Source organism: Lacticaseibacillus jixiensis, from assembly GCF_042847315.1.
GTDB classification, from domain to species: Bacteria; Bacillota; Bacilli; order Lactobacillales; family Lactobacillaceae; genus Lacticaseibacillus; species Lacticaseibacillus jixiensis.
Map to the genome: position 1 here is coordinate 1 of NZ_BAAFPR010000010.1, position 57671 is coordinate 57671.

At 53.4% G+C, this 57671-nt stretch carries 45 protein-coding genes, 4 tRNA genes and 1 rRNA gene (1 of these 50 running past the window's edge); 43 read left to right on the forward strand and 7 right to left on the reverse strand.

The features are described 5' to 3' along the window. Window positions 1-8 precede the first annotated feature (8 nt). Both rrf and ACGG90_RS08025 read left to right on the forward strand, forming a co-directional pair. Window positions 9-125 (forward strand): 5S ribosomal RNA (rrf, locus tag ACGG90_RS08020). 126 nt (window positions 126-251) lie between these two features. Then, window positions 252-324: transfer RNA gene (locus ACGG90_RS08025), tRNA-Thr, on the forward strand. A gap of 60 nt (window positions 325-384) precedes the next feature. Here ACGG90_RS08025 and ACGG90_RS08030 read toward each other — a convergent pair. Then, a complete protein-coding gene (locus ACGG90_RS08030) occupies window positions 385-792 on the reverse strand; it encodes a hypothetical protein (RefSeq protein WP_390408050.1) in 408 nt (135 codons plus the stop codon). Between the two features lie 64 nt (window positions 793-856). Between ACGG90_RS08030 and ACGG90_RS08035 the strand changes: the two genes are divergently transcribed. The 11 genes from ACGG90_RS08035 (at window position 857) to ACGG90_RS08085 (ending at window position 14148) form a co-directional block, all read left to right on the forward strand. Then, on the forward strand, window positions 857-1363 hold the full coding sequence (locus tag ACGG90_RS08035; protein WP_390408052.1) for a hypothetical protein: 507 nt from the start codon (window positions 857-859) through the stop codon (window positions 1361-1363). A 311-nt stretch (window positions 1364-1674) separates the two neighbouring features. Beyond that, window positions 1675-3144, forward strand: a complete 1470-nt coding sequence (locus tag ACGG90_RS08040; protein WP_390408055.1) for a peptide MFS transporter — start codon at window positions 1675-1677, stop codon at window positions 3142-3144. A gap of 705 nt (window positions 3145-3849) precedes the next feature. After that, a complete protein-coding gene (locus ACGG90_RS08045) occupies window positions 3850-4665 on the forward strand; it encodes a metallophosphoesterase (RefSeq protein WP_390408058.1) in 816 nt (271 codons plus the stop codon). 80 nt (window positions 4666-4745) lie between these two features. Continuing rightward, a tRNA-Tyr gene (locus ACGG90_RS08050) sits at window positions 4746-4826 on the forward strand. A gap of 5 nt (window positions 4827-4831) precedes the next feature. Beyond that, window positions 4832-4903: transfer RNA gene (locus ACGG90_RS08055), tRNA-Gln, on the forward strand. 95 nt (window positions 4904-4998) lie between these two features. Beyond that, complete coding sequence (proC, locus tag ACGG90_RS08060) at window positions 4999-5799, forward strand: pyrroline-5-carboxylate reductase (RefSeq protein WP_390408060.1); 801 nt, start codon at window positions 4999-5001, stop codon at window positions 5797-5799. Window positions 5800-6001: 202 nt separating this feature from the next. Further along, entirely contained in the window at window positions 6002-6700 is a 699-nt protein-coding gene (locus ACGG90_RS08065) for a GntR family transcriptional regulator (RefSeq protein WP_390408061.1), read from the forward strand. 331 nt (window positions 6701-7031) lie between these two features. Beyond that, window positions 7032-8507 (forward strand): nicotinate phosphoribosyltransferase, encoded by a 1476-nt coding sequence (locus ACGG90_RS08070; protein WP_390408062.1) that lies wholly within the window; start codon window positions 7032-7034, stop codon window positions 8505-8507. Between the two features lie 175 nt (window positions 8508-8682). Further along, entirely contained in the window at window positions 8683-10563 is a 1881-nt protein-coding gene (locus ACGG90_RS08075; protein ID WP_390408064.1) for a sensor domain-containing diguanylate cyclase, read from the forward strand. 316 nt (window positions 10564-10879) lie between these two features. Next, complete coding sequence (locus tag ACGG90_RS08080) at window positions 10880-12502, forward strand: peptide ABC transporter substrate-binding protein (RefSeq protein WP_390408066.1); 1623 nt, start codon at window positions 10880-10882, stop codon at window positions 12500-12502. Between the two features lie 20 nt (window positions 12503-12522). Continuing rightward, the gene (locus ACGG90_RS08085; RefSeq protein ID WP_390408069.1) at window positions 12523-14148 is read left to right on the forward strand and encodes a glycoside hydrolase family 13 protein; all 1626 of its coding nucleotides are present in this window, start codon (window positions 12523-12525) and stop codon (window positions 14146-14148) included. Window positions 14149-14223: 75 nt separating this feature from the next. On the opposite strand, the gene ACGG90_RS08090 is transcribed toward ACGG90_RS08085, so the two are convergent. After that, window positions 14224-16710, reverse strand: coding sequence for a TIM-barrel domain-containing protein (locus tag ACGG90_RS08090; RefSeq protein ID WP_390408072.1), 2487 nt, complete (start codon window positions 16708-16710; stop codon window positions 14224-14226). Window positions 16711-16943: 233 nt separating this feature from the next. On the opposite strand from ACGG90_RS08090, the gene nadE reads away from it, so the two are divergent. The 7 genes from nadE (at window position 16944) to ACGG90_RS08125 (ending at window position 25670) form a co-directional block, all read left to right on the forward strand. After that, entirely contained in the window at window positions 16944-17771 is an 828-nt protein-coding gene (nadE, locus tag ACGG90_RS08095) for an ammonia-dependent NAD(+) synthetase (RefSeq protein WP_390408075.1), read from the forward strand. Window positions 17772-18081: 310 nt separating this feature from the next. Further along, the gene (locus tag ACGG90_RS08100; RefSeq protein WP_390408078.1) at window positions 18082-20736 is read left to right on the forward strand and encodes a cation-translocating P-type ATPase; all 2655 of its coding nucleotides are present in this window, start codon (window positions 18082-18084) and stop codon (window positions 20734-20736) included. A gap of 1327 nt (window positions 20737-22063) precedes the next feature. Further along, entirely contained in the window at window positions 22064-22513 is a 450-nt protein-coding gene (locus ACGG90_RS08105) for a hypothetical protein (RefSeq protein WP_390408081.1), read from the forward strand. 13 nt (window positions 22514-22526) lie between these two features. After that, complete coding sequence (trpX, locus tag ACGG90_RS08110) at window positions 22527-23522, forward strand: tryptophan ABC transporter substrate-binding protein (protein WP_390408083.1); 996 nt, start codon at window positions 22527-22529, stop codon at window positions 23520-23522. Further along, a complete protein-coding gene (locus ACGG90_RS08115; protein WP_390408085.1) occupies window positions 23519-24418 on the forward strand; it encodes an ABC transporter permease in 900 nt (299 codons plus the stop codon). Before trpX ends, ACGG90_RS08115 begins: the two co-directional genes overlap by 4 nt. Continuing rightward, window positions 24411-25166: an ABC transporter ATP-binding protein gene (locus tag ACGG90_RS08120; protein WP_390408088.1), complete on the forward strand. Its 756-nt coding sequence runs from the start codon at window positions 24411-24413 to the stop codon at window positions 25164-25166. Before ACGG90_RS08115 ends, ACGG90_RS08120 begins: the two co-directional genes overlap by 8 nt. A gap of 54 nt (window positions 25167-25220) precedes the next feature. After that, window positions 25221-25670 (forward strand): SprT family protein, encoded by a 450-nt coding sequence (locus ACGG90_RS08125; protein WP_390408091.1) that lies wholly within the window; start codon window positions 25221-25223, stop codon window positions 25668-25670. On the opposite strand, the gene ACGG90_RS08130 is transcribed toward ACGG90_RS08125, so the two are convergent. After that, on the reverse strand, window positions 25647-26120 hold the full coding sequence (locus ACGG90_RS08130; protein WP_390408093.1) for a GNAT family N-acetyltransferase: 474 nt from the start codon (window positions 26118-26120) through the stop codon (window positions 25647-25649). The two genes, ACGG90_RS08125 and ACGG90_RS08130, sit on opposite strands and share 24 nt — an antisense overlap. A 141-nt stretch (window positions 26121-26261) precedes the next feature. On the opposite strand from ACGG90_RS08130, the gene ACGG90_RS08135 reads away from it, so the two are divergent. From ACGG90_RS08135 to ACGG90_RS08180, 10 genes are all read left to right on the forward strand, one after another. Then, a tRNA-Leu gene (locus ACGG90_RS08135) sits at window positions 26262-26346 on the forward strand. A gap of 784 nt (window positions 26347-27130) precedes the next feature. Continuing rightward, window positions 27131-28354: a phosphotransferase enzyme family protein gene (locus tag ACGG90_RS08140; protein ID WP_390408095.1), complete on the forward strand. Its 1224-nt coding sequence runs from the start codon at window positions 27131-27133 to the stop codon at window positions 28352-28354. Next, window positions 28351-29613 carry a class-III pyridoxal-phosphate-dependent aminotransferase gene (locus tag ACGG90_RS08145; protein WP_390408097.1) on the forward strand — a complete coding sequence of 421 codons (1263 nt, stop codon included), beginning with the start codon at window positions 28351-28353 and terminating at the stop codon, window positions 29611-29613. Before ACGG90_RS08140 ends, ACGG90_RS08145 begins: the two co-directional genes overlap by 4 nt. A gap of 13 nt (window positions 29614-29626) precedes the next feature. Further along, window positions 29627-30034, forward strand: a complete 408-nt coding sequence (locus tag ACGG90_RS08150; protein WP_390408100.1) for a GtrA family protein — start codon at window positions 29627-29629, stop codon at window positions 30032-30034. A 577-nt stretch (window positions 30035-30611) separates the two neighbouring features. Beyond that, a complete protein-coding gene (locus ACGG90_RS08155) occupies window positions 30612-31496 on the forward strand; it encodes a DMT family transporter (RefSeq protein WP_390408102.1) in 885 nt (294 codons plus the stop codon). A 135-nt stretch (window positions 31497-31631) separates the two neighbouring features. Further along, the gene (locus ACGG90_RS08160; RefSeq protein WP_390408243.1) at window positions 31632-32978 is read left to right on the forward strand and encodes an MFS transporter; all 1347 of its coding nucleotides are present in this window, start codon (window positions 31632-31634) and stop codon (window positions 32976-32978) included. A gap of 112 nt (window positions 32979-33090) precedes the next feature. Further along, entirely contained in the window at window positions 33091-33624 is a 534-nt protein-coding gene (locus tag ACGG90_RS08165; protein WP_390408104.1) for a DUF805 domain-containing protein, read from the forward strand. Window position 33625: 1 nt separating this feature from the next. Then, window positions 33626-34015: a hypothetical protein gene (locus tag ACGG90_RS08170; protein ID WP_390408106.1), complete on the forward strand. Its 390-nt coding sequence runs from the start codon at window positions 33626-33628 to the stop codon at window positions 34013-34015. A gap of 31 nt (window positions 34016-34046) precedes the next feature. Continuing rightward, on the forward strand, window positions 34047-35741 hold the full coding sequence (locus tag ACGG90_RS08175; RefSeq protein WP_390408109.1) for a hypothetical protein: 1695 nt from the start codon (window positions 34047-34049) through the stop codon (window positions 35739-35741). After that, window positions 35711-36454, forward strand: a complete 744-nt coding sequence (locus ACGG90_RS08180; protein ID WP_390408111.1) for a nitroreductase family protein — start codon at window positions 35711-35713, stop codon at window positions 36452-36454. The genes ACGG90_RS08175 and ACGG90_RS08180 overlap by 31 nt, the downstream gene beginning before the upstream one ends. Before the next feature lie 717 nt (window positions 36455-37171). On the opposite strand, the gene ACGG90_RS08185 is transcribed toward ACGG90_RS08180, so the two are convergent. Then, window positions 37172-37759: a TetR/AcrR family transcriptional regulator gene (locus tag ACGG90_RS08185; RefSeq protein ID WP_390408112.1), complete on the reverse strand. Its 588-nt coding sequence runs from the start codon at window positions 37757-37759 to the stop codon at window positions 37172-37174. A gap of 265 nt (window positions 37760-38024) precedes the next feature. Here ACGG90_RS08185 and ACGG90_RS08190 point away from each other — a divergent pair, with 265 nt between their 5' ends. The 5 genes from ACGG90_RS08190 (at window position 38025) to ACGG90_RS08210 (ending at window position 44626) form a co-directional block, all read left to right on the forward strand. After that, on the forward strand, window positions 38025-40727 hold the full coding sequence (locus ACGG90_RS08190; protein WP_390408114.1) for a SpaA isopeptide-forming pilin-related protein: 2703 nt from the start codon (window positions 38025-38027) through the stop codon (window positions 40725-40727). Between the two features lie 27 nt (window positions 40728-40754). Beyond that, entirely contained in the window at window positions 40755-41840 is a 1086-nt protein-coding gene (locus tag ACGG90_RS08195; protein WP_390408116.1) for a pilin N-terminal domain-containing protein, read from the forward strand. Window positions 41841-41843: 3 nt separating this feature from the next. After that, window positions 41844-42947, forward strand: coding sequence for a class C sortase (locus ACGG90_RS08200; protein ID WP_390408118.1), 1104 nt, complete (start codon window positions 41844-41846; stop codon window positions 42945-42947). Window positions 42948-43459: 512 nt separating this feature from the next. Continuing rightward, entirely contained in the window at window positions 43460-43972 is a 513-nt protein-coding gene (locus ACGG90_RS08205) for an alcohol dehydrogenase (protein ID WP_390408121.1), read from the forward strand. 51 nt (window positions 43973-44023) lie between these two features. Beyond that, on the forward strand, window positions 44024-44626 hold the full coding sequence (locus tag ACGG90_RS08210) for an ECF transporter S component (protein WP_390408124.1): 603 nt from the start codon (window positions 44024-44026) through the stop codon (window positions 44624-44626). A 423-nt stretch (window positions 44627-45049) separates the two neighbouring features. On the opposite strand, the gene ACGG90_RS08215 is transcribed toward ACGG90_RS08210, so the two are convergent. After that, window positions 45050-45682, reverse strand: coding sequence for a hypothetical protein (locus ACGG90_RS08215; protein ID WP_390408126.1), 633 nt, complete (start codon window positions 45680-45682; stop codon window positions 45050-45052). Window positions 45683-45954: 272 nt separating this feature from the next. Here ACGG90_RS08215 and ACGG90_RS08220 point away from each other — a divergent pair, with 272 nt between their 5' ends. Further along, window positions 45955-46155, forward strand: a complete 201-nt coding sequence (locus tag ACGG90_RS08220) for a cold-shock protein (RefSeq protein ID WP_390408128.1) — start codon at window positions 45955-45957, stop codon at window positions 46153-46155. 748 nt (window positions 46156-46903) lie between these two features. Here ACGG90_RS08220 and ACGG90_RS08225 read toward each other — a convergent pair. After that, the gene (locus ACGG90_RS08225) at window positions 46904-48298 is read right to left on the reverse strand and encodes an FAD-binding oxidoreductase (RefSeq protein WP_390408131.1); all 1395 of its coding nucleotides are present in this window, start codon (window positions 48296-48298) and stop codon (window positions 46904-46906) included. 119 nt (window positions 48299-48417) lie between these two features. On the opposite strand from ACGG90_RS08225, the gene ACGG90_RS08230 reads away from it, so the two are divergent. Beyond that, window positions 48418-49812, forward strand: coding sequence for an MFS transporter (locus tag ACGG90_RS08230; protein WP_449273600.1), 1395 nt, complete (start codon window positions 48418-48420; stop codon window positions 49810-49812). A gap of 533 nt (window positions 49813-50345) precedes the next feature. Here ACGG90_RS08230 and ACGG90_RS08235 read toward each other — a convergent pair. Then, a complete protein-coding gene (locus tag ACGG90_RS08235; RefSeq protein ID WP_390408137.1) occupies window positions 50346-51320 on the reverse strand; it encodes a Gfo/Idh/MocA family protein in 975 nt (324 codons plus the stop codon). 100 nt (window positions 51321-51420) lie between these two features. On the opposite strand from ACGG90_RS08235, the gene ACGG90_RS08240 reads away from it, so the two are divergent. The 6 genes from ACGG90_RS08240 to purB all read left to right on the forward strand — a co-directional run. Continuing rightward, a complete protein-coding gene (locus ACGG90_RS08240; protein WP_390408139.1) occupies window positions 51421-51912 on the forward strand; it encodes a hypothetical protein in 492 nt (163 codons plus the stop codon). 11 nt (window positions 51913-51923) lie between these two features. Beyond that, entirely contained in the window at window positions 51924-52547 is a 624-nt protein-coding gene (locus ACGG90_RS08245; protein ID WP_390408141.1) for a glycoside hydrolase family 73 protein, read from the forward strand. Window positions 52548-52815: 268 nt separating this feature from the next. After that, window positions 52816-53388, forward strand: coding sequence for a xanthine phosphoribosyltransferase (locus ACGG90_RS08250; protein ID WP_390408143.1), 573 nt, complete (start codon window positions 52816-52818; stop codon window positions 53386-53388). 11 nt (window positions 53389-53399) lie between these two features. Continuing rightward, entirely contained in the window at window positions 53400-54722 is a 1323-nt protein-coding gene (locus ACGG90_RS08255; RefSeq protein ID WP_390408145.1) for a nucleobase:cation symporter-2 family protein, read from the forward strand. 717 nt (window positions 54723-55439) lie between these two features. Beyond that, a complete protein-coding gene (locus tag ACGG90_RS08260; protein ID WP_390408148.1) occupies window positions 55440-56546 on the forward strand; it encodes an ATP-grasp domain-containing protein in 1107 nt (368 codons plus the stop codon). Between the two features lie 106 nt (window positions 56547-56652). Then, window positions 56653-57671 carry the 5' portion of an adenylosuccinate lyase gene (purB, locus tag ACGG90_RS08265; RefSeq protein ID WP_390408151.1) on the forward strand. Its footprint extends 280 nt past the window's final position, so 1019 of the gene's 1299 nt are visible here — the first part of the coding sequence; its start codon is at window positions 56653-56655; the stop codon falls past the right edge of the window.

Below are 57671 nucleotides of genomic sequence, written 5' to 3' on the forward strand. Positions count from 1 at the left end.
AAATACAGTGTGGTGGCGATAGCGAGAAGGATACACCTGTTCCCATGCCGAACACAGAAGTTAAGCTTCTCTACGCCGAGAGTAGTTGGTGGGTGACTGCCTGCGAGGGTAGGAAGCCGCCACGCTGAATGAAAGATCTGTCGTTGACGGGTCTTTTTTTGTGGTGAAAAATCGCTGCAAAATCCCGTTAAAAAGGGCTTTACAGGGTGTTTGGCGTCCTGTATAATTACTTATGTTGTTGATTACGACATGCCGTCTTAGCTCAGTTGGCAGAGCACTTCATTCGTAATGAAGGGGTCGCTGGTTCGAATCCAGTAGACGGCATCTGTAATTCTTGGCAATATAAAAACCTGTTGACGTTGTCAGCAGGTTTTTTTGATGCGCTTAGCGAAAGCGCAGGCCGTTGTCTGGCGCTTCTGGTGCGGCGATGATCGGCGGGGCTTGCCAGTAGTAGATGTCGACGTTGTGGGCGTCGTAGATGTGATAAGAAATGCTCAACTCGTCGATAGAGTGTTGCATGATGGCAAAATACAGCGGCAGCGGCGCGTCTTCTAAGCCGGCGGCGACGACCATGATGTATTTGGTCATGTCGGCAAACACCGGCTGGGTAATGGCGCTGGTTAAGGTGAATGTTAAGTCAACATAGCCCAAGTCGCTGGTGTCGCGCACAAATGTGGCCTTCTGCAAAGGAAAGCCGCCGAAACTTTGGGCTTGGCGCAAGTGGTCGACGAGGTGTTGCAGTTGGGCAGATTCATAAGCAGGCTTTTGAAACATTAAATGCCAGGTAGCCATACAGTTAACCTCCTTTGCAATTGTGGTATAATGGTCAAAATATTCCTGTGGGAGGAATCAGATCGTGAAACGTTCATGGTTACTTATCCTGCTGCTTAGTTTGGCTTTAGTTGGCTGTAAGCACGCGCCTAGCACCCAGCCAGCCAGTTCCAGCAGTATCAAAACAGTGGTTACTAGTAAGCAGTATACCACGTCTGAGCTGGAATCTCGCTACACCAAACTCGTCGATGCGGTGGTTAAACCCTTAGATATGGCCAGCTATTCCAAACCTGCTGCCAAGGTCAAAGCTGCTGCTATTGCCCAGCAAACAACAGTAGATGATGTGCGCTTGCAGCTGGTGGCCAACACCAGCCGCCAGCAAGAAACCAAGGCGTTAGTCGACTTGGCTAAAACGGCGCAAACCATGCTCAAAACAATGACTGGCACGGACCAAAAGGCGTACAATGCTGCGGCTAAGACCTTCATGAGCCAAACCGGCACGGTGGCGAAACAATATTTCGGCGGCAGGGTGCCGCAATCTTTGGCCACCTATAGCAAACGCATGCAACAGCTTGCCCAAAGCCGGCAATAATCAAACAGATCCGCTGCGGCACAGATCAAGTGCAGCAGCGGATTTTTGCATATAAACCCGGGGACTTGTTGTTAGCGAAATCTAATCAAAATTCAGACGGTGTTTGCAATACGTGAACAAGCGCTAGTGGATTTCGGTATCAGATGATGACAATATGAGAATGAGAACGCCAACAAGCAAAATATGAACGAGATTTGTAATCAAATTCAAGCTGGCGTATAATAGAATAATGATTTTACGTTATTTTGAGGGAAGTAACGTGAAGGCCACTAGGTTTGGTTACGAATTCCTAGTGAGAGGATGTACGACAATTGAATAACGATAAGCAACAACGCTCATTCCTTGGCCATCCGCAAGGGCTTTTGACCTTGTCGATGACTGAGTTCTGGGAACGCGTCAGCTACTACGGCATGCGCGCCATCTTGATCTACTACATGTATTATGCAGTGACCAAAGGGGGCTTGGGCTTTGATAAGGCCACGGCGTTGTCGATCATGTCGATTTACGGCTCGCTGGTTTATTTGAGTTCGACCATCGGCGGGTTTGTTTCCGATCGGCTGCTGGGCTCACGGCGCACGGTGTTTTGGGGCGGCGTGTTGATCATGTGCGGGCACATTGTCTTGGCGATGCCGCTGGGCGCGGCGGCTTTGTTTGCGTCGATCGCCTTGATCGTCGTCGGTACCGGCTTGTTGAAGCCGAATGTGTCGGAAATGGTTGGCTCGCTTTATCCGGAGAACGACCCGCGCCGCGATGCCGGGTTTAGTATCTTCGTGATGGGGATCAACTTTGGCTCATTGATCGCGCCGATCATCGTGCCTTGGGGCCAAGCCGAGTGGAACTTCCATGTGGGCTTCTCCTTTGCGGCATTCGGGATGTTTGTTGGCTTGATCTATTATGTCATTGCCGGACGCAAAACGATCAACCCCAAAGATTCACAAGCGCCAGATCCGCTGAAGGCTGAAGAAGTGAAGCCGCTGTTGATCAAGGTCTGCGCCGGCATCGTGGCGTTGGTGGTGATCTTAGGCTTAATGGCTGCATTCGGCGCTTTGACGATCAACAACGTGATCACCTTGATCACCATTATCGCCATTGGTGTGCCGGTGTGCTACTTTGTGGCAATGCTGCGTTCCAAGAAAGTCACCAAAACCGAGCGTTCACGGGTGTGGGCTTATATCCCGTTGTTCATTGCGGCTGTGATCTTTTGGGCGATCGAAGAACAAGGGTCGGTGGTGTTGGCGGTGTTTGCTGCTGATCAAACCAAGCTGAATTTCTTAGGCATGCACATCCTGCCTGGGAACTTCCAAACGCTGAATCCATTGTTCATTCTGTTATATGGGCCGATTTTTGCTTGGTTGTGGATGCACTTAGGCAAGCGCCAGCCCAGCTCCCCGAAGAAATTTACTTATGGCTTAGTATTTACCGGTTTATCTTATTTGGTCATGGTGATCCCGGTATTGATGTTTGGCGCCAACACGCGGGTATCGCCACTGTGGCTGGTATTGTCATGGGCGATCGTTGAAATTGCCGAAATGCTGATTTCGCCAGTGGGCTTGTCGGTGACCACGAAATTGGCGCCTAAAGCTTTCGCCAGTCAAATGATGTCGATGTGGTTCTTAGCGGATGCGGCAGCACAAGCGATCAATGCGCAAATCGTTAAGCTGTACACACCGCAAACCGAAGTCGCTTATTTTGCCGGCGTTGGTTTAGTTGCCATTGTCTTTGCCGTTGTTTTGGCTTTCATGGCACCGCGCATCGAAAAACTGATGCAAGGGGTCAACTGATCTCGACTTGCCGCCTCACACGATTCATTGTGTGAGGCGGTTTTTTTACCAAAGCGGCGCAGCTCGCACTTAGCGGTGGCGATAAGATGCGATGACGTTTGGGGCAAGGCCCGGACAGGCGTTGCTGCGGTGTGCGGGGCAAGCGGCGGCGCAGGCGGTGCGGCCGGCTGCAACCACGCAAAGTGCGCGTGTTTTACGCCTAACTTTTGCGCTTTGCACTCGCTTCGCTCGCCTTGCAAAGCGCAAAAGTTGCCGCGATCAGTATAGGCAGCCAAGCACAGCCCGCTTGTCTGCCTATGCTGATCGTTTCACGGCCTGACCGCCGCTTGCCCCGCACACCTCCGCAACCCCTGTCCTGCCGTAGTCGAATCAGGATTGTGCTTGGCTGGCTGAACCAACAAATGCACACCGCGGACTAAATTGATGAAAGTCAGTGTCTTTGTTGATGAAGCGCATCAAAGACGCAGACGAATAACCGATGCCAGTTGAGCGTGATGATAAGGAGCGACTAGCCAACGCCATGCAATGACCAAGCCAAGCTGTTGGCTTCAATCGACGAAACAATGATGCTACGTACGTCGCGTCACGCAGCTGGGCAAAGCCCACCATGCATAAATCGTAGACAAGTGATTTGAGGTCGCGTTAGGCGGTGCCGCTCGCGGATGAAATATTTCGTGGTACAATAAACCAACGTACTCAGGAGGGATGCTTATGCAAATTGCCATTAGTGTCGACGATCATTTGGATGTGAATAAAATCGAACCCGTCGCCGCCGCCAAGCGCATGGCCGACTACCTCACACAACAAGGCGCTGCTGCTTACCTTAACGCAGGCGATACCTTCAATGACTTCACCAAGACACGAGCGTTCTATCATGATTTGCAAGCGCAGGTGCGCATGCCGGTGCGTTTCTTAGCCGGCAATCACGACTTGGTCAATCACATCACCTATGCGCAGGCCCAATCGCCGCTGGATGTTTTGTATCTGCATGAGCAGACTTTGACTTTGCCTGGCAGCGACACCGTGATCATCGGCAACAACGGCTGGTATGATTACAGCTTGGCGCCAAGCGACTTGCACAAAACGCCGCAAGAATTCACCCAATGGAAGAACGGCCACTGGTTAGACGGTGCCATTGATCAGCCGGTGTCAGACCTTGAGCGCATGCAGCGGGTGTTGGAAACCACGCACCAAGCGCTGCAACAAGCGCAAGGTCGGCGGGTGATTTATGTGACGCATTTTGTGCCGCGGCGGGATTTCATGGTGTATGCGCCGAATCATTCACGCTGGCAAATGGCCACAGCCATGATGGGCAGTCAGCATCTTGGCGCGCTGCTGGAAGCTTATCAAGTGGCTGATGTGGTGTTTGGGCATTTGCACAAGCGCCGCGCCGCAAAGACTTTTGGCCGCACCACTTATCACCAGCAGCCGATGGGTTATGGCTTGCATCGGCTCAACGAATGGGACGGTACCGATTGGTTTGCCGAGTGGGTCAAGACTTTGGTGTGGCTTAAGGTTTAAAAAAACATGGTGTGGCTTAAGGTTTAAAAAAAGGCTTGCGTCGCGGCGAAATTTCTTGTATATTATTTAAGTTGATTCATGGAGGATTAGCGAAGAGGCTAAACGCGACGGACTGTAAATCCGTTCCTTCGGGTTCCTAGGTTCGAATCCTAGATCCTCCATTGATTGGGGTATAGCCAAGCGGTAAGGCAACAGACTTTGACTCTGTCATGCGCTGGTTCGAATCCAGCTACCCCAATTTCTGCCTGCAGGCGCGTGCCTGCAGGCTTTTTTGATTGACTTAGGTGCTTGGGTTAGCTACTCTAAAAGAAAACGGTTCACAGGAGAATGCTTATGAAATTAGGCTTTATCGGCGCCGGCAACATGGCGCAAGGCATCATTGACGGGTTGTTGAACAAAGCGGCCTTAGCGCCAACAGACATTATCATTCACGGCGGCCATGTGGCCAACTATGGCGCCTATGCGCAACAAACCGGCGTGTTGACTGCTGATTCTAATGCAGCCGTGATCCAACAAGCCGATGTGGTGGTGCTGGCGGTGAAGCCGGTGATGGCAAGCGACGTGATCGAAGAGATCCTGCCGGCTTTGCAAGCCAAAACCACGCCGCTGTTGTCGCTGCTGTCAGGCGTGTCGCTGCTGCAAATCGAAGGCTACTTAGGCACCAAAGCCTACCCATTAGTGCGCGTGATGCCAAACTTGAATGTGGCCATTAACGCGGGGATGACCGCTTATGCTGCCAATCCTGCCGCGGCTGACATTTTGCCGCAAGTGGTGGCGCTGTTTGATCAGTTAGGCGAAACCATTGAACTTGAAGAGAAGCACTTCTCGACTTTCGTGGCTTTGGCCGGGTCCAGTCCGGCTTTTGTGTACATGTTCATCGATGCCTTGGCGCGCGCTGGCGTCAAGCATGGTTTGACCAAGCAGCAAGCCGACAAGATCGCCGCCCAAGCCGTGTTGGGATCTGGTGCGATGGTGCTGCAAAGCAGCGACAGTCCCTTTGATTTGGTGGATAAAGTCTCCAGCCCAGGCGGTACCACGGTGGCCGGGTTGCTGGCTATGGAAGCCGCTGGGTTTATGCCGTCGGTGGTGGCCGGCGTTGATGCCACAATCGCCAAAGACCAAGAAGAACAATAGCTTGTGTTTTTGGTCTATACCATATAAAATGGTGATGATACCAATTCCATTCTAACTTGAAGGCACATCAGCTTAAGTGCTGGCGCGAGTTGGCCTGGCTTGTTGCAAATGTGGCCGGCAAAGGCATTTGGCAAGCTGCCACCACCAAGACCGATTCCAGGTTGAAACTTGGTATGACATTAACGAAGAGGGGTATGAAACAGTGGAATTTCCAGTGTATATCCAGATCCATAACAAAATCAAAAAAGACATCGAAGCCGGTAAATGGCAAATTGGCGACCGAATCCCCAGTGAACGCGACTTGGCCGTTACCTTCAATGTGTCGCGGATGACCTTGCGCCAAGCGATTCAGACGTTAGTTGATGAAGGCATTCTGGAACGGCGGATTGGCGCTGGGACATTCGTGGCCAACCAGAAGGTGCAAGAGCGCGTTTCTGGTGTCACCAGTTTCACCGATGTGATGCTGGCCCAAGGCAAGAAGCCTGACAGCAAAACAATTTCGTATCATGTGGCCAAACCGTCGCTGTCTGAATCTGAGAAACTTAAGCTCAAAGACGGCGCCCAGGTGCTGCGCATGGAGCGCATTCGCTTTGGCGATGGGGTGCCGATCAGCTTTGAAGTGGCCACGGTGCCTTATGATATGATCAAAGACTTCTCTAAAGCCGAAGTGTCCAAGTCGTTCTATCACACTTTAGAAGAGCATGGCTACTTAATCGGCGGCGCGCAGCAAACCGTTAGCGCAATGATCGCCAGCGAGCGGATCGCTGAATTCTTGGAGATCAAGCGCGGCAGTGCGATTTTGCGCTTGCGTCAAGTGTCATTCTTGCAAGACGGGCGGCCGTTTGAATATGTCCGCACCCAATATGCCGGCGAGCGCTTCGAATTTATTCTGGAGCGTTAGTCAACACGCGATTTCAACTACGGCTGTGACCGGCGATTCGCCTTTGAATCGTCGGTCGGGGCCGTTTTCGATATTGGCCCTGGCGGCTTGATTCGAATCAGGATCGGTGGTTGGACAATTGGACCAGACCTGATGGCCCGAAATGCTGGCGCAGTCCTGCGGCTGAAGCGGTTTTCACCAATTGCGGCGGCATTTGCTCACAATTGCTGGACTTAAGGCAACGCGTTTGAGAAAATATGGCCTTGGTTTTGCACTTGGTGGGCCATCGCGGTAGAATAGAATTCAAACATCTCGGCAGAGTCGAGAGAATGGCCACACCAGGTGGGTGGCGATGAAAGGTAGAATTATGACATATCAAGATGATGGGTTAGCGCTGCACACCGATTTTTATGAGCTGAACATGATGTACACCTATTGGAAACAAGGCATTGCCGAACGCAAGGCGGTGTTTGAAGTTTACTTCCGCGATTTGCCTTTTGGCAGCGGGTTTGCGGTGTTCGCCGGTTTGGAACATGTGGTGAAGTATTTGCAGGATCTGCATTTTACCGATAGCGACTTGGATTACCTCAAAGATGTCACCGACTATCCGCAAGCATTCTTGGATTATTTGCGTGACTTCAAGTTCACCGCCAGCGTGCGCTCTGCTGTTGAAGGCGACTTGGTGTTTAACAACGAGCCGATTTTGCAAGTGGAAGGCTCACTTGCCCAAGGTCAATTGGTTGAAACGGCGATCTTAAACATGATCAACTATCAAACCTTGGTGGCGACCAAAGCCGCCCGCATTCGCGCGGTGGTTGGCGACGATCCGTTGATGGAATTCGGCACCCGGCGTGCGCAAGAAACCAGCGCGGCAATGTGGGGCACCCGCGCGGCGTTCATCGGCGGCTTCAATGCCACCAGCAATGTCCGTGCCGGCAAGGTGTTTGGGATCCCGATTTCCGGCACCCATGCCCATTCCTTGGTGCAAGCTTATCAAGACGATTACACCGCCTTTAAAGCTTACGCTGAAGTCAACCATGATGTGACGTTCTTGGTTGACACTTATGACACCTTGCGCTCCGGCGTGCCAGCGGCGATTCAAGTGGCCAAGGAAATGGGCGACAAGATCGATTTCCAAGGTGTGCGCATCGATTCTGGGGATATGGCTTACATCTCCAAGCGTGTGCGCCAACAATTAGATGCTGCCGGCTTTACTGACACCAAGATCGTGGCTTCTAACGACTTAGATGAAAACACCATTCAAAACTTGAAGATGCAAGGTGCCAAAATCGATACTTGGGGCGTTGGCACCAAGGTTATCACCGCTTATGACCATCCGGCCTTAGGTGCGGTGTACAAGCTGGTGTCCATCGAAGACGAACATGGCGAAATGATGGACACTATCAAGCTGTCTTCTAACGCCGAGAAAGTTTCCACTCCAGGCAAGAAGCAAGTTTGGCGCATCACCCGCCATGCCAATGGCAAGTCTGAAGGCGACTATGTGGCGCTGGATTATGAAGATGTGGCTGGGTTGGATTCCTTGTACATGTTCCACCCCAACTTCACTTACATCAGCAAAACCGTGCGCGACTTCGACGCCCGCCCGGTATTGCAGCCGATTTTTGATCAAGGCAAATTAGTTTATGATTTGCCAGCCTTGGTGGACATTCGCCAATATGCGGCTTCACAAGTGGATTCCTTATGGGATGAATACAAGCGGGTCTTGAACCCGCAAGATTATCCAGTCGACTTGTCGCAAGCCGCTTGGGATAACAAAATGGCGATCATTCGCCGCATCAAAGAAAAGGTCAACTGGCGCAAAGCTTAGCTGACAGCCAATAGCGCCGCTTCACGAGGATTGACTGCTCGTGAAGCGCCGCTATTTGTGTAGTCAATGGGCAAATTTCGCAAGAATTATTTAGGAATTAGCGGATCGCTGCTATACATTATTTTATGAGAAGGGTATCCTTATAAACAGAACTTTGATGCTTGGAGGGGTCAAGATGGTGATGACTATCTTTGGAGTCCATCTCAATATGATGATGCATCTGCAAGTCCTGCCTTGGCCGGTATGGGTCGCAGAGTTGCTGATGGCGGTGTTCTTTACAGCCGGTTTCGTGGGTAATTATCAAGATATTTATGGTTATGCTTTTGATCACGAACACACCAAGGCCCAACGCCTCGGCGCGCGGGTAGCGCTAATGGTGATGGCCTTGGTGGTGGCAGCGGTCTTGCATCTGATGGGCTATTATGTCGGCAGCAGTGCGGTGATGTTTCATAATGTGGGCTTGTTTCTGCTGGTTTTTCCGCTGCTGGATTCGAATTTGTCCAAGCCTGAAGTGGCGGTGCGGGTTTTGGGGCTGGTGGCGATTTGGACGATGCATCATGCTTCAGCCTTAAATCAGCCGGCGTTTGGCGTGTCGTTGGGCTTGTTGGCGATTGGCGTGGTGGTGATGCGTTTGTATCATCAATACATTCGGCGCACATTGTGGGCATCGATTGCGATTTTTTCGTATACCGCGGTTATTTTCTGGGTGCTGCTGCCGCCTTTTTCTGCCAGCAGCTTGCGCACGCCGATCTTGGTTGGCAGCATTGCGATGTATATCGCAATGGCTGGCACAGCTGCGGCGTTGTGGATCCAAGAACACCGTCGCGACGTGCACACGGCGCGGCTGCGCCAGCTGGCCAATTATGACCAGTTGACCAATGCCAAAACCTATTCGCTGTATCAACATGACTTGACGGAATTGTTTGAAGAAGCCCGTGAACAAGGCCAGCCGCTGTCTTTGGTGGCGCTGGATATTGATCACTTTAAGCTGATCAACGACCATTATGGCCATTTGGCTGGTAATGCTGTGCTGATCGGTGTGGCCACGACTTTGTCGGCGCAGCTGGATCACGCTGGAGTGCAACATCAGATCTATCGCACCGGCGGCGAAGAATTCAATATCGTTTTCCCCAAGCGCGCCCCGGCGCAAGTGCTGCCGATCATCACCGAATGCTGGGAGGCGGTGCGCAAGGCGCATTACCAATATGAGCGTTATGATATCGCCGTAACCTTGTCGATGGGGATGACCGCCGTGCGCAACAGCGACCATTCCATTGATGACACTTATAAGCGCGCCGATGACAACTTGTATCTGTCTAAGCGCGCCGGCCGCGACACGATCACTGTGGAAGGCGAAACGGTGCACACCCGCGCTGAACACGATATGATCGCCACGTATTCTTACTTCACCCAAGGCATTTATCAAGTCAGCGACCCGGCAGCCTCAGATCCGCCGCGTTATCGCAATGAGCTGTTGTTGCGCTTGTTTGACCATGAACACGACCGCTGGGTGTTGCCGGAAATGTTTGATATTTCCGTTGAAACGCAGATCAACTTGGTGCAAAAGGCCTTGGCGGTATCATCGACGCGGCGCTTGTCGATCAACTTAACCCTTAAACAATTCGCCGACCCGGCGATTGCCGAGCAGCTGTGTGCGTTTAAGAAAAGCAAAGCTGGCCCAGATGAATTGTCCGTTGAAATCACTGATGTGCCGGATTTTGCGACGACGCGGCAGATCACGGCGATTTATCGCGCCAATGGGGTGCGCATTGATATTGATGATGTGGGCAGCGACAATTCCTATGAAGTGGTGCGCGACTTGCTGCCTTATGTGGATGGGGTCAAGTTTGCCATGCAAAACCTGCGCCATTCCCAAACGCCGCAGCTGATGCAAGAGCGGATCACCTTCTGGAAGCAAGTCGCCGATGACGGGCATTTGGACTTTATCTTAGAAGGTGTGGAAAGCGCCGATGAAGTGACATTTGCCCATGACCAATTAGGCATCGAGTTCTTCCAAGGGTATTATTATTCCAAACCTGCCCTGCCAGCGATGTAAATTTGCGCGTACTGGTCTTCGTGTCTTGTTGCAGATTCGCAATGAGCACTTGTGATTGCTTGCATTTGCGCCAAAGCGTTCAGGACCAACCATTAAGCCAATAGCGCAAGCGAAGATCTAGCGCAGTTGATTAATCAATTCTAAATTTAGCGATTCCTCTACCAGGTCCGATTCGGTAGAGGATTTTTTGTGTCCAATTTGTGGTCAATTGTTCACCAATCTTGACACAATTCATTGACTTTCTATATATTTTAACTATAATGCAATTTATATCACATTTAAATTTAATGTATTAATACTGAAAAAGGGTGACGAAATGAAAAAGAATGCTGTAGTAGGAATCATGGTGGCGATCAGCGCCATTGTCCTGACGGCATGCGGGCAGAAGAAACAAGCCGCCAGCACGACCAGTTGGAATCGCATGGAAGCTAACTCGATTATCACCCTGGATCCTTCATTGATGACTGATGCCACTTCTGCACAGGCGTTAGTTGATTCAATGGACGGGTTGTATCGCTATGCCGGCAAAGATCTGGTGCCAGCAGTGGCCAAGAAAATCGCTGAACCAACGGATAACGGCTTGGTGTATACGTTCGAGCTTAAGCATACCAAGTGGAGCAATGGCGATCCCGTCACGGCGCAAGACTTTGTTTATGCTTGGCGGCGCACGATCGATCCGGCCACAAAGTCCCAATATGCCTATTTGTATTCAGGTATCAAGAATGCCGATGCCATTATGGCCGGCAAGAAAGCTGCCAAGACCTTAGGCATCCAGGCGTTGGGCAATTATAAGCTGCAAGTGACCTTGGAGCGGGCGATGCCTTATTTTAAGACGATGATGGTTGCCGCGCCATTCTTCCCGCAAGACAGCAAGGCCGTCAATAAATATGGCAAACATTATGGCACTAAAGCCCAAGATGTGCTGACCAACGGGGCATATACGGTCAAGCAATGGGACGGCAACAGCGATTCATGGTACGAAGTCAAGAATCCGCGTTATTGGAACGCCAAGAATGTGCACATCAAGCGGATCAATGTCCAAGTGGTCAAGGAACCATCGACGGCGTTGAACTTGTATAACGATAACAAGCTGGATCAAGCCACGGTTACCGGCGCTAGTGCCTTACAAGCCAAGAAGATGTCAGCGTACACCCCATTGAAGCGCACGGCAACTTATTATGTGGCGTTGAACATCAAACGCTCTAAAGTGCTGCGCAATCTCAAGGTGCGTCAAGCCATGGGGATCGCTTTTGACCGCAAGCAGTTCATCAAGAAAGTCCTCAACGACGGCTCTGTGCCGGCTACTGGCATTGTGCCGGAAGGTTTGGCCAAAGACCCTAAGACTGGCGCTGATTTCGAGAAGGAATCGTCAGCTGGGATGACGCAATACACGGCCTATGATCCAGCAAAAGCCAAGCAGTTGTGGAAGGAAGGGCTTAAAGAAGTCGGCGTGAAGTCAGTGAAGCTGGAAATGCTGACCAACGATATTGAAGCGGCTAAGCATAACGCAGAATACTTCAAAGGGATCTTTGAGCAGAACTTGCCAGGCTTGACCATCGACATCAAGACCATGCCGCAACAAAGCGCGATCCAAGCGGCTAAAGATGGTGATTTTGATTTGAACATGACCGCTTGGGGCGCTGATTTTCCAGATCCGATCAACTTCTTGAATCTGTTTACCACCGGTGCTTCAGGCAACGATGGCGGCTATTCCAACAAGACTTATGACGCGTTGATCAAAGCCACCGGCACAACGTATGCGACTAATGAAACCAAGCGTTGGGACACGATGGTCCAAGCCCAGAAGCTGTTGACTAAAGACGTGGGCGTCATCCCGATTTATCAACAAGTTCAATCGACAGTGCAGCGCAAAACGATGCACAACTTGAAGTATGGCCCGACGTCAACGTATGATTTCGTTAACGCTTATCTGAAATAACTGAGGGGCAGGAGGACAGCATGGCACGTAATTGGTGGCAAGAAGCGGTGGTTTATCAGATCTATCCGCGCTCGTTTAAAGACAGTAATGGGGATGGTATCGGCGATTTGAACGGCATTCGCCAGAAACTGCCGTACTTGCAGCAGCTAGGGGTTGATGTGTTGTGGCTCAGTCCGATTTATGCGTCGCCTAACAAAGACAACGGCTATGACATCAGCGATTATGAAGCGATCATGCCAGCGTTTGGCACCATGGCGGATTTCGATGCCTTATTGCAAGAAGCCCATGCGCTAGGCTTGAAGGTGCTGCTGGATCTGGTGGTGAATCACACCAGTGACCAACACGCTTGGTTCATCGCCAGTGAAGCAGGCCAGGCGCCATATCGCGACTATTATTTGTGGCAAGATCCCGTTGATGGTCATGCGCCTAACGCTTGGCCGGCAGAATTTGGCGGCAGCGCTTGGGAATATTCGCCCAAGCGCCATCAGTATTACTTGCACCTGTTTGCCAAGCAGCAGCCTGATCTTAACTGGCGCAATCCGGCGGTGCGTGACGCGGTGTATGCGATGATGACCCGCTGGCTTGAAAAAGGCATCGATGGCTTTCGCATGGATGTCATCAACATGTTGGCCAAGCCCCAAGATTTTGGCCACACGCCGCAGTTTCACGTGAACCAGCCGCCGATTCACGAGTATTTGCAGGAAATGAATCAGCGCGTCTTAAGCCGCTATGACATCATGACCGTTGGGGAAATGAGCGGTACCACGCCGCAAGAAGCATTGAAGTATACGGGTTTTGACCGCCATGAGCTGAATATGATCTTCCAATTTCAGCATATGGGTGTCGACTTGGATCCGGAGTTTGGCCGCTGGCGGGTGCATCCGGTGCAATTGCCGAAGCTTAAAGCCATCATGAGCCGCTGGCAAACGCAGCTCAACGGCCAAGCGTGGAACGCCTTGTATTGGAATAATCACGACCAACCGCGCGTCGTTTCGCGCTTTGGTAATGACTCGCCGGCATATCGGGTGGCTTCGGCCAAGATGCTCGGGGCGGTGTTGCATTTTATGCAAGGCACGCCGTATGTTTATCAAGGTGAAGAACTGGGGATGACCAATGTCGCCTTTGACGATATCAGTGATTATCGCGATATAGAAACCTTGAATGCTTACCAGGAGCTGGTCAATGAACGCCAGGTGCATACGCTAGCTGCGATGATGGCAGGGATCCATCATTCGTCGCGCGATAATGCGCGCACGCCGATGCAATGGAACAACAAGGCCAACGCCGGCTTCACCACAGCCAAGACACCTTGGATCGCTGTGAATCCCAATTATCCGCAGATCAATGCCGTCAGTCAGGTGAATGATCCTGATTCGGTGTGGGCCTTTTATCGGCAGATGAATGTGCTGAGACACCAGTATCCGGTGATCGTTTATGGTGATTACCACTTGTTGGATGCAGACAATGCGGCAACTTGGACCTACCAGCGCACCCTGGATGGGGTCAAGCTGCAAGTGGCAGCCAACTTCACCGACCATCTGCAAGCACTGTCTGCGCCGGATCTGCCGCATTGGCTGTTAGGCAATGACACGCCTGCTGCCAACACGCCGCTTAGGCCTTATGAAGTGCGCGTCACCATGAACTAGTCAGCATCTTGCATGATCGTTAAACAAAAATCTGCCCCTGCTTGTGGCTTGTGCCAAAAGCAGGGGCAGATTTTGTTAAATGGTGACGGTGATTTGGATATCGCTGTCCGCAATCGGCAGCTGCGGCAAGTTCAAGCTGACCCCAACTTGCTTGCGGTTGTCGGCAAACACGTCGCCTTGGCGCAATCCAAATGTCCACTGGACTGCCAGCGCTTGGCCATTGACTTGCACGGCGACTTGCTTTGGCGCTGCAGGCAAGACAATGAACAAGCGCGTCGCTAACGTTTGCGGCATTTGTTGATAATGGCCGGTGGTAGGGGCGATGTGCAAGGTGACAGTCGTTGCCGTTGTTTGGCCGCTAATGGTCGTGCGCGCTTCTTGACCGGCTTGATAAGCTAATGTCGTGCCATCATCGTCGATCACCGTAAAATCACGCCGCGGGCCTGGATAATAATCAAAGGCGCGGCTGGTGGGGTGTGCTTGAGGGTGCAAACTAGGTTCAGCCAGCGGGATCAGCGCCCCGGCGCGCACATATAGCGGCATGCGCGCCAGTGGGGCTGGAATATCAGCCAGCGTTTGCTGGCCGGTGAGCTGCTGGTTTGACCAGAAATCATACCAAGTCCCTTGCGGCAAATAAACATGGGCGCGTTTGCCGTCACCATTTGGCTTGAGGGCATAAGGCGTGGTGATCGGCGCCACCAGCAGGTCTGAGCCGATCAACAATTGATCGTTTAAGTCATTGCTGAAAGCATAAGCAGATTGATCCACCCACCAAGTCGGCCGCATGATCGGCGCGCCGGTGGTTTGCGCTAAAGCGGCCAGACTGTATAAATATGGCAGCAAGGTCGTGTGATATTGCAAATACTGGCGGTTGATCGCCGCATAAGGCGCCCCGGCATCTAAGCCCATGAGCTTTGGCCGATCGCCCCACCCATCCATGGCAAAAAACGCTGGCGTGAAAGCTTTCCACTGCAAGTCACGGGTTTGGATCACTGAGTCGCTGCCGGCATAGATGCCATCAATGTCGCTGGCGACGTTGGGATTGCCGGATAAGCCGGTGCTTAAGTAGCTGGCAATGTTGGTTGCAATGTTTTGCCAGTCGCTGCCGGCTTGATCGCCGGTCCACACCATGGCGTTGCGCTGGGTGCCGGCCCAGCCGTCAACGGTGACGATCATTGGCCGGCGCTTGGCGGCAATCATTGCCGCCGCCGCTTTAGTCGTGGCATTTAAGCCAAAGGTGTAGCCTTCGCCGACCCATGCGACGTCAGTTTTAATGGCTTGCACATTGGCGACGGTCAGCTCTTGGTGAAAGTCGCGTTCCTTCTTCTGCGGATGGGCAGGATCTTTTGGCGCCAAGTTGGCTTGCGTCCACAAGCCGGTCGCTACGCCATGCGCGCTGGCGTATTCACTAAAGGCGCGCAAATTCGCGAGATCACCGGCAAAAGAGTCCGTTTGGCCATAACCGGCGCCATAACCATCATTCGGCAGCAGCCAGCCCAAGGGGAAGCCGGCTTTGGCATAGCGATCGATCACTGCCCGGGCTGAAAGCTGATAGTCATGTTCGCCATTTAGCGTTTCGCGCAAAACCGCGCCTTGTTCAAATGTGACTTGTCCGTCGCCTGGCACATTAGGCACCAGCGTTTGGCCGTTGCGCTGGATTTGGCCAGGCCGGTAATTGGTGTTAAAAGATTGCGGGTCGATGGGCATATATTCTTTATACCAGCGGCCGTCTTCAAACTGCACCGCACCGGTGGAATCCGGCGTCACCGGTACCCAATAATCGCGATTATAGGCGTTCATGTGCGCCGGATAGAAGGAAAAGCGCGGGTTGCGGTTGGGCTGGCCGGTCAGCTCGTGGTAAGCATGGATCAAAGCGCTGGGTTTATCGGCAAGCAGCAAGAAGACGTCACAAACCTGGCCTTCATGCTTGAGCAGCACCCCAGCATGCGGATTGCTGAAATCATATTCGCCAGGGGTAAAGCTGTTGACTAATACGCCATAGCCCACCGTGCCCCAATAGAAAGGCACCGGACTGGATACGCCGTCTTGCGTCCAGCGGTTTTCATTCTTGATTTGGATCAAGCGGCCGTTTAAGCTGACGATGCCATTCTGCGTGCCGCCGCCGTAATAATAACCCCAAGGCGCAGCTTTAATGCGCATGGTCCAACTGTCAGTTGTAAATTGCGGCAAGGCGATGCTGGCGATGAGTTGATCGTCGCGGCGAATCGCCAACAGTCCTTGAGTGTCGATGACGATGGTAGTGTCGTTGATCGTGATGCTTTGGTCCTTGACGGTCAGCGGCTGGCAAGTGGTTGCCGTGATGATCGGCGCTTCATAACGCTGTCCGCGGCCGCCGGTGGCAATCGTTTCATCAGCGTGCTTGGTCACGACTGGATCTGCGGCCAGCTCTGGCGTATCAGGCCAATTGCCAGTTTGGCTCACCGTCAAGCGCAGGCTGTGGTCGGTTTGTTGTTGCAAGCGGGCATGCCAGCCATGATAGTCAAAATAGCAAGCATCAGCGGTGGTGTGCAGATTTGTGATCAAATTGGGATTGCTCAGCATTTTAGCACCTCGAGTTCTAATTTATTTATCATTATTTTCTAATTATATCGAATCTGTCTGCAAGCACAAGGGGCCGGGTGGGATTATGTGAAAAATGCACCTGCGTTGGCTTATGGCAGCTTTGCTTTCATGCCGCGTTGCGTTTGGCAGGTTCGACGCGTATCATAAACCTGAATATGCCAAGTCATTCAGGCATTATCAACGACATACCCAGTTCAGAAGGGAAGAACATCATGCGTCCATTACAACAAGAAATCATTACTGCTTTGCACGTTGCGCCAACAATCGACCTGCAAGTCGAGATCCGGCGCTCAGTCGACTTTCTCAAACATTACCTTACTCATTATAGCGGCTTGAAGTCTTTGGTGCTGGGTATTTCTGGCGGCCAAGATTCCACTTTGGCTGGCAAGCTGGCAGAACTGGCCGTCACTGAATTGCGCCAAGAAACCGGCAAGGCTTATCAATTTATCGCTGTGCGCTTGCCTTATGGTGAACAAGCCGATGAAGCCGACGCCATGGCCGCCATTGACTTCATGCAAGCTGACGTCACGACCCGCGTTAATATCAAACCTTCTGTTGATGCCATGGTGGCGGCTGTTGAAGCCAATGACCTTACTGTGTCTGATTTCAACAAAGGCAACATCAAAGCGCGTGCGCGCATGATCGCCCAATACGCCATTGCCGGCGCCAATGCCGGGGTGGTGGTTGGCACTGATCATGCCGCAGAAGCCGTGACCGGCTTTTACACCAAGTTCGGGGATGGCGGCGCTGACGTGACACCGCTGTGGCGCTTGAACAAGCGCCAAGGCGCCGCGTTGTTGAAAGCTTTAGGTGCCCCAGCTCATTTGTATGAGAAGGCGCCAACGGCTGATTTGGAAGAAGATCGCCCGGCGCTGCCTGATGAAGTGGCGTTAGGGGTGTCTTACAAAGACATTGATGATTATCTGGAAGGCAAGACGGTCAGTGATAAAGCCGCGGAGACGATCGAAAACTGGTACAAGAAGTCCCAGCATAAGCGCCATTTGCCGATCACGGTATATGACACGTTCTGGCAAGATTAAGTCATTAACGGTGCAGGTCAAACTGGCTGCGCCGGCTTGTTGCCGCTGCGCTGCAAAGCGACTCCCTGGTGGGCACTGAGCATTCACTTGGGAGAATTTTAATTCACCTTGGTAAAGAAATAGTTTGCGTTCTTGATTGGGATTAGATATAATTAATTTGTCACATAAGGGAGTAACTAGCGGGTCAACCGCGGCAACGTCACCAACAAGTTATAGCTGGTGTTGCCTTAAATAGTGAGACTTATGAACTGCAGACGCAGTCCGTAAGTCTCTTTTTTTCTACCCGCGACCAATCAAGGAGGAATGGAATATGGCCGAACGTCCCGCATACGCACAAAGTACCGAAGAGATCTTGCAAAGCACCCAGGTGGACCTGGCAACTGGCTTGAGCCAAGATGAAGCTGCCAAGCGCTTGGCGCGCGATGGTGAGAACGCCTTAGCCAAAGGCGAGAAGAAAACCATGGTGCAGCGCTTCTTAGATCAGTTCAAAGATTTCATGATCATTGTGTTGCTGGTTGCCGCTTTGATCGCCGGTTTTGTGGTGCATGAGTGGGCCGATGCCGGGATCATCTTGGCAGTGGTGATCTTAAATGCGATTTTTGGGGTTTTTCAAGAAAGCAAAGCCGAAGAAGCCATCGACGCCTTAGCCAAAATGGCCACGCCAGACGCGCATGTGCGCCGCGGCAATAACGTGGTCACGATCCCCAGCTCTCAGCTGGTGGTCGGCGACGTGGTCTTGGTGGAAGCCGGCGACGTGGTTCCAGCTGATATGCGCTTTGTTGAATCAGCGAACCTTAAAATCGAAGAATCTGCTTTAACTGGTGAATCGGTGCCGGTGGAGAAGTCTGTTGAAGCGCTGTCTGGCGATAAAGTCGGCATCGGCGATCGCACCAACATGGGCTTTATGAACAGCAACATCACTTACGGCCGCGGTGTCGGCGTGGTGGTGGCTACTGGGATGAACACCGAAGTCGGCCGCATCGCCGGCATGATCAACAACGCCGAAGAAACGACCACGCCGCTGCAAGCCAACTTAAGTGCCTTAGGCCGCACGCTGACGATCATGATCTTGATTATTGCCGCCATCGTGTTTGGCGTGGGGATGTGGCGTGATGCGATGTCTTTGCCAGAAATGTTCTTAACGGCGATTTCTTTGGCGGTGGCGGCGATTCCAGAAGGCTTGCCAGCCATTGTCACGATCATCTTGGCCTTAGGTACGCAGAAAATGGCCAAGAAGAACGCCTTGGTGCGCAAGCTGCCAGCCGTTGAAACGTTAGGCTCCACAGAAATCATTGCCTCAGATAAAACCGGGACGCTGACCCAAAACAAAATGACCGTTGAAAAAGTCTACTATGATGGTGCCTTGCATGATGCCGCAGACGGCATCGCCGGCGGCAACTTGTTGATGACGATCATGAACTTTGCCAATGATACCAAGGTCCAACAAGACGGCACCATGTTAGGGGACCCAACTGAAACGGCGCTGGTGGCTTATGGCAAGCGCCAAGGCTTTGACGTTGACGCCGAACTGGCAGCCATGCCGCGGGTGGCAGAAGTGCCTTTTGACTCGGAAAGAAAGCTCATGACCACCATTCACCAAATGCCTGATGGCCGCTTCTTGGTGGCCACCAAAGGCGCACCGGATCAATTGCTTAAGCGTGTGAGCCAAATCGCCTTTGGCCAAACGGTGAACACCTTAGACGACGCTGGCAGAAATCAGATCTTGGCGACTAACCAGGCGCTGGCCAAACAGGCGCTGCGGGTGCTGGGGATGGCGTATCAGATCATCGATGCCGTACCAGCTGTGGTCAACACCGATACGGTGGAACATGACATGATCTTTGCAGGGTTAGTGGGGATGATCGATCCGGAACGGCCAGAAGCCGCAGACGCTGTGGCGCAAGCCAAAGCCGCTGGGATTCGTCCGATGATGATCACCGGTGACCATCAAGATACCGCCGAAGCCATCGCCGGGCGCTTAGGGATCATTGAACCAGGCGACGATGCCGCGGTGATCACTGGGGCGCAACTGGATGAACAAACGGATGAAGAATTCGCCAAGAATGTCGACAAGTATTCCGTCTACGCCCGCGTGGCACCAGAACACAAGGTGCGTATTGTCAACGCTTGGCAGAAGAAGGGCAAAGTCGTGGCCATGACTGGCGACGGCGTCAATGATGCCCCGGCTTTGAAAGCGGCTGATATCGGCATCGGCATGGGCATCACCGGGACGGAAGTGTCTAAAGGCGCTTCTGACATGGTGTTAGCTGACGATAACTTCTCCACGATCGTCACGGCGGTGGAAGAAGGTCGCAAAGTTTTCTCCAACATTCAAAAGAGTATCCAATACCTGTTGTCGGCCAACTTAGGTGAAGTCTTGACCTTGTTCATGATGACGATGTTAGGCTGGGACATTCTCGCTCCTGTGCATATCTTGTGGATCAACTTGGTGACTGACACGTTCCCGGCGATTGCCTTAGGGGTGGAACCAACGGAACCTGGCATCATGAAGCAAAAGCCGCGCGGGCGCAAGTCCAACTTCTTCTCTGGCGGTGTGGGCCAAGCGGTGATTTGGCAAGGCTTGCTGGAAGGCTTGTTGACGCTTGGGGTGTACTACATCGGGATCACTTGGCCGGTGCATACTGCTAGTGCCGCGATGCATGCTGATGCGTTAACGATGGCTTATGCGACGCTTGGTTTGATCCAGTTGTTCCATGCCTTCAACGTGAAGTCCATTCACCAAAGCCTGTTTACGGTTGGCTTGTTCCGCAACCGCGCCTTCAACTTGGCGATCCTCGCTTCATTTGCCTTGTTGGCAGTAACGATCTTAGTCCCTGGTTTCAATGGCTTGTTCCATGTGACGAGTCTTGATTGGCATCAATGGGCTGTGGTCTTAGGGGCCGGGTTTGGTATCGTGGTGATCGTTGAAATCGTGAAGTTCGTGCAACGCAAAATGAAAAAGTAACCAGAGCGGAGCAGCCCGCACTTAGCGATGTGTATAAGATGGCCTGAGCTAATGGCGGGCTTTGCCATAAGCTCGGGACAGCTTATACGCAATCGCGCTGGGCTGCGCAGCTCGACGAAAAAACCAGAGCGGAGTGGCGCGCTTTTAGCGGGTCGGGTAGCCTAGCCATTGCGCATAAGGCGGTCTTTGCCTCAAGTGCAATGGCGTAGCTAGCCGCCCCCGCGTTGCGCCACGCAGCTCGACGAAGACCACAGCGTTTGAAGCATGGACTGGCAAGGCCCGGATCGGTGAAGCTCCGGCGCGTGGGGCCAGCAAGATGGCGCAGGCTGTGCGGCCGGCTTCAACCACGCAAAGTACGCGTGTTTTACGCCTAACTTTTGAGCTTTGCACTCGCCTGCGGCTCGCCTCGCAAATCTCAAAAGTTGCCGCGTGTGATGTCGAGCAAGCCTCGCAAAGTCCGCGAGTCTCGCTTGACATCACACGTTTCACGGCCTGACCATCTTGCTGGCCCTACGCACCTACGCTTCACCGATCCTGCGAAATTCGCATCAGGTTACTAAACCACTCGCGCATGCGGTACGATGTCAAAATCGCAGGCGTCGATTGAATCAGAGCAAAGCACTTCTCTTGCGTGAACGAGCACGTGAGGGAGGTGCTTTTTTCGCGAAACTGCAACAATTCCGGTATACTGAATTGAATTGTAAAAAGTTTGTAAAACGCTTGCTATAAATCGAAGATGGTGCTATATTACCATTGCAACCTGCAGTGGGGTGTTGAGACTGGCAAAGTACAAGTTGGTCTGTACCCGGCATCCCTACACGAGCTGATCTGAGGATGTTATGTGTAACGGCATGCACCGCGGCTCGTGCGTTCAAAGCGCCAGAGCGCCATGAAGCCTAGTGTCCGAAGCCCTAGGCAATGCCAGGACGTTATCAGATTGCACCATGACCACCTCAGCGCACGTAGGCATACGGCGCTGGGTACTTAACTGAATACCAGAGCGGAGCAAAGCGTATTTAGCGATGTGTATAAGACAGCCTGAGCCAATGGCGGTCTTGGCCATGGACTCGGGATGGCTTATACGCAATCGCGTTGCTTTGCGCAGCTCGACGAAGCCCAACAGGCAGGGATAAAGATAGCCTGTTGCGACAAATACACGATAGCGAATACGCTGATCGTGTGTTTGTTGTGCCCGCATTAAGGTTCGACCAACTTGGCCGAACCTTTTTTTCGTGGTGGCGCTTGCTAAACCTGCGCGGCACACGCGCCGATTATCTGGTAAAATATACCCAGTGCGGCATCAGCCGCGATTACAGGAGGAATACTTATGGCTAAGATGAATAAGACCCAAGCGAAGTTCTTATACTATGCGCAATTGATCAACTTGATCGTCAGCGATACCGAGGCCGAACAAGACCAAATGAGCCCGAAGTTCACTGCGTTGAAAGACGCGCTGGAAGCCGGCAGCGTGGCTGATTTTGACGCTGATGAATATGCCAAGACCAAGGCTTCTTTTGCCGATGGGACGGATCATTACCAAGGCATGCTGCAAAAGCTTGAAGACGCTAAGGTGCCGGCCCGCTTGATGGGCAACCACAAGTTGTTGACCAATGCCTTTCGTGATTTCACACAAGGCTGCCAAAACATGGTCGATTCCTTGCATGACGACCCGGCCAGCTTCGATCAAGCGGCGTTTTTGAAGGCTGAAGCTGATCAAGATGCCGCTTCTGAGCGCTTGATGAAGTACATCCAGAAGCTTTCTTCAATGATGGGCTAAGCGGAGGTTTTGCATGAAACGAATGTTGGCCTTGATCGCGGCGCTGCTGATTTTTCTAGGCGTTGCGTTCACCACAACTCAAACTGCGCCAACCAAGCACCAAGCCATGCCCACGGTGGGGATCTTGCAGTTGACAACGCATCCGGCGCTTGATGCGATCCACAAAGGCGTCATTGCCGGCATGAAGCAAGGCGGCTACACCGTGGGCAAGAATGTCAAAGTCGACTTCCAGAACGCGGAAGGCGACCAAAGCAACTTGAAGACCATGTCAGAGCGTTTCGCTGCAGAAGATGCGGCGGTGATGGTCGGCATTGCCACACCAGCAGCGCAAGCTTTGGCCGACGTCACCAGCAAGACCCCGATCATTCTCGGCGCGATCACTGATCCTAAAGGCGCCAAGCTGGTTAAGTCCAACACCCAGCCTGGCGGCAACATCACCGGCGTGTCAGACCAAGCCCCGCTTGAAGCGCAGTTGAAGTTGATCCGCCAGCTGATGCCAGACGCCAAGACCCTTGGGGTGATTTCCACGTCCAGCGATGACTCGGCGCAAACTCAAGCCAAAATGGTCACCGCCTTGGCGCCTAAACAAGGCTTCACCGTGAAGAATTTCACCGTGAGTTCCACCAACGATTTGAATCAAGTCGCCGGTGAAATGGTCACCCAAGTGGATGCGGTATTTGTGCCAACGGATAACACCATTGCCAGTGCCATGCAAACGCTTGTGCAAGTGGCTAACACCAAGCAAGTCCCAGTGTTTCCCACGGTGGACACTATGGTCAAAGACGGCGGTTTGGCGACGATTGGCATCAATCAATATCATTTAGGCGTGGAAACCGGCAAAATGGTGGCAGACGTCTTAAGCGGCCGCAGCAAGCCGGCCACGACGCCGATCCATTTTGAAAAAACGGGACAGTTGATCGTGAATCTCAAACAAGCCAAACGCTTAGGGATCACGATCCCGCAAAGTGTGATCGACAAAGCCAAGCAGTCAGGGGAGGTTATCCAATGAGTTTAGGGGTTTCGGCGATTGGCCAAGGGCTGTTATACGGCTTGGTCGGCATCGGGTTGTTTCTCACGTTTCGGATCTTGGATTTCCCTGATATGACCGTTGAAGGCACCTTTCCTTTCGGCGCTGCCGTCGCGGTGGCGGCGATCACCCATGGCATTCATCCGCTGTTGGCGACGCTGCTGGCGATGGTGGCTGGGATGTTGTCAGGGCTGATCACCGGCTTGTTGACGACTAAAGGCCATATTCCGGTGTTGTTAGCCGGGATCTTAGTGATGACCGGCTTGTTTTCCATCAATTTACGGGTGATGGGGCGGGCGAACTTGTCGCTGCTGCATCAGCCGAACTTGTTTGGCGCCAAATGGCTGCAAAGCCTGCCGCCGTATTTTGACTCGGTGGTGGTTGGCGGCATTGTTGCCATTGTGGTGGTCAGCTTGTTGGTGGTGTTTTTAAATACCGAAATCGGCCAAGGTTTCATCGCAGCTGGCGACAACCCAGCCATGGCGCGCAGCTTAGGCATCGACCCAGATCATCAAATGGTCTTAGGGCTGGTGGTCGGCAACGGCTTGATCGGCTTGGCTGGCGGCTTGTTAGCGCAGAATAACGGCTATGCCGACGTCAACATGGGCATCGGCGTGATCGTTATTGGCCTGGCGGCGATTATTATCGGCGAAGTGATCTTTGGCGAATTAACACTTAGCCAGCGCTTGGTGGCGGTGGTGTTAGGCAGCATCGTGTATCGCTTCGTGTTGTTGATCGTATTAAAACTCGGCTTTAACGCCAATGACTTGAAGGTGATTTCTTCAATCGTGCTGGCTTTGGCGATCATGATCCCGCAAATCGATCACCGCTTGCGCATTCGCGCCACATTGAAGAAAGGGGTGCAAAGCGATGCCTGAACAATTACGCCTGCACCAAGTCGCGGTGAACGTCGCTGTGGATAACGTCGCCAAGCCTTTGCTCAAAAACATCGACTTGACGCTTAACGCTGGCGATTATGTGTGCGTGTTAGGGACCAACGGCGCAGGCAAGTCCACCTTGTTTAACGCCATTACCGGCGACATTCCGTTGGCTGGCGGCACCATTACCTTGGCGGGGCATGACATCACCCATGCCAAGCCGGAAAAGCGCGCCCATTTGATTGCGCGCGTTTTCCAAGATCCGAAAATGGGCACCGCCCCGCGCATGTCGGTGGCAGAAAACCTGGCTTTGGCGTCGCGGCGCGGGCAGCGCTTGACTTTGGCCTCGCGCAAGCTGCGCCAACAGCTGCCGCATTTCAAAGCCTTGGCCGCCCGCACTGGCAACGGCTTGGAACTGGCGCTAGATAAGCCGACGGAACAGCTTTCCGGCGGCCAGCGCCAAGCGTTAAGCTTGTTAATGGCAACGTTGAAGCGGCCGGAACTGTTGCTGCTGGATGAGCACACCGCCGCGCTTGACCCTAAAACCAGCGAAGCCATCATGGCTGTGACAGACAAGCTGGTCACCGAAGAGCAATTGACGTGTATGATGATCACCCATCACCTGGAAGACGCCTTGCAATATGGCAACCGCTTGATCATCTTGTCCGCTGGGGAAATCGTGGCGGATTATGACGCGACGGCCAAAGCCCAGCTTTCGGCACAAGATCTGCTGCAATATTTTGGTTAGACAAAAGGCGCACTTAGCAAACTTGCTGAGTGCGCCTGATTTATAGGAGTAGCAATGACTGATCAAGAACTACAAACATTAGTGCAACAAGTTTCGCTGGCCGACTTCAAGCGGCCTTTTGAACACGTTGCGCACTTTAATGCCCGGCTGCGCACCACTGGCGGGCGCTTCCACTTGCAAGATGAGAACTTGGACTTCAACCCCAAATTGTTTGCGGCAATCACCCCAGAGCAGCAGCTCGGCGTGATCCGCCATGAATTGTGTCACTATCACTTGTATCGCGCGCATCGTGGCTATCAGCACAAAGATGCCGACTTCAAGCACTTGCTGCAAGCAGTTGGCGGCTTGCGCTTCGCCCCGGCGCTGCCGCAAGCGGCCAATTACGTCTATGTCTGCACCCAATGCGGCCAAGAATACCGCCGCCAGCGCCGCATTAACACCCGCCGCTTTGCTTGCGGTAAATGTCGCGGCAAGTTGCGCCTAGTCGCCAAGCGGCCGCGTTAAAGTCAACGATTGCGGCGCAAAGCCCAGCTGCTGGTAGAAGGCGCGTGCGGCCTGGTCTGCGCCTAAGACATTGAGTTCCACGAAGTCAACGGCGGCTTGTTGCTTGGCCCAGTTGTTGACTGCAGTCATCAGCGCCGTGGCGTGGCCTTGGCGCCGCGCTTGCGGCACGATGAATAAGTCGCTGATGTACACGAAGCGGTGCGGCACAATGCTTGGGTCAGCTTGAGTGGTGGCAACGACTGCCAAGGCAAAGCCCACCAATCCTGCCCCGTTATCCGCGATTAACACCAAACCGTTGTCATCGACGATATATTTGGCAAAATACGCCGGATCCAACGGCTGGTTGCCGGCGATGACCTTTGGTACTAAGGCGCTCATTTCTTGGTTTAATTGGTGTTTGAGCTTGGCTAATGTGGCAGTGTCTGCCATGGTAGCTTTCCGAATTTGCATAAGGCACGTCCTTTCTGAATAGGCTCATTGTAACACGCCGCAAATATGAGAAAAAGCGCGTTAAATTGGCGTTTTGTGCAAAAAACGGTTGCGTTTGGCCGCTGTAGCTGGTATATTATTTCTTGTGCTTGATTGAGATATGCGGGCATGGCGGAATTGGTAGACGCGCAAGATTAAGGATCTTGTGGCCGTTTAGGCCGTGGAAGTTCGAGTCTTCTTGCCCGCATCGCAGTAAACCATCAGTTGTAATGACTGGTGGTTTTTTTGTACCCCAGAGCGGAGTGGCGCGCTTTTAGCGGTGGATATAAGACGGGATGACGCAAAGGCGCTCTTTGCCTTGGCGGCGTCACGACTTATATCACGCCGCGTTGCGCCACGCAGCTCGACGAAGACCACAGCGTAGGATGTCCAGACTTGGGCAGGCCCGGCCAGGCGCTGCTTCGGCGCGCGGGACAAGCGGCGGCGCAGGCGGTGCGGCCGGCTGCAACCGCGCAACTAGCTCCGCTTTGCTGCGCGTCGTCGCGCGTTTTCCGCCTAAGTTTCGAGCCAGGCGCTCGCTGCGCTCACTTGCCCGTCTCGAAACTTGCCGCGATTAGCGTAGCGAGCCAAGCACAAACCGCTTGTCTCACTACGCTAATCGTTTCACGGCCTGACCGCCGCTTGTCCCGCGCGCCTACGCAACGCCTGGCCTCCGTAATCTGAATCAGGATCGTGAATTGGACGACCAACCGAACGCCAATCAGTCGATGTTTTTGGGCTAGTTAATGAAGCAGCGGTGGGGAGTCATCTGTAGGCGTAGTGAAAGACTTTATGTTAGTAATTCTTACAATATCGTATAAATCGGCAACCCTAAATCATTGATTTAGGGTATTTTTTTGCTCAATTGTTATATTATCTGTCAATATTCCTTTATTATCATGCTGATCGGACTATGATAAGCACCATAAACAAGGCAAGTAAGCCATCAATGTTACTTATCATAACATTGCCCTGTGGAAGGAGTTCTTATCATGGCCAAATCAGTTTTTGCAACTTTGTCTTTTGACGCCCAGCGCCAACATCTCACCGCCATTGCCAAGCGGGCGGTGGCGCGCTGGGGATATCCGGCCAATAGCCGAATTAAGTTGTTGAATTACACGGAGAATGGCACCTTCCTCATCACGGCCAAAGGTTTCAAGCCGATGATCATGCGAGTGCATCGCTTGGATTACACCACCCGCGCTTCGATTCGCTCGGAATTGGCTTGGTTGGCGTATCTGCGGCAACATACTGATATTCATGTCGAAACGCCGATCCCAGCCCCTGATGGCAGCCCGATCCAAGCGTTTGATACACCCGAGATGGCTGAACGGCGGTTTGTGGTGTGTTTCGAATATGTGCCAGGCCGCGCGCCGGTGGATTCCGCAGATGGCAACGCCTCAGTCGGCAGTGTGATTAAAGCGATGCGCTTCTTGCCTAAAGCCGTGACCTTGCCGCTGTTTCGCGTTGCAGCTCAGGCCCAGCTGGTGGTCAGCCGCTTTCAGCCAAGCAAAATGACCCAAGCCGACCGCAAGTTGTATCGCGTGATCGGCCAAACCATGGCGACAATGCACAAAGCGGCGCAGCATTGGCAGCGGCCAACATATTATGAGCGCATGCAATGGGATTTAGCTGGGACTATCGGCGCTCATAACAACTTCTATGGCACTGATTATCATGCGCCGCAATGGCTGTCAGCGCGGGCTTTGCAGCAAATCGATGACGCGGTGGCGTTGATCCAAGCGCATGTGATCGCTTATGGCCAAAGTGCCAAGCATTATGGCGTGATCCATTCTGATTTACGCGCCGCCAACTTGCTAGTCGATGGCGACCAGCTGACGGTGTTGGATTTTGACGATAGCGGGTTGGGTTATTACATGTACGACATTGCCAGCACTGTGGCGTTAATGGAACATCGCGGCGACTTGGCAGAAGTGGTGCATGAATTGCTGGCAGGCTATCAAAGCGTGCGGGCGTTAGATGAACAAGACAAGCAAATGGTGTGGACGTTTATCATGCTGCGGCGCATTGGCATGCTGCAAAGCTTGCTTTCTCGCATGGGCCATGTGATGCCAGGCTCTGGCGAGTCGCAAGAATTGACGCCAGAAGTTTTAGCCTTTTATGCGCAAGGAACAGCTGGTTTGGCCAAGCGGTATTGCCGTGAACAGCCGATGCCGGCGACAACGATGATCCATCAGGGGGTACAAACACGATGATAACAGCACATGAGATTTATGATGAAGCAGACAAACTTTGGAACCCAGGCCGCGTGGCGACGATTCGCCAACTCGGCGGAGAATTGGTGATGGGCAAACGCGGCGGGTCGTATTTTGAAGACTTAGACGGCCATCGCTTTATCAACATGCATTCTAACGGCGGGGTGTTCAACTTGGGCCATATGAACCCGGAAGTGCGCGAAGCCTTGCAGCACGGTGCCGATGTGGTCGATGCCGGCAACCACTATTTTCCTTCACAGTATAAGAACGCACTTAACGAGAAATTACTTGCGGCGTCACCTGCCAGCATGCATTATGTGTTCACCTTGAATGGCGGCGGCGAAGCAATCGACGCGGCAATCAAGTTCGCGCGTTTTGCCACCAAAAAGCGCCGCATCATCAGCTTAAACATTGCGTTTCACGGCTCCACCGGCTTGGCGATGGCCGCTGGCAACCCCAGCATCGCCAACTTCTTTAACATGCCGCCGGACTCGGCTTGGAACACGCATGTGCCGTATAACGATTTGGCAGCTTTAGAAGCGGCTTTGGCTGATGGTGATGTGGCGGCGGTGTTGATCGAATCGATCCCGGCCACGGCAGGTTTTCCCATGCCGATCAAAGATTACCATCGCCAAGTGCAAGCACTGGCGCATGCGTATGGTGCGTTGTATATCGCCGATGAAGTGCAAACGGGGATGCAGCGCTCTGGTGAGATGTGGGCTTGTTGCAAGTTCGGCGCTGAACCGGACATGATCGTGTGCGGCAAAGGGTTGTCCGGCGGTTATTATCCGATGTCGGCAGTGATCATGAACGACCGCGCTGCTTCTTGGATGCAGCAAGACGGGTTTGCTTACACAAGCTCGTTTAACGGCACTGAGTTGGGCTGTATCGTGGCCAGCAAGGTGTTGGATATCTTGGCGCGGCCGGCGACGTTAAACAATCGCGACATGTTGACGCGGACTTTTGCCAATGGCTTGGCTAAAGTGCAAGAACACCACGCTGATTTCTTAGTTGAAGTGCGCCAGTGTGGGGTGATCATGGGGCTTAAAACTGCCCATCCCCTTGGTGGACAAGCCTTGATGCAAGCAATGCTGCAGCATGGTGTGTGGTGCATGATGGCCGATTTTGACCAGTCGGTGCTGCAGTTTAAGCCGAACTTGTTGATGAGCCAAGAAACCGCCTTAGACGTGTTGGACCGCTTAGACGCGGCGTTGACGGATGCGCAAAGTTTGGTGAAGCAGGCCACGGCGGTGCACTGATCGGAGGCAGCCTATGCAAGAATTCAAACGAACGTTAAAATATTTCTGTTGTGCCAGCTCAGCAGCAGTGGTGGAAATGGGCAGCTTCACGATCCTCACCCAAGCCACCACGATGGCCTATGCGCCGCGGTATTTGATCGCCTTGGTGCTGTCGGTGGTGTGGAATTTCACGTTAAATCGGCATTTTACTTTCCATTCCGATGGCAATATTCCCAAAGCGATGCTCAAAGTTGCGGCATATTACGCTGTGTTCACGCCGCTTTCTGCATGGTTTGGCGATTGGGCGACTGCCAGCGGCGTTAATGATTATGTGGCGACGCTGGTCAACTTGGCTGCTAATGGGATCACCGAATTCTTGTATCAGCGCTTCTTCGTGTTTGGCGCAACGCTTGACCGCACGGTGCGGGTGCATCGCGGATAAGGAGGCGATGCTTGATCGAGCAACAGTCAGAACCCTTGTGAAGACCACCAGTCGGTGTAGCTGGTGGTCTTTTTGTGCCCAAAGCGCAGTGGCGCGTACTTAGCGGTGGAGATAAGACGGGATGACAGTTGGGCGTTCTTTGCCCAATTGGCGTCACGGCTTATATCACGCCGCATTGCGCCACGAAGCTCGACGAATAAACCAAAGCGCAGCGGCGCGTACTTAGCGGTGGAGATAAGACGGGATGACAGTTGGGCGTTCTTTGCCCAATTGGCGTCACGGCTTATATCACGCCGCATTGCGCCACGAAGCTCGACGAATAAACCAAAGCGCAGTGGCGCGTACTTAGCGGTGGAGATAAGACGGGATGACAGTTGGGCGTTCTTTGCCCAATTGGCGTCACGGCTTATATCACGCCGCGTTGCGCCACGAAGCTCGACGAATAAACCAAAGCGCAGTGGCGCGTACTCAGCGGTGGATATAAGACGGGGGATGACTTATATCCACCGCGTTGTTTTGCGCAGGTCGCCGAAGAAACGTATACTTAACCTTCGAAAGCATCATATGGGGGAGACGTATGGACAATCAGCGACCACTGGCCGGGCACATCGCTGCATTTATCACCATTTTGATTTGGGGCACGACATTTATTGCCACTAAAGTGTTGTTGCGGGAGTTTAGTCCGGTGACGATTCTGTTGACGCGCTTTGTGATCGGGTATTTGGCATTGTGGCTGATGCATCCCGGCTGGCTGCACTTGGCACAGCGCCGCCAAGAATGGTTATTTGTGGCGGCTGGGGCATCGGGCATCACGCTATATTACTTGTTGGAGAATGTCGCATTGACTTACACCACCGCCAGCAATGTCGGCATCATTGTGACGATTTCGCCGTTTCTCACGGCGCTGTTGGCGCAGTGGTGGCTGCATACGCCAAGGCCCAGCCGCTGGTTTTATATCGGGTTTGTGGTGGCAATCGTTGGGGTTTGCTTGATCAGCTACCGCAGCGGCGCCAGTCAACAAACTGGGCATTGGCTAGGTGACGGCTTGGCGGCTTTGGCAGCGTTGGCTTGGGCGGTGTATTCGATTTTGACCACCAAAATCGGGGCGCTGCAGCTGGACTTGATCCGCAGCACCCGCCATGTCTTCTTCTATGGCCTGTTGTTGATGATCCCGCTGGCGTTATGGACGCACAGCCCATTGGCAATTGCGGCAATCGGAGAACCTCATAATCTGGCGAATTTCTTGTTTCTGGGGATCGGGGCATGCGCGTTGTGTTTTGTCAGCTGGAATTTCGCCGTGAAGCGCTTAGGTACGGTGAAAAGCAGCATCTACATTTATTTGGTGCCGGTGATCACCGTGGCTTTTGCCGTGTGGCTGTTGCATGAGCCGCTGACGGTGCCGATCATCATCGGTGCGGCAATGACTTTGGTGGGGTTGTGGCTGTCCAATAAACCGGCGTAAAATGATGTATTACGAATTCCGAATAATTGACGAACAGACTGGCTGAAAGTGCCGAAATTGGACAAGAATGCTTAATTATGTTAACATAATATACATTGTTTTTTGTTTATCGGTATCGAAGGGAGTCCTGAGCTAATTAATCATCACCAAACTACTGCACCGGAATCGTCAACACCAACTAAATTCTACAAGCGCGCGCCGCTGTCTTGGGTGCATCTGCGGATTTATCTGGCCATTATTTTCGGCCAGTTCACCAGCGGTTATGCCATTCAAGTCAGCGGCACGGCGATTGCCGAAGCGCAACATTATCTGCCTATTTCCAGTGTTTGGGTCGGCTTGATCGGCGCTGGCACCTTGATTGGGCTGGCCGGCAGTTTGCTGGTGGGTAAGCTGTCTGACAACGTTGGGCGCCGGCGCTTGTTGCTGGCGAACATGTACATTCTGGCGCTGGTATCGCTGGGCCAGTTGTTGACCGTGAATTTGGCATGGACTTTTGTGATGCGCGTCTTAGTCGGGTTAATGATCGCGGTGGATTACACCGCCGGCAACACGTTGTTGATCGAATGGCTGCCTTATAAAGCCAGCGGCCGATTGCAAAGCCACTTGGTGATTTATTGGACCTTGGGTTTTATCGCGGCGACTTTTGCCGGCAGCTTCATTTCTGCCGGGGCCATGGCTTGGCGGTGGATGATGGTTTCGCCGTTGGTGCCAGCCTTGATCACCGCCGTTTTTCGCTCCTTGGCGCACTTGCCGAAATCACCAAGCTGGCTGGTGAATCAAGGCCATCCCCATGCGGCCAAGCGCTTGGTGCAAAAGCACCTCGGCATCAAGTGGGGTTTGTCTAAGCAGCAACAAGTTGCCAAGCCAGACGCTGGTGAGACGATCGCTTGGACGGTGGTGTTTCACCAGCCATATTTGCGCAACACCGCAGTCGGCGGCGTTTTCTACGCGGCGCAAGCTTTCACCTTCTTTGGCATTAGTATTTTCTTGCCGCTGCTGGTGGCCAAAATGGGCATCAAGGATGCGGCGTTTGCCAGTAATTTATATTCCGGCGCAATGCTGGTAGGGGTGTTAGTCGGCACGGTGTTGTTTAATCACATGACCCGCCGGCAATTTCTGATTGGCGACTTCTTGTTGGCGGCAGTGGGGTTATTGGTGTTGGCACTATGGCACAACATGCCCAATCAAGTTGAACTGAGCATTTTTGCATTGTTTGCAGTGGTGTTGTCTGCTGGGCTGGTGATCGATTATCCTTATACTTCGGAATTGTTTGATTCCAAAGTCCGCGGCACCGGTGTGGGCATGGTGGTGACGTTAAGCCGCTTTGGCGCTGCTGCTGGGACGTTCTTGTTGCCGGTGTTGACCACCAGTTACGGGGTGGCGTTAGCAATGTTGATTTGCGGCGGGTTGTTGCTGATTGCCGGGTTGTTTTGCTTGGCTTTTGCACCAGAAACGGCACCGCAAATCACTCACGCCAAATAAGCGCTTACGCTGTGTCAGCGATGTGACGAAACTGTTCGTTGTATCCCCGCTAGGCATGGCGTATATTTCAAGGTGTAAATGAAAGCGCTTTATATAAGCCGGAGGTTTAAAAATGAACAAAGTCAGTCAAAAGGTGGCCGCCGCGACGCACAATCAATATTACGGCGCCAGCGGTTTTACCAGTGTCAAAGCGTTCTTTGCCAACTATGCCAATTTCTCTGGCCGCTCCACGCGCAGTGAATATTGGTGGTTCACGTTGTTTGCCTCGATTTTTAGCATGATCGCAACGATCGGTTCCTCGATTTTCGTCATCACGCAGCTGTTGGACAAGCTCGACCAATTCACCAGCGGCGTGTCTGGCTGGCAGATGTTGTTGAGCTTTGGCGGCGTCTTGTGGCTGGTCATTGTCTGGGGCGTGATCGGCGTTGGTGTGTTGTTGCCGTCTTTGGCACTGGTGGTGCGGCGCTTTCGCGATGCTGGGGTGCATTGGAGTGTATATGTGTTGTTGTGGTTGATCAATCTGGTTTGGGCCTTGACGCATTTGCATGATAATGTCAATCTCACGTATTGGGTCAGCATCCCGGTTTCTGTGATCATGGTGGTGATTGAAGTCTTGCCATCAAAGAACCCGCCGCAGGAGCCATAACATGACTTGGCGCGTGATGTGGCTGCTGAGTTTTGTTGGCTTGGGGCTTGGGTTGGCCTTGGTGAGCGCGCTGCTGGCGGTGGGCCATAGCATTGCCGCTGCGGTGGCGTTGGGTTTGGTGTTAGGCGGGTGGCTGGTTTATCACAGAATATGGCAGGCTCAAGTACGGTTGCGCATGACCAAGTTATGGCGGCTGGCTGATCAACTCGACTATGGTGCGGCAGATCTGAAAAGTTTTGCGCAAGCTTACACGGTGTTGCAATGGGCCGCCAGCCGCCCTGAGCTGTTGCGCTTTTATCCCAGCCGGCGCATTTGGCAGCGGGTGATGCGGCGCTTGTTGCAAGAGCAAGCCTGCCGAGCCGTGGAACAAAGCCGCCAAGATGCGATATAATGGGCATATTCGATCGCAGTGAGGTGACGTTGTGCAACTTTCAAGCAAGCGGATCAACTATTGGCATATCTTCGCTTTGATCGGGATCGCACTTGTGGTGTGCGTCCCGTTTATTTATTTGCCGCATATTTATAACCAAGATGACTTGCTCTTCCACAAGGCGCGCTTATTGCATTATTACACCACTGTGGTGCAGCAGCACGATTTGGTGCCGTATGTGTTTTCCGGCATGGCCAATCACTTTGGCTACGCGGCAGACACTTTCTATAATTCCTTGGCCTTGCTGCCTTTTGTCGCCTTCAAAATGCTCCTCGGCGGCTTCGTGTTGCCGTATCAACTGTATCTGGCCACGATTTCTATCGCCACGGCGCTGGTGGCTTATGGCTGCGGCAGGCGGGTATTTGATGATCGCGCGGCTTTGGTGGCGGCGGCATTATACACGGCAAATACTTATCGCTTGATCGATGTATTCTTGCGCGGGGCGCTAGGTGAAGCACTGGCGTATGTGGTGTTGCCAATTGTGGCATTAGGTTTTGTCAAAACGGTGCAAAGCCGCGGCTGGCGGACGCTTAGTGTGGGGATGAGCTTGTTGTGGCTGGTGCATCCGTTATCGGCGGTGCTGGCCACAGTGATCTTGATCGGCTTGGATGTGGTGTTGTGGCTGCGCCGCGAGCTGGCAGGTTCAGCGTTTCGCCAACAATGTTTGGCGGCTTTGGCGTGGGGCGTGTTGACCAGCTTTTCTACCTTGCCGATGCTTGAGCAAACCTTCAACCAGCCCTTGACATTGACCAAAGCGCATCAAATGTGGGCGCAAGGGCTGGATTATTCGTTCGCCGATTTGCTCACGAACTCTTTAAGCAATACTTCTGGGGTATGGGGCAACTTGGCGCCAAATATCGGGCCTTTGGCGTTGTTTGGCCTGGGCTTTGCGTTGTGGCATCTGCCTGCGTTAAGCAGAAGTTATCGCTTGGCGGCAACGGCGACAGCGACGTTGTTTGTTCTGTCGTCGAATTTGGTGTTGTGGTCGATCGTGAAGGATTCGCCTGCGGCCATGATCCAATTTGAATGGCGTTTGTTGAGTTTTGTGGCGCTAGGTTGTGCGATCTTGGCTGCGGCGACGCTGATGCGCTGGCGCTATTGGCTGATCGCCATCGCCTTGGGATTGGCGGTGTCATTTAACTTTGCAGCAGTGGCGGCATTTCAGGCGGTGGATAACGGTTTGGTGATCACCGACAAAAACGCTGACGTGGCCAATTCAGCCATCGGCGGCGGGTATGAATTCCTGCCGGCAACCTTGCCGGGCACAATCGCCAGCGATTCGCTGGCCCAAACGCTGCACAATGCCAGCCGCAATCATCACGTTGTAGGCCATGCGACTTATCTTCGCCGCGAGCACAGCGGCTTAGAACATTACGTGGTCAGCCAAACCAAAGCCGGCGCCGGGTTGATCGTGCTGGCGAAAATCGCATATCCCGGCTACACCGTGTTTGTGAACAACAAGCCGATCAAGCCGCTGAATGTCAACGGCTTGATCGGCATTCAAATCAAGCAGAAGCTGCCGGCGCAAGTGACGATCCGCTACACCAAAACCGCCTTGCAGAAAACCACCTTGATCGCAGCCGGCGTGGCGTGGTTAGCGCTGCTGGCTAGCACTTGGCACAGCTGGCGCAAGCAGTCAAAAAGGGAGTACGAACCATGGAAAATAAAGCATTACAGCAGCAATTAACACACAAAACAGTGCGGCATTTTACCCCGGAGCCGCTGGGGGCAGACTTGATCCAACAGCTGCTTAGCGTCGCCCAACACACTGCTACGTCGCATTATTTGCAGGCGTTTAGTGTGATCACGATCACCGATGGCAGCTTGCGCCAACAAATTGCGCAGATCTCCAAGCAAAGCTATGTCGCCGGCAATGGTCAGTTGTTCATCTTCGTGATCGATCAACACCGCGTGGCAACTTTTGCGCAGACGCCGGATCTGGCGGTGTTAGGCTCGGCAGACAAGTTCTTGCAAGGCGCCTCAGATACCTTGTTGGCAGTGCAAAACACTGTTAATGCCGCAGAAAAGCTGGGCTTGGGCACCGTGATCTTAGGCAGTGTCTTAAACGATGCACAACGTTTGATCGACTTGTTGCATCTGCCCAGCTTAACGTTTCCGATCGCCGGGTTGATCGTGGGCCATCCCGATCAAGCCACCCAAGCCAAACCGCGCCTGCCGCAAGCGTTGATGAGCTTTGAAAACCACTACGCCTTGCCTGATGATAGCAAGCTGCAGCTGGCTGATTACGATCAGGTGATTGCTGAGTATTACGCCACGCGTTTGACCAATCGCCGCAGTGAAACCTTTACGCATTTATTGACCAAAAGCGCCACTACGACGCCAGCCAAGCGCGGTGAGTTGTTGCAAACGCTGCATGCACAAGGGTTTTTGAATGAGTGAACGGGGCCGGACAAGGGTCGCTGCGCACTGTGGGGCAAGCGGCGGCGCAGGCAGTGCGGCCGGCTGCAACCACGCAAAGTGCACGTGGTTTTCGCCTAAGTTTCGAGCCAGGCGCTCGCTGCTTGCCTCACGCCACGCAGCAACCCTTGTTCGACGTCATTGGTAACAGGTACAGTAACTCTCACGCAACAGAATTGGCAGGAAAGGACCAAATGACGAGAAACGTGGTGGCGATAACTTTATCTTTCCGCGGTGTTGTGCACTTTTTTGCCATCTGACCGCCATACAATGTGGCCGCCAGGTGGCTTTTCCTGCAACAATGGTTTCGAGCTGTTTAATTAACTGGGGTTGGTTTACGCGGTGTGGGATCAGCGAATATCGTAGGACTAGTGAAGCGGAGCACCGTGGGGCAAGCGTCGGTCAGGCCGTGAAACGATCAGAATCCAAAGACAAGCGGTTTGTGCTTGGCTTTGGTTTCTGATCGCGGCAAGTTTTCAGACGCGCAAGTGAGCGCAGCGAGCGCGCGGCTGAAAACTTAGGCGGAAAACGCGCGCTTCTCAGCGCGGTTGGAGCCGGCCGCACCGCCTGCGCCGACACTTGCCCCACGGCGCGCAGCTTCACTAGTCCGGCCAGTTTGACTAATGTTTAACCAAATACCGCCTTATCACGATGAATCAGACGTCGTGATAAGGCGGTATTTGTGTGGTGATAAACCGCTTAGTGGCGGGCTTTGGTCAATAACACGCGCAAGACTTGGGTCAATTCGCGCAGCTGGGTGGTGGCGGATGCGACAGCCGACTCAGCCGGTGTTTCTTCAAGCAAGCCGCCTAAGAAACTATAAAACAATGCCGCCAAATGTGCGGTAGTGGCTTGGGGGTAGGTGAAGTGCAAGTCATGGCGGTGCATCACAGTTTGGATGGTTTCACTGATACATGCTTTGGCTTCGCGCTCAAAGCTCACTTCCGGCGTTTGAATCTGATGCAAGGCGCGAATGCGTGAAATCAGCTGCGCAAACTCGCTTGGATCCAGATCCGTCGGCGGGTCTTCATGCGCATCGCACAGCTGAGTGAAAAACAGCTCGCTTAAAGCATTCAGGTGCAAGTTGATGGCTTCTTGGGCCAACTCGAATTTGTCGGCATAATGGCGATAGAACGTGGTTTGACCAATTTCGGCTTCGTTGACCAGTTGCAAAACAGTGATGTCGTCAAAAGCGCCATGGGCCAATAAGGCGAAGAACGCCGCGTTGATCGCGCGGTGCGTTTTGCGTTGGCGAAGGTCAGAGCAATGCTTCAAGACGAGTTCCAATGAGTTCTCCCCCCGGGTTTTAAAATTATGCTGCCGCGTTGCGTTTGGCTGGCTATTACAGTGTAGCGTATCAACAGATTAGTGAGTGGAATAATACAGGCTGATGTCAGGTGAAGTGGCCCATATGATAGACGTGACACCATAATGGCCCACTAATTGAATACGATTCGGCATACAATAACACGGTTCGCAGCTGTGTGCAAGCACCGAATCAACTGGTAGCGTATTCAGCACACGCAATATTATTGTTAAGGGGAGGAGATCTGTGAAAGTTAAAGCAAAGCAAGGTTCACAGCCATGGTTCATGGCGGTGTGGTGGCCGCTTGTGCTTGGCGTGGTGGCGGTGGTATTGACAATGACTGCACCAATGGTTGTCAAAGCGGCAGCCGCCAATACCGATTCTGCCAGTGCCTTGATCTTGTCGCCACAAGCCAATGCAAATGTGCACATGCAAGTGGCAGGCGGCCAATATCAAACGTTAGACGGTACCGCAGCCGGCAACGCCACGCAGCCTGGGTCAGACTTGGCAACTTGGACGGCGTGGCGCGATTCGACCAAGACTTATATGAATTTCGTGGCTGGGGCCAAGATGCATGGGGTGGGCTTGACCGGCGTGCCTAAGCAGCCCGGCCAAGACAGCCGCAGCAGTCACTTGAGTCCGTATCAGATCACACTGGATTACGATGCAGTGGGCTATTACAACTTCGCCACCAACGGGCGTCCTGATTTGCAGAAAGTCGGCGCCAATCCCAGCTGGGCCGGCGCCACGACGCCTTATATCATTTTCTCGGATAACTTGTATTCCGGGGTGGTGTATGGCGCGGTCAAAAGCATGCACATCACCTTGCAGTTTTATCGCAGCAGGGATGCGGCTAAGACGCCGATCAATTTCGCCAACAGCCGCGCGGTGTTCACGTTCAACTCGCTAAATCCTGGTCAAAGCCAGTGGCAGCCGGAGAACTCGGTGGAATTTGCCGGCAGCGGCTTGGCCAATGGGACCTTGACCCCGCAGACGTATTTGCGTTATAGCGCCAATGGCATCAGCGGGGCGCCTTACACGGCTCGGACTTATTATGGGACGTCCAATGCGCATTTTGACGATTGGCTGGGCAGCGACACGCTGCCGAATGCGGCGGTGACTTTTCCGCTGAGCGGCTTAAGCAACAGCTTCGTCTTCGGCTCGGTGTGGGGGCGGGCGTGGAACGCGTTCTCCAGTTCCGCTAATTATCCCACCGGCCAATCTGCCCCAAGCAAAACCGTCATGCCGCTGCAGCAATATCAACCAGGCGACACCTGGGATCATCCCACCGGCGCGCCGACTGGCTTTGCGCAGCGTTATGATAACGACTTAGACCGCTATGACGATGGCGGCGGTGCTTGGTCTTATTTACATCCCCAGCCAGGCCATGATCCAGATCACGGCGACTTGCTGCCAGGGATCCCGGCTAAAGCGGATCGCTTTGTGCAAAGCGGGCAAGCGTATTATTACGACATTAATCAACCCACCATCGATTTGCGCACCCAAGGCTTGATCTTGCCTGATGGTTATGCGATCAATGACGACTTGCCTGCTGGCACCCAAGCACAAGCGGTGACGCTGTACAACTTAGACGGCAGCGTGATCAATGACGCTTTTCAAAATGCCCCGCAGCTGCCCACTCGCCACTTGGCGCTGCGCTTGTCTGATCATGCCACTGCGGCGATCAATGCGTTGTCCAAGCAAGCAGCCTACTACGGACGGGACTTTACCGTGCGCGTGAAGTTTCAAGTCACCAACACCACTGACGATCAGCTCAATGATTTGATGGTCAATCAAGCCAGCTCGCAGTTCTTCTACCGTTCCTTGACGGCGCCTTACACCGCTGAGTCCAACTTGGTGCACATTCGCGTCAAAGACGCGCAGCAACAGCTGCCTTTTCAAAAAGTCGCGCCTGATGGGCATCCGCTGGCTGGTGCGGTGTTTGAATTACAAGATCTTAAAGGCAATTCTGTCAGCATTGCGCCAGTGACTTCCGGGACGGATGGCAAGTTCACCTTGCAAGTGAAACACTTGGCAGATGGCACTTATGTGTTGCATGAAATCAGCGCTCCAGCAGGTTATGCCAAGCGCGATTATCACGTCGCCATCAAAGCCGGCCAAGTTGTCGGCGGAGAAGTGACGCTGACTGCCGCCGTGGCACAAGTCGTTGATCAGCCGCAAACCGCCAAGCTGGTGGTGCACAAGCGCGCAACTTTGAGCGCCGCGCCGCTGGCTGATGCGGCATTTACGATTTATGAAGCCGCCGGCGATCAACTCGGCCCAGCGGTCAAAACCGTGACCACCGCTGCCAACGGCCAAGCTGTCATCGAAGGCTTAGCTTGGGCTAAGACTTATTGGGCGGTGGAAACCAAAGCCCCGGTTGGCTATCGCTTGCCTGATCCAACAGATCCCAACAACTGGCAGAAAATCACATTCTCCAGCACGCAGCTTGTGGCGGAAACCACCTTCAAAGACGCCTTGCAACCGTTGACCATCCGCTTGAATAAAGTGGCTTCAGGCACCGGCGAACAGCTGCCAGGAGCGACTTTTGAACTGACTGGCAGTGATGGCTTTCACCAGAAAAAAGCCAGTGCGGCAAACATTGACCACGCTTGGAACCTGCAATTTAGCGGCTTGTTGCCTGGGCACACTTATGCCCTGCAAGAAATCACTGCGCCAGCCGGTTATGTCGTTGACCCCAAGCCCCACACCGTGGTGGTCGCCAAAGATGGCATGCATGTGACCATTGACGACAAGCAGCTGCCAGTCAGCTTGCATGAAAGTGCCAATATCGCAGGCAGCTACGTCATTGAAAATCATCTCAAGCCGCTGTTGCCGCATACCGGCGGCCCAGGCGTGCTTGCCACCAGTCTGGCGGCCATTGGCTTATTCGCAATGGCGGCAGGTTTGGCTTTGGCTAAGCGCCGCCACAAGCAACCTAAAATTTAAACACACGCAATCATAAAGGAGATCATTATGACCCACTCAATGCTCAAACACGCCTTACACACCCTTGCCACAGTAGGTTTAGCACTACCGCTGACGATCATGGCTTTAAGCAGCCAACAGGTTGCGGCGCAAGACACGCCGGCAGTGCAGAATGTCATCTTGACCAAGTATGCTTACACCAATGGTCAAATCGGCAACACCACGCCAAGTACTGCCGATGACTTGACCAACACGCCAGATGCCAAGCAAGATCGCGTGGCCGGGGTGAAATTCACGGCGTATAACGTGACAGATCAATATTGGACCGGCATTGAAAGCGGCGAATTCACATCCAGTGTCTCGGCTGCCAAGTTCAAGAAGAACCAAGCTGATGTGGTCAAAACTGCCTTAACTGATGCTAACGGCCAGATCAATTATCAAGACTTGCCGACACATTACACTTTCAACGGTCAAGCCAAGCCGGCGGTATATTTGTTTGTTGAAGATGCTGCAACTGCGCCGGATTATGACGCCCAAACGGCTGAATTCATTCTGTCACTGCCGGTAAAACTCAGCGATGGCAGCTATCCGCAAACCGTTTATGTGTACCCAAAGAACTTAGCCAGTCAAACTTATGACTTGGAATTCACCAAGCAAGACGCTCAAACCGGCGCCACCTTGGCCAATGCCGAGTTTCAAATCACCAACGCCGCTGGCTTATACGCGCAAGTGCAAGGCGCCAAAGACAACACGGTGACGGGTTTTGCCGCAGCACCGGTGCAAGTCAAGTGGGTCAGCGCAGTCAAAGACGCCACGACTTTTGTTTCCGACAGCCAAGGTAAATTTGGCTTCACCTCTTATGCTGAAACGGTGCGCGAAGGCGCCACTTGGGGCTTGAAGAAAGCCGGCGATTATCACTATCTCGAAATCAAAGCACCTAATGGATACGACAAAGCCCAAGATGGTGACATCAACTCGCAAAACGGCGCCGCTGACGCCAGCTTGATCGTTAAAGATAACCCCCAAGGGCTCTTGCCGCATACCGGTGGCAAAGGCACCACGATTTTTGCCATTATCGGGTTGGCTTTGATCGCTTCCGGTTCTGCCGTGTACTTCAAGCGCCGCGTCGGCTAGGCAATGTTCGACCAGCGGCACAAGCCGGGGTTTGGCAAAGTCGACAGCTTGATCTTGTTGTTGATCCTCGCCGGGATCGGGGTGTTGGCATATCCGTCGATCAGTGACGCTTATGTGTCGTATCGCAATCAAGCGGTGATCGCACACTACCAAGCCCATGAAACCAAGTTGAATGCCGCTGCAGCAGCAAGCCAATATCGCCAGTATCGCCGGTATAATCAGGCGCTGCAACAAGCCAACCAAGCGCCAGGGTTGCAGAAATTCACCAATACGGCCAATCCTTCAGGCCAAAGCGCGCTTGATGCCAAGCAGTTGACGGCTGAAACGGTGGCGCGCTTAACGATCCCGCAACTGCAGGTGAGCTTGCCGGTGTTTGAACACACCACCGATCAATTGTTGCAATTCGGTGCTTGCCTGTTGGATGGTACCAGCATCCCCATTGGCGGAGCAGGCACGCATGCAGTGATTTCAGGGCATCGCGGGGTGCCGAATGCGACGCTGTTTTCCCATTTGCCGCAGCTGCATACAGGCGATCGCTTCTTCATCACCATCGGCAAGCGGACGCTGGCCTATCGCGTGTTTAAGCGCCAAGTGATCGAACCCACTGACTTGAGCCAATTGCGCTTGGTGCCAGGCGAAGATTTGGTCACCTTGATGACTTGCACCCCGTATATGATCAACTCCCAGCGTTTATTGATCACTGGCCGGCGCGTGGCCTATCGCGCCGCCGATGGGGCAGCGGTCAAACAAGCCGCGTGGTTTAACCAGCTTAAATTAGCCTTGTGGCTGGCGCTGTTTGCTGCATTAATTGTCGGGTTGGCTTGCTGGGTGCGCAAGTTAATGATCGCAGGCCGCACATACACGCTGGTTTTGCCGGCAGAGGCAGTGGCGGCAGTTGTGCAGCGCGGCAAGCACCAACAAGTCTTAGCAGCGGCTGATCTTGCGCAGTTGCGCACGAAGCTTTACGGTGGGCGCTACACGCTGATCGTCTTGACCAAACAAGGGCAACGGCGGCAGCGCATTTATGTCAAGCACTTGCGAGATCAACAATTTACTTACGCGCGGACAAACCGTACGCAGAAGCTGACCCAGCCGGATCCGTCGTGATCGGCTTGGCGCTGCAAATTCAGCAGTGCGCATTAGCTAAATACAGCAGTCAGAGACTGAGATATCAACCGATTTTGGCCAATAACGCAAGCTGCTCTGCACCACGATTCGGACTTTGAATCGCAGTGCAGAGCAGTTTGTGTTACTTGGCGTGGCAAAATGCCTAGTCACGGTTTTTTGGGGTGGATTTGCTGTTGTTTAATTCATTGTGATCGGCGCAACAGGCGGGTTGGCAATTAATTTGTTTAAGGCATTAATTATTTTATTGCTGGTGACTTGTCATCGTCTGATCAAGGGGTTAGAATAGCGGCATGTTGATGGAAGGCGGCCCACCAACCGCAAGCTTATACAACCGCATCACCTTCAAGCTGAAGCTTTCGTCTTTGCAAGCATGGCGCCATGCTGAATGGATCCGGCAACAGTTGCCGGTACCCACGTTTTCCGCTTGACAAAGTAGGTCTTGACCCAGCAAGATATGAGTGGGGAAAAATTTACTTAGGAAGTGTAAGCCTATGCAACGAAAAGATCTCACTGGGCAACGGTTTGGCCGCTTGACCGTGTTGGAATATGCCGGTGCCGCCAAGAACGGCAACGCTTGTTGGAAGTGTCAATGTGATTGTGGCAATATCAAAGTCGTCGATGGTTATCGCTTGCGTAAAGGCACCACCACCAGTTGCGGCTGTTATCGCCGCGATTTGATGCGCGTGGCGATCATGGAGAATCCTAAGACCCGCGAACAAATGGGCCGCCATGGCCAGTTTGCCGATTCAGAAGGGGTCAATATTGCCGCCGCTACTAAGCGCCGCACCACGAATCGCTCTGGCGTGATCGGGGTTTCTTTCGACAAGCAAACCAAGAAGTGGAACGCCCGCTTGTTTATCAAAGGCAAGCTGGTGTTGAACAAACAATTCGTTGATTTCAAAGACGCCGAAGCCGCGCGCAAGCAGGCCGAAGCGCAGTATCTGCAGCCGTTGATCGCGCGCATGGCAAACCATGACAGCGCCAAATCAACCGCCAAGCATTAAGCATACAATTCTGGCGGTCATGCGGCCGTCAACAATTTCGGAGGACGCATCGTGACTCGCAAAAGCTCTGCGTACACCATCAGTATCATCGGCATTCTAGGCGCTTTGATCATTCTGCAAGCCTATGTGCCGATGATCGGCTACATCCGCATCATCCCACTGTTGCCTGCAATTTCCACCATTCATCTCACTGTGATCCTAGGTGGCGTGCTGCTAGGCGTCAAAGGCGGCGCCGGGCTTGGCGCGTTTTGGGGGTGTATCAGCTTGATCAAAGCCTACACCGATGCCACCGATCCGGTGACGATCTTGCTGTTTCGCAACCCGATCATCGCCATTGTGCCGCGGATCATGGTCGGCGTGGTGGCTGCTTTGATCTTCAACCACATTGCCAAGGCCCATCAGCATGACTTGATCGGCACGGTCAAAATGATCCTGGCAGGGGTCTGCGGCGCGTTGACTAACTCCGGTTTGGTGATCATCTTCACATGGATTTTGTTTGCCAATCGCGCCAATGCTGTCGTTGCCGGCGCCGATGCCACCAATTTAGGCTGGCTGTTGATGGGGGCTTTAGCGATCAATATGGTCGCCGAAGCCGTCATGGCCGGCATCGTGATTCCGATTCTGGGCAGGGTACTGCTAAGGTTTAAACGGTAACCCCAGAGCGAAGCAGCCCGTACTTAGTTGAAAAGGTCCGGACAGGTGCTGCTTCGGCGCGTGGGGGCCGCGAGACGGCGCAGGCAGTGCAACCACGCAAAGGGCGCGTGTTTTCCGCCTAAGTTCAAAGCCAGACGCTCGCTGCGCTCACCTTGTCTGTCTTTGAACTTGCCGCGATCAGCGACGCAAGCCAAGCACGAATCGCAAGGCTCACGCCGCTGATCGTTTCACGGCCTGACCGTCTCGCGGCCCCCACGCGCCTACGCAACACCTGTCCTCCAATATGGGCTGCAGGAAAGTAAACTGCGCAGTCAACCGATTTCAGTGACGACGTTGCTTAGCGCAATGAATCAACTTAGCACAAAAAAACTCCGAGATGCATGAGCGTTGGCTGCGCATCTCGGAGTTGTTTTTGTGAAGCAGCTATTTCATTGCTTTGGCAGCCTTGTCTAAGGCTGTGGCGTCTGAGGTGACGGTTTGCAAGTTGGCTTGCATGATGTCGGCTTGTTGGCTGAGGCTGGAATCGTATTGATTCAACTGAGTCAATGCTTCGTCGATGGCATCTTTGTCGTCTGGGTCGCTGGCCACGGTGTCGAAGAAATCATTCTCGGCATTGGTCAGTTCTTTGTAATAGGTGTCGAAAGTCTTGTGATCGAGCTTGGCCAAGCGCAAGGTGGTCAACGCGCGCTTCAACTCGGCTTTGGGCAGCTGCGGATTGTCTTGGCTGTTAAGTTTGGTCAAGCGGTTGGTGGCGTCTTCAAGCTTAGTTTGCGCAGCTTCCAGGCGCTCGTATGCCGCTTGGCGCTTGGTGAGCATGGCGGCGACGGTGCCATCATTTTGGAAGTCTTGGTTGTGGTCTTTGCTGTAGGCTTTCTCGAAGGTGCTGGGGAAAGCGCCCAGTTGATCATTCACGGTGTCTAGCGCCGTGTTGAGCTTGGCAACTTGGGTGATGACCGCTTGGCTGTCTTGGCGCAGCTGCGCTTTCTGGTCGAACGCAGGCGCGCAGGCAGTTAACAACATCATCAACCCAATCAACGGGATCCAAAGCTTTCTCATACGCGCGCGCCTCCATGGTTTGATAATCTAATCGTAAGCTAAACTGCGTCAAAAAGCTAGCAATTGTAATGGGCAAAAGTCGCGCTGTTCATCGCAGAAGAGTTGTGAAAAAATTGGCAATCGTCTTGCTTGCGACGGTCAAGACAGCGTGATAGACTTAAAATGTACTTTTCGAAACGGCGTGGTCCTGAAGTGAGAGCTTTCTTGCCGCCGCACCTATTGAAAAATGCACTTATTTTATTATGCGCGCTGCGCAAGGAGGAATGTTTCTAATGGAACATGGTACTGTTAAATGGTTTAACGCTGATAAGGGTTATGGCTTCATCACCCGCGAAGATGGCTCCGATGTGTTTGTTCACTTCTCTGCTATCCAAGGCGACGGCTACAAGACGCTTGATGAAGGCCAAGCGGTAACGTTCGAAGTTGAACAAAGCGACCGCGGCCCACAAGCCGTTAACGTCAACAAAGACTAGACATTGCACCGACGCGCCCCAGCAATTGTGGGGCGCGTTTTTATATCCCAGAGCGCAGCAGCCCGCACTTAGCGGTGGATATAAGGCGGGGTGACGTTTGGGCGTACTTGGCCCAAGCGGCGTCACGCCTTATATCACGCCGCGTTGGGCTGCGCAGCTCGACGAAGATACCAGAGCGCAGCAAAGCGCACTTAGCGGTGGATATAAGGCAGGATGACACAAAGGCGGTTTGTGCCTTGGTGGCGTCATGACTTATATCACGCCGCGTTGCTTTGCGCAGCTCGACGAAGACCACAACGTCTAAGGTCCGGACCGACATTGCTCCGGATGATGGGGCCAGCAAGCCGGCGCAGGCGGTGCGGCCGGTTCCAACCGCGCTGAGATGCGCGCGTTTTCCACCTAGTTTCAGAGCCAGGCGCTCGCTGCGCTCACTTGCCCGTCTCTGAAATTGCCGCGATCAGCGACGCGAGCCAAGCACAAATCGCTTGGCTCACGCCGCTGATCGTTTCACGGCCTGACCGGCTTGCTGGCCCCATCATCCTCCGCAATGCCGCTCCTGCAATTATCGCATCAAATTAGTGGTGGGCTTGTCCAATCAGATCGTTTGTTGCGGTGATGCGTTGAATAAATTAGCAGCACCATGTGATGAGTGGTGACTTCATCTCATGGTGCTGCTTTTTGTGCCAAGCGATACGTGAGCATTTGATGCGCGTCTGCAAGTGCAGACGCCGCTTGGTGGGAATCTTGTTTAGTTGATCTTGCGCTTTGGGTTTAAGAGATTCATTGGATCAAACAATGCTTTGATCTGGTGTTGGAGCATGTCGACGTCTTCGCCGAGTTCGGCGTTGTTCCATTGATTCTTTAACATCCCCACGGCGTGTTCGCCGGAAATCGTGCCGCCAAGTTCCAGCGTTTTCTTGAACATTAATGCTAGTGCCTGGCTGACTTTGGCCGGGACGCCTGGTTCGTCAAGCGGCCACACAATGGAAGGGTGGACGTTGCCGTCGCCGGCGTGGCCTGCAGTGTAGATCTTTAAGCCCAGGTCTTGGCCGACTTGTTTGATGTAGTCCATCATCGGCGCCAGCTGAGACAGCGGCATCGCCATGTCTTCCATGATATGATTTTGCCCGGTGAAAATGGCTGGCAGCATGTCGCGGCGCAGTTTTTCCAGTTGGGCTTGTTCATCAGGCTTTTCTGTCACGGTGATGTCTTTAGCCCCGTGCTTTTGCAACAAGGCGTTGAGCACATCCATGGCTTGTTTGGTGCCGTTATCGATCTTGAAGATCAGCATTGCCCCAGAAGCTTTGCTGTAGTTGGTGCCGTCGTAGCGGTCGATGGCTTGGATCGTGGGGTGATCCAAGGCTTCAAGCATCGTCGGGTACACACCGGAAATGCGGATTTCAGCCACGGCTTTGGCCAAAGCCGTCATGTTTTCAAAAAAGGCCATGCCCATTACCGGCGTGCCTAGCGGAATTGGCAACAGTTTGACCGTGATTTCGGTGATGATGCCAAGCGTGCCTTCTGAGCCGACAAACAGCTGCGTCAAATCGTAGCCGAATGCCTGCTTCAGTGTGCGGCCGCCCAGCTTGAGCTCACGCCCGTCAGCCAACACGACTTTGAGCCCTAACACATTGTCTTTGGTGGCGCCGTATTTGACGGTGCTCATGCCGCCGGCGTTAGTTGCCACGTTGCCGCCGATGCCGGAAATTGGCTTTGAGCCTGGGTCTGGAGCGTAGAACATGCCTTGCTGGCGCGCGGCTTGATCCAAGTCACCATTGATGACGCCTGGTTCTACGACTGCCAGCGAATCGGCTTTGCTGATTTCTTTGATCTGATTCATGGCGGCGGTAGACAAGATGAAGCTGTCAGCGATACCGTCTGCGCCAATCACGGTGCTGGTGAAGCGGTTTTGGGTGACGACCGGTACATGATATTTGCGGGCGACTTTCAGCACGCCTTTGATGTCTTCGGTATTGTGCGCATCGATGAAGGCCAAGGCCAAGCCGGAATCGTCATCAGTCAAATTCGGCGAAAAAGAATGCTTCTGCAAAGCTTCAGGATCAGTAACGACACTGCCGGAGGTGACGTTGGCCTTAAGGTCATCAAGGATCTCTTCTTTTGAGAATGCAGCAAAAACGGTCACGGTAAAGACTTCCTTTCGTTAAACACTTACAAAAGTATCGTACCACTTACTTGCTGAAAGGGGTTAACAAAGTGGTTGAGACTTGGTGCTTGCGTGCAAAAATTTAGGCATGGCTTATAATGGAGCTGGAATGTTTCAGAAAGAAGCGAGTTATTGTGGATAAGTCCCAAACTTATAATCGTCCAGCCTTTATTGCCACGCTGTTAACCGGCACCTTCTCGATGTCGATTTCCCAATCGGCCTTAAGCACTGCCTATCCGGCTTTTATGCGCAGTTTCAATGTCTCAGCCAGCACGGTGGCGTGGCTGACCACCGGTTTCATGCTGGTGATGAGTTTGATGATCCCAGTCAGTCCCTGGTTATTAGCCAATGTAGGTTTTAAGCGCTTGTTTCAAGGCGTCGTGGCGACTTTTGCAGCAGGCACGGCGTTGTGTGTCTGGGCGCCGAGTTTTGCGGTGTTGTTGATTGGCCGCCTGTTAGAAGCGTTGGCAGTCGGGGTCATTTTCCCCAGTTTTCAAACAGTGTTGTTGACCATCACGCCGCAAGCGCAGCGCGGCCAGGTGATGGGTGTCGCCGGATTGGTAATGGGCTCGGCTTTGGCAGTGGGCCCGATCATTTCCGGGGTGTTGTTGACTTGGTTTAGCTGGCAGGCACTGTTTGTCCTGTTCTTCTTGGTGGCTGTGGGCGTGTTTGTGGCATCGTTTGTCACGATCAAAGACGTGATGACGCTTGACCCCAGCCGCTTGGATTGGCTCAGTGTGGTGCTGGCGGCAAGCTTTCCGGTGCTGTTGTACGCGTTGACCACCATGACCCATGGCGGGGTGCACGCGGGAGTTTTGAGCTTGGCGATTTTAGCCATAGGGTTAGGCTCGTGGTTTGTGCTGCGGCAATTGCATCAACATAAGCCTTTGTTGCAGCTGCGCGTCTTTGCCACGGCGCGCTTTACGCAAGCGGTTGTATTGACTGGTGTGTCGTATATCGGCTTGATCGTCACCACGATCATCATGCCGCTGTTTTTCCAGACGATCTTGCATGTCTCACCGCTGATTTCCGGCTTGTCGCTGGTCCCTGCGGCGGTGTGCTTAAGCTTGTTGAACCCGCGGGCCGGCCAGTGGCTGGATCGCTTCGGGGCCAGACGCGTGGTGGTGATCGGCATGAGTTTGATCACAGTCGGTTTCTTGTTGATGGGGTTGTTCACCCAAGTATTGAACTTGCCGCTGGCGATTTGCGGGGCGATCATCACCGAATCCGGCAACGCCTTTGTGATGATGCCAGCCGTAACAGCCGGCGCCAACGCCTTACCCAAAGCCCTCATCGCCGATGGCACAGCGGTGACCACGGCGGTGCGCCAATTGCTTGGTTCAACTGGCGTGGCGGTGGCCACCTTGGTGCTTACCACCGTGCAAGCCGCTTCGCACAATGCGTTAATGGGCTTTCGCGTGACGTATTTGGTATTTGCCATTGTGGGCTTAGTGGGCTTATTGATCGGCTTGCGCTTACCCAAGCGTGCATAATTCATGACTCAAGCCAAATGATCGATCTTGCCTGCATGAACGTGACACGACAACAAGACCCCATCGCGTATGTTGATGGGGCCTTGTTGTGAATTAAACTTATGCATTGAGCTAATGTTATTCGACATATACATGATCTGATACGAATACAGTAGGCCAGGTGTTGCAAAGGCGTATGGGGGCGGCGAGACGGTCAGGCCGTGAAACGATCAGCAGCGCAAGACTTGCGGGTTGTGCAAGGCTTGTGCTGCTGATCGCGGCAAGAATTTAGACAGGCAGGTGAGCACAGCGAGCGCCTGGCTAAATTCTTAGGCGGAAAACACGCGCACTTTGCGTGGTTGTAGCCGGCCGCACCGCCTGCGCCGTCTCGCCGCCCCCATGCACCGCAGCAACACCTGGCCGGGGGCTTAGAAGGTGCGGTCTTCGTCGAGCTGCGCAAAGCAACGCGGCGTGATATAAGGCATGACGCCACCAAGGCACAAACCGCCTTTGTGTCATCCTGCCTTATATCCACCGCTAAGTGCGCTTTGGTTTTATACCAACGGCCCATTTTCCCCTGGATAATAGAATCCCCAAGCTTCGCGGGCTTGGCTCATGATGGTCATCACTTCGCGCGTCCAAGTCAGCGTCGGGTTGTTGCCGGTGGTGACGGCTTCGGCCATATCGTTGACTTCATAAGCCAGCGCTTGATCTGTTGCGCCGGCGGTCAGTTCGGTTGTTTGATTATCCGGCGTCAGCAGCGTGGCACTTTGCGCGCGCGGATATTCCAGCACGCTATAGCAGCCTTCTTCATAAGCGGCGATGCCCAGTTTGGGCATTTTGGCTTGGAGGTTCAAGGCTACGGTGACTTGCTCATTGTGCGCGTTGGTCAACAAGAAGCTGCTTTGGCCATCAACGCCGGTGTCGGTGCGCTGCATTTGCGTGGCCACCAACTGTGGCGTGGCAGTCATGAAGCGCCGAGCAAATGACAAGGCGTAAATGCCAATATCCAATAAGGCGCCACCGGCCAAATCAGGGTTCAACAAGCGGTCTTGGGGATCATAAGGCACATGTGAGCCAAAAGTCACTTGAATCGTCTTCAACTTGCCTAACTGGGCGTTGGCCTGGTCGATCATGGCCGGATAAAGCGGCATGTGGTAAATCGTCTGGGCTTCCATCAAGATCAAATGGCGCGCTTGGGCAATGGCAACAAGTTCTTCCAGTTGCGCGGCGCTTAAAGTGATCGCCTTTTCGGCTAAGACGTGTTTGCCGGCGAGCAAGGCGGCTTTAATGTTCTCATAATGGAAGTTGTGGGTGGTGGCGACATAGACGATGTCGACTTTCGGATCATTGAACAAGTCCGCATAGTTGCCGTAGTGGTGGGCGACGTTGAACTTCGTGGCAAAAGCTGCGGCGCGCGCGCCGTCGTGGGCAGCCACGGCGTATAACGATTGCGTGGCCGGGAAATCATGAGCAAAACTTTGGGCGATACGGCCTAAGCCGACGATGCCCCAGTTATATCCAGACATGACAAAACCTCCTAAGTTATTGGTTACGCTTTATTCTAACACCCCAACAACTTGGGGCAAACATGTTAGAATGGAAGTAAATTCAAGAAGGAGTGATCGCATGAATGATCAAGATCTGATCGCGTTAGCCGTGGCGGTGTTGACGCAGCGCGACGGCGATGCCACTGTGTTGACGCAGGTGATGCACATTCCAGTGTCAGCCATTGAGAATAACGCTGCCGCCTTGTTGCCGCAGCAGCGCCAGCAATTGCGCTACTTATTCACCGATTATGAGTGGATGCTTGCGCAGAAACTGGCAGTGCTTGAGCAAACCGATCCGACGCAAGGCGGTTTGCCAGAGCGCTACATGTTGGCCAAAACGGTGATCGCCAAAGCTTGGCTGCGTTCACCAAGTTTGACCACCAGCTATGTCAAAGCCCCGCAAGGCAACGGCCGCGTCGCTGTGCACTTGCAGCTGCGCCAAGACTATGGGGTGCATGGGTTGGTGGATATCTTGGACTTCGTGGTGCCAACCACAGTCGCCAAGCAGCTGCAAACCAAGCAATTGGATCTGCTGACTTGGGCAGATGAGCATCTCGACGACCGCAATTAAAGAAGTGAGGGATGACTTTGGCCAAGCGCCACAGGAATAAACGCCGCCATCAGCTGCCCAAGCTCTTGGTGGCTTTGATTTGCCTCTTGGGCTTAGGCGTCATCGTGGTGGCGTGCCAAAGTCTGCAAGGCCCAACCAGCCAACAAGCCGCATCCAGCAGCGACGATACCGCCCAAAAGCGCGCCTTTATTAAACAATTGGCGCCTTATGCCCAAACCTTGCATCGTCAATACGGGGTGCTGGCCAGTATCACCTTGGCGCAGGCAATTTTGGAATCAGATTGGGGCCAAAGCACCTTGGCGACGGACTACAATAATTATTTTGGCATCAAGTCAGCTGACCCGGCGCGCTCGCAAGAATTGACCACGCAAGAATATGTCAACGGCAAATGGGTGACCATCAAGGCGCGCTTTGCGGTGTATCCCAATGTCAACGCCTCGTTGAAAGCCCACGCGCTGTTGTTCGTTAATGGCACGTCTTATAACCCGGACCAATACAAGGATGTCTTAGCGGCCAAAGATTACGTTGCCGCCAGCGTCGCCTTGAGAACCGACGGCTATGCCACTGACCCGGATTATCCGGCCAAGCTGCAGCGCTTGATCAAGCAATGGGACCTCGCCCAATACGATCAGTGATCGTTCGGACTTATTCCATGGAACCGCGTTTGGTTCGTGTCATGACCTAAAAATACCGAAAAACCCGAATAATCGGGTTTTTTCTTTTGCTCGGGGGAAAAGCCGCAATTCCTGCATTCTAACACGGTGTAGTAGGCTTTAACCCGAACCAAACTGGTGAAAGTTGGATGAGAAAAGACACACGATCACGCGATATTCGGTTGTTCAGGTGCGTTTTTTGTGTTAGAATTTGTGAAATTTAACAATCATAAGAAGGATGTGCATACTGGTGAAATTACTTGAAGACCGGATTAGAAAAGATGGTCAGGTGCTTGGCGCAGAGGTATTGAAAGTTGACAATTTCTTGAATCATCAAATCGACCCGGATTTGATGACCGCTTTGGGAGAAGAATTCTATGCGCAATTCAAAGACGCCAAGATCACCAAGATCTTAACGGTCGAAAGTTCGGGTATTGCACCTGCGTTGGCCACAGGGATGGCCTTCCATGTGCCGGTGGTGTTTGCCCGCAAGCACAAGTCTTTGACGCTAAAAGACGATTTATACACCGCCGAAGTGTATTCATTCACCAAGAAAACGGCTAACCAAATCGCCATTGCCCAGAAGTTCTTGCATGCAGACGACACCGTGTTGATCATCGACGATTTCTTAGCCAACGGTCAGGCTGTCGAAGGCTTGATCGACATCATCGGCCAAGCCAATGCCACTTTAGCCGGCGTGGGGATCGTCATCGAGAAGACCTTCCAGAAAGGCCGCAAATTATTAGACGACCGCCACATCAAGACTGTGTCTTTGGCGCGCATTGCCGCGTTTAACGACGGTCAAGTCGAATTCACAGAATAGGAGGAAATACGTTGGCCAAAGACATTTCCGCGCCGAAAGCGGCGGTTTTGGGGATCCAGCATTTGCTGGCGATGTATTCCGGGTCAGTGTTGGTGCCGATTCTGATCGGTGCTTCGCTGCATTTTACCAGTGAGCAAATGACTTATCTGGTGTCGATCGATATTTTCATGTGCGGGGTCGCCACAGCTTTGCAGATCTTTGCCAATAAGGTGTTTGGCATCGGCTTGCCGGTGGTGTTAGGGTGTGCGGTGCAAGCCGTGGCGCCGTTGATCATGATCGGGCAGAAGTTCGACTTCCAAACCATGTATGGCGCGATCATTGCCGCCGGGCTGTTCGTGTTCTTGATTTCGGGCTTTTTTGCCAAGCTGCGCAAGTTGTTCCCGCCGCTGGTCACCGGTACGCTGATCACTGTGATCGGTTTGTCTTTGATCCCAGTGGCGTTTCAAAACCTCGGCGGCGGCAGTACCTCCGCCAAAGATTTCGGCTCGATGACTAACTTGGCTGTCGGTGCTTTCACGGTGTTGCTGATTTTGGCCTTTAACGTGTGGGGCCGCGGCTTCACCCGCTCGATCGCGATTCTGATCGGGTTGATCGGCGGCACGGTGTTGGCTGGGTTCTTGGGGATGGTGTCGTTTGCGCCAGTGGCTGAAGCCAGCTGGTTTCACGTGCCGACGCCGTTTTACTTTGGCACGCCGAAGTTTGAATGGAGCTCCATTGTCACCATGATCTTGATTTCTTTGGTGTCGATGGTGGAATCCACCGGCGTGTTCTTTGCCTTAGGGGATGTGGTCGGCCGCCGCATCGAAGAAACGGATCTGAAGAAAGGCTATCGCGCAGAAGGTTTGGCGGTGTTATTAGGCGGGATCTTCAACACCTTCCCTTACACCACCTTCTCCCAAAACGTCGGCTTGGTGCAGTTATCCGGCATCAAGACCCGCAAGCCGGTGATGTTTTCCGCGCTGTTCTTAGTGCTGTTAGGCTTGTTGCCCAAAATCGGTGCCTTGGCCACGATCATTCCGTCGCCTGTGCTTGGCGGCGCGATGCTGGTGATGTTTGGCATGGTGGCGGTACAAGGGATCCGCATGCTGCAACAGGTGGATTTCCACAATGATAAGAACTTGCTGGTGGCAGCGGTATCGATTGGTTTAGGCTTAGGTGTGACCACCCAGCCGGAAATCGTTCAGGCGCTGCCTGAGACCTTGCAACTGTTATTTGGTTCCGGGATCTTGATGGCTTCGGTGTCTGCGGTAGTATTGAACTGGTTGTTCAATGCCAAAACCCCGCAGCCGGAACTGCCCACTGAAGATGGCTTAAACGAAAAAGATTCACAGTAAGGCTCTGGCCGAAACTGGCAAGCGGGGACGGCTGAGACTACGGCCAAATGGCGTGGAACGTGGTGGGCGGCGGGCGAGCTAACTCGACAACTCCGCTGCGCTGCGCCTGTCGAGTGGATCTCGCCCGCGCGCCTTGTTCTAGGCGCCTTCGCGCTGCGCGCTGCGTTGCCAAGAACAACGACACCACTGACGCCATTTGGCCTCCGTCTCAGCCGTCCCCGCTCGCCGGTTTCTAGAAATTCGCTTCAGCTCATGACTCGGGTCGATTTAGGATTGAGCTAGCACTGCGTAGGCTGATGTGGAACTGGTTTTGCAAAGCGCGTGATCACCAAGTCCTGTCTCTAATAAATTCGTGCCAGCATCTGGTTTAGTTTAATCTAGAGTTGGGCTAGCGCATTGTGGGCTGATACGAATGAAGTAGGACTGGTTTTGCGGAGGGGTGTGGGGTTGGCGAGTCAGTCAGGCCGTGAAACGATCAGCACAGTGAGACAAGCGGTTTGTGCTTGGCTCGCTGTGCTGATCGCGGCAAGTTCTGAGACAGGCAGGTGAGCGCAGCGAACGCCAGGCTCAGAACTTAGGCGGAAAACGCGCGTTTTTCAGCGCGGTTGCAGCCGGCCGCACAGCCTGACTGACTCGCCGGCCCCGCAGCCCGCAGCAAAACCAGTCCGGCCAGTTGCCCATTTTCAACAAGCTCAGTAATAACTTAGGAAGTGTATGATGGTTCAATTTATCAAACCAGGTGCCGTGATCGGCATCATTGGCGGCGGCGTACGCGGGTATCAACTTGCCGTTGCCGCAGCCGAAATGGGCATGCATACGATCGTGATGGCCCCGCAAGACGGCGACATCGCCTTTAACGTTGCTGACATGCGCATCGTCGGTGACGCCACTGATCCCAAAGCCTTGTCGCGCATGTGCGACTTGGCGCAAGTGATCACTTTTGTCGACGAGAATGTTGACGGCACCCGTTTGGCCCAAGTGGCCAACAAGCGCCAGCTGCCCAGCGGTGTCGACATCCTCAGCGTCACGCAAGACCGCTATTTGGAGAAAGTGTTCCTCGATGACTTGAACATGAACATTCTGCCTTATGCGCAAGTCGTCACCGCCAAAGACATTCCCGCCGCCGTTGAAACTGTCGGCTTCCCGTCGATTCTCAAGCCGATCCAAAAAGGCATCGGCGTCGACCAACAATTGCGCCTCACTGAACCAGCTGACATCAAGCGTGCCGAACAGCTCCTGCAGCAGCGGCCGTATGTGCTGGAAGCTTGGTTGGATGACCCAATCGAATATTCGGTGCTGGTGGCCAAGTCTGGCGATACCGTCCAGGTGCTGCCGGTGGTGGAGAATCGCTTTGAGCATCACTTGTTGAAGTCTTCGGTTGTGCCGGCTCGCGGCGGCAGCGCCGTGATCCAAGAGATCCAGCGCATTGCGCGGGTGTTGGCTGATAAAATCGATTATGTGGGCGTGTTTGGCATTGAATTATTCATGACCCAAAACCTGACGATGTACGTCAAGCGCGTGTTCCCAGGCCCGCAAATCAACGGCCATGTGCTTAAAGCCACAACTGGCATTTCAGCTTATACCATGCATTTGCGGGCGTTGTTTGGCTGGCCGCTGCCGAGCGTCACCTTGCGCGATGGCGGCGCTTTGCTGCCGCTGCGCAAAGCTGATCTGGCAGCGGCAATGACGCAGATCCAGATCAAGCCTGATTGGCAGTTCGCCTTTTATCCAGAAGGGGCCGATGAAATCGGGCAGATCACGGTATTAGGCGAGCGGCATGCAATCACCCAGGCAATCAATGCCACCGATTATTTCCAATTGTGAAGCCGCGGGGCCGCGTTAATCTGAGCAAACGAAAGTCGTGTGCTCAGTTTAGCTCAGTCCCACATCCCGCTTTATGTATCCTGCAAACCCAAGGAGGAAAGTTTTCATGATTGATCGTTACAGCCGTCCTGACATGGCGGCAGTTTGGACCGAAGAGAACCGCTACAAAGCTTGGCTTGAAGTCGAGATCTTGGCCGCTGAAGCCTGGTCGACTTTAGGGGAGATCCCAGAAGCCGACGTGGTGAAGTTGCGCCAGAATGCGAAATTCACCGTGGAGCGTATCCATGAAATCGAAGCCGTGACCCGCCATGACGTGGTGGCTTTCACGCGGACTGTCTCAGAATCACTCGGTGAAGAGAAGAAATGGGTGCATTTTGGCTTAACGTCAACTGATGTGGTCGATACCGCCCAAGGCTATGTGCTCAAGCAAGCCAACACCATTCTGCGTGAAGACTTGGTGGCGCTGACTGACGCGCTGGCCAAATTGGCCAAAGCCTACAAGCACACCGTGATGATGGGCCGTACCCATGGCGTGCACGCTGAACCAACCACCTTTGGGTTGGTCGTGGCCACTTGGTATTCCGAAATGAAGCGCAACTTGGCACGCTTTGATGAAGCTGCCGACGAAGTGCAAGCCGGCAAGATCTCTGGGGCCGTGGGGACTTTTGCCAACACCCCGCCAGCCGTTGAAGCGTATGTCTGCGAGCACTTAGGCATCCGTGCGCAAGAGATCTCCACGCAAGTCTTGCCGCGTGATTTGCATGCACGCTACATTCAAACCTTGGGCTTGATCGCCACTTCTGTTGAACGCTTCGCCACTCAAGTGCGCCACATGCAGCGTACCGAAGTCCATGAAGTTGAAGAACACTTCAACCCGGGTCAGAAGGGTTCCTCTGCCATGCCGCACAAGCGCAACCCAATCGGCTCAGAGAATGTTTCCGGCTTGGCGCGCATCATCCGCGGCTACAGCATCCCAGCCTTGGAAGATGTGAACTTGTGGCATGAACGCGACATTTCCCATTCCTCTGCCGAACGCATGATGCTGCCAGATGCCACTGGTTTGCTGGATTACATCTTGCATCGCTTCACCAGCATCATTTCCAATCTGGATGTTTTCCCAGACAC

Coding starts and splice junctions, on each gene's coding strand:
- ACGG90_RS08030 (WP_390408050.1), bottom strand. CDS start 792: ATGGCTACCTGGCATTTAATGTTTCAAAAGCCTGCTTATGAATCTGCC.
- ACGG90_RS08045 (WP_390408058.1), top strand. CDS start 3,850: ATGCTTATGCAAATTGCCATTAGTGTCGACGATCATTTGGATGTGAAT.
- proC (WP_390408060.1), top strand. CDS start 4,999: ATGAAATTAGGCTTTATCGGCGCCGGCAACATGGCGCAAGGCATCATT.
- ACGG90_RS08070 (WP_390408062.1), top strand. CDS start 7,032: ATGAAAGGTAGAATTATGACATATCAAGATGATGGGTTAGCGCTGCAC.
- ACGG90_RS08075 (WP_390408064.1), top strand. CDS start 8,683: ATGGTGATGACTATCTTTGGAGTCCATCTCAATATGATGATGCATCTG.
- ACGG90_RS08080 (WP_390408066.1), top strand. CDS start 10,880: ATGAAAAAGAATGCTGTAGTAGGAATCATGGTGGCGATCAGCGCCATT.
- ACGG90_RS08085 (WP_390408069.1), top strand. CDS start 12,523: ATGGCACGTAATTGGTGGCAAGAAGCGGTGGTTTATCAGATCTATCCG.
- ACGG90_RS08090 (WP_390408072.1), bottom strand. CDS start 16,710: ATGCTGAGCAATCCCAATTTGATCACAAATCTGCACACCACCGCTGAT.
- nadE (WP_390408075.1), top strand. CDS start 16,944: ATGCGTCCATTACAACAAGAAATCATTACTGCTTTGCACGTTGCGCCA.
- ACGG90_RS08100 (WP_390408078.1), top strand. CDS start 18,082: ATGGCCGAACGTCCCGCATACGCACAAAGTACCGAAGAGATCTTGCAA.
- ACGG90_RS08105 (WP_390408081.1), top strand. CDS start 22,064: ATGGCTAAGATGAATAAGACCCAAGCGAAGTTCTTATACTATGCGCAA.
- trpX (WP_390408083.1), top strand. CDS start 22,527: ATGAAACGAATGTTGGCCTTGATCGCGGCGCTGCTGATTTTTCTAGGC.
- ACGG90_RS08115 (WP_390408085.1), top strand. CDS start 23,519: ATGAGTTTAGGGGTTTCGGCGATTGGCCAAGGGCTGTTATACGGCTTG.
- ACGG90_RS08120 (WP_390408088.1), top strand. CDS start 24,411: ATGCCTGAACAATTACGCCTGCACCAAGTCGCGGTGAACGTCGCTGTG.
- ACGG90_RS08125 (WP_390408091.1), top strand. CDS start 25,221: ATGACTGATCAAGAACTACAAACATTAGTGCAACAAGTTTCGCTGGCC.
- ACGG90_RS08130 (WP_390408093.1), bottom strand. CDS start 26,120: ATGCAAATTCGGAAAGCTACCATGGCAGACACTGCCACATTAGCCAAG.
- ACGG90_RS08140 (WP_390408095.1), top strand. CDS start 27,131: ATGGCCAAATCAGTTTTTGCAACTTTGTCTTTTGACGCCCAGCGCCAA.
- ACGG90_RS08145 (WP_390408097.1), top strand. CDS start 28,351: ATGATAACAGCACATGAGATTTATGATGAAGCAGACAAACTTTGGAAC.
- ACGG90_RS08150 (WP_390408100.1), top strand. CDS start 29,627: ATGCAAGAATTCAAACGAACGTTAAAATATTTCTGTTGTGCCAGCTCA.
- ACGG90_RS08155 (WP_390408102.1), top strand. CDS start 30,612: ATGGACAATCAGCGACCACTGGCCGGGCACATCGCTGCATTTATCACC.
- ACGG90_RS08165 (WP_390408104.1), top strand. CDS start 33,091: ATGAACAAAGTCAGTCAAAAGGTGGCCGCCGCGACGCACAATCAATAT.
- ACGG90_RS08170 (WP_390408106.1), top strand. CDS start 33,626: ATGACTTGGCGCGTGATGTGGCTGCTGAGTTTTGTTGGCTTGGGGCTT.
- ACGG90_RS08180 (WP_390408111.1), top strand. CDS start 35,711: ATGGAAAATAAAGCATTACAGCAGCAATTAACACACAAAACAGTGCGG.
- ACGG90_RS08195 (WP_390408116.1), top strand. CDS start 40,755: ATGACCCACTCAATGCTCAAACACGCCTTACACACCCTTGCCACAGTA.
- ACGG90_RS08200 (WP_390408118.1), top strand. CDS start 41,844: ATGTTCGACCAGCGGCACAAGCCGGGGTTTGGCAAAGTCGACAGCTTG.
- ACGG90_RS08205 (WP_390408121.1), top strand. CDS start 43,460: ATGCAACGAAAAGATCTCACTGGGCAACGGTTTGGCCGCTTGACCGTG.
- ACGG90_RS08215 (WP_390408126.1), bottom strand. CDS start 45,682: ATGAGAAAGCTTTGGATCCCGTTGATTGGGTTGATGATGTTGTTAACT.
- ACGG90_RS08220 (WP_390408128.1), top strand. CDS start 45,955: ATGGAACATGGTACTGTTAAATGGTTTAACGCTGATAAGGGTTATGGC.
- ACGG90_RS08230 (WP_449273600.1), top strand. CDS start 48,418: ATGGAGCTGGAATGTTTCAGAAAGAAGCGAGTTATTGTGGATAAGTCC.
- ACGG90_RS08235 (WP_390408137.1), bottom strand. CDS start 51,320: ATGTCTGGATATAACTGGGGCATCGTCGGCTTAGGCCGTATCGCCCAA.
- ACGG90_RS08240 (WP_390408139.1), top strand. CDS start 51,421: ATGAATGATCAAGATCTGATCGCGTTAGCCGTGGCGGTGTTGACGCAG.
- ACGG90_RS08245 (WP_390408141.1), top strand. CDS start 51,924: ATGACTTTGGCCAAGCGCCACAGGAATAAACGCCGCCATCAGCTGCCC.
- ACGG90_RS08260 (WP_390408148.1), top strand. CDS start 55,440: ATGGTTCAATTTATCAAACCAGGTGCCGTGATCGGCATCATTGGCGGC.